Below are 56,614 nucleotides of genomic sequence, written 5' to 3'. Positions count from 1 at the left end.
AGCGGGCGGGCCGAGGTCGGGACGGTGACGCTGGCCCGGCAGGGCGGCACCGAGCTGCCCCCGCCCGGCCCGTGGACCATCGACCCGGCGCACTCCTCGGTGAGCGCCGTCGCCCAGCACCTGGGGATCTCCAGCGTGCACGGCCGCTTCACCGACTTCACCGGCACGATCGAGATCGCGCCCGACGACGTCACCAAGTCCCGCGTCGAGGCCGTCATCCGGGCCGCCTCCATCGACACCGGCAACGGCATGCGCGACACCCACCTGCGCTCCGCGGACTTCCTGGACGTCGAGCGCCACCCCGAGATCACCTTCCGGTCGACGGGCCTGTCGGCGGCCGGCTCCGACCGCTGGACCGTGCACGGCGAGTTGTCCATGCACGGCATCGTCCGCCCGGCCGACCTCGACCTCGCCTACCTCGGCACCGGCGCCGACCCGTGGGGCGGCACCCGGGCGGCCTTCCGGGCGACGGCGGAACTGCACCGTGAGGACTTCGCCATGAACTACAACCAGGTCCTCCAGGCGGGCATCGCGGCCATCGGCACCACGCTCAAGGTGGAACTGGACATCCAGGCCGTCCAGGGCGAGACGCTGCCGCTCGGCTGAGCCCGGCTCCCCTACCGCCCGCTCGGCCGGGACGACGAGCCACCACCACCGGACCGGCCACCCGCACCCGGGCACGCCGGCCCACGCACCCGCGTGAGCCGCGGCGGGCTCCCGCTCACGCACCGAACCGCGATGGCCCGTGGCCCGCGTCGGGAGCATCGCTAGCGGTCGGCCGTGGGTGGTGGGGTGCCGCCGACACGGGTGACCAGGTCGGTGCACAGGTCGCGGAGCTTGACGTTGCGGTCCTGGGAGGCACGGCGCAGCCGCTCCAGCGCGTTGCGGGCGTCGACGCGCTCACGGGCCATCAGGATGCCGATCGCCTGGTCGATGACGCTGCGGGAGAGCAGGGCGACGCGCACGTCGGCGGCGGACTGGTGCTCGCGCTCGATGTGCACGGCCACGTTGACCGCGTCCGAGGCCCGCGCCGCGAAGTTCCGGGCCTGCTCCCGGGCGGCGTCCAGCACGCCCGGCTCGGCGGCGTAGAGGTTGAGGGCGGCGCCCGTCTCGCCCTCGATGTCGAGCGGCAGCGCCAGCACACTGCGGACACCGACGGAGAGCGCGTACGTCCGGTACTCCGGCCAGCGCGTCTCCCGGGCCAGATCCGCCGCGTACCGCTCCCGCCCGGAGGCGGCCGCGTCGACGCACGGCCCGGATCCGTTCTCGTACTGCCGCTGGTCAAGGCCGCCGGGCAGGCCGCCGCTGCCCGCCAGGGTGAGCAGCCGGTCGGCGCGGCGCACGGTCACGCTGCACGCCACCGTGCCCGGTATCTCGTGCACGGCCCGGTCGGCCAGATCGCGCAGCAGCGTGTCGAGACCACCGCTGCGCGCCATCGCCCGGTCCAGCGTGTCGGGGGTCTCGGAGTTCATGCCCTACCGGATATCCCGGGACTGGCGTCCTCAAGCCCTTTCCGTGCCGCCCACGATGCGGCGGGCCAGATCGCGGAGCTTGACGTTCTCGCGCTGGGAGGTGCGGACCAGGCTGTCGAAGGCCTCCGCCGCGTCGATGTCGAGGCGTTCCATGAGGATGCCGGTGGCCTGGCCGATCAGGTCCCGGGTGCGCATGGCCTCGGTGAGCTGCTCGCGGACCGTCACCGACTGGAGGGCCAGGCTGACATGGGCGGTGAACAGCCGGCCGACCCGGGTGGAGACCTCGTCGAAGGCGCGGGGCTTGCGGGAGTAGGCGGTCAGCACGGTGAGCCGGCGGCGGTCGGCGCGCAACCGCAGGGAGAGCACCGAGCGCAGCCCCAGTTCGGACAGCAGCCGACCGCCGCCGTCGCTCCCGCTGTCCTCTATCCGCGCCACCGGCGCGTTCCACAGCTGCTCCCAGTGCCGGGCGCTCCCGTCCCCGTTCGGGGATTCGGCGGTGCGCACGACCTCGTCGGTCCAGACGATCGTCCGGCGCAGTTCACCGCGCTGGATCTCGGAGATCCCGGCGTGCTCGGCGCCGGGCAGCAGGTGCACCGCCAGGTTGACGGCGGTGCGCAGGGTGCCGTGCGGGGTGGTGGTCTCGTGCAGCTGCTGCGCCGCCACCGTGAGCGCCTCGGCCAGCTCGAAGCCGACCGGCAAACCGGGCACATCGGAAAAGTCGGACGTAGCCACCACGAACCTCTTCGGCATGCACGGCCACACGGCCATGCGCAGGAGAGCTCCGCAGCACATTCCCGACTGCGAGCACAGGACGTACAGCACTCTAGCTGCTCTGTTGCGGCAAGGTGACCTTCGCCCGACGGTCGGGCGGCGGCACGCTTCCCCGCCCGGACGAGGCGTGGTGGAATGGGCCGCGGGTCAGGAAGCGGCCGGGTTCCATTCCGTCATGAATGCGGACGACCGTCTGCCGTCAGGTGAGTGCCGTGACCCTCCTCCCGACCCCCCGCGACCCGCGTGGCCTGCCCGGGCGCACGCTGATCACGCTTCCCCCGGAAATCGACCTGGGCAACGCCGACGACCTGCTCGGCCACGTCCTCTCCGCCAGCCACGCCCGCGCCGGCCGGCTGCGCGTGCTCGTCCTGGACCTCACGCACACCGCCTTCCTCGACTCCCAGGGCGCCCGCCTGATCCACGACATCCGCCGCCGGCTGTCCTCGCAGACCGAGGTACGCGTGGTCGCCCACCCCTGGGAACTCCCCGGCCGCGTCCTGGAACTGACCGGTGTGCGCCGGGACGTCCCGGTGTACGACGACCTGATGGACGCGCTTACCGCCCGGTTCCCCTGATCGCGGTGTCCACGGCCTACGCTGGGCCGCATGGCACCGAACATCGCGACCAACACCGCCGTGTCCCTCGATGGTCTGCTGGACTTCGTACGCCCCCGCCACCACGCCATCCTGCTGACCCGGCGGGCCGACGGCGGGCCCCAGGGGTCGCCGCTGACCTGCGGGGTCGACGACTCGGGCCGGATCGTCGTCTCCACCTACCCCGAGCGCGCCAAGACCCGCAACGCCAAGCGGGACCCGCGCGTCAGCCTCATCGTGCTCAGCGACGACTGGAACGGACCGTGGGTCCAGATCGACGGCACGGCCGAGGTCATCGACACCCCCGACTCCGTCGAGCCCCTGGTCGAGTACTACCGCAACATCGCCGGCGAACACCCGGACTGGGCCGAGTACCGGGAAGCCATGCTGAAGCAGGGCAAGTCCATCATCCGCATCACCCCCGAACGCTGGGGCCCGGTGGCCACCGGCGGCTTCCCGGCCCGACTGGTGAACGAGGAGTAACCCGCCCGACGCGCAGCGATACGAGGGACGCGTGCGGAACGGGACCGGCCCGCCGGGGCGCTTCCCAGCGCGGCTGGGGCCCCGCGGAACAGTCCGCACGGCTGCACGACCAGGCGAGGGACGCGAGCAGGACGCACCCAGCCCACCAGGGCGCCGCCGGGCGCGACTGGGCCCCGAGGAGCGGCCCGCGCGGCTGCACGCAAGGAGAGCGCGCGGCAGAAGCGATCGCACGGGCGGCACAGCGTTGGGCTTCCCGGCTCGGTAGGCGTCCGAGGAACAGTCCCCACGGCTGCACGATGAGGCGAGGGACGCGAGCGGGACGGGGCGTTCGGTGGCCGGCCGGAGGTGTTCCGGTGCGGCTGGTGTCCGCGGAGCGGTCAGCCGCGGGCGGCCATCGCCTCGATGCCGGCCACCAGCAGGTCGAGGGCGAAGGTGAAGTCGCGGTCCATCATCTCCGCGACCGTGTCACCGCCGCGGGCCACCATGATCTCCTTGGACTCCTGGATGACGGCCGCGGTCTCCGGGGCCTCGGAGACCGCGGTCATGGCCTGTTGGAAGTAGTCGTCGGGGCTCACCCCGGCGTCCGCGACCCGGGCGAGGAACTGCCCCTCGACCGTGCCGTAGCCGTAGACGAACTGGAAGACGGCCGAGATCGCCCCCGTCACCCGGTGCGTCGGCAGCCCGGTGCGGCGGATCACCCGCTGCACCGCACGCGAGAAGGCGAGCCAGTTGGGGCCGATGTTCAGGTAACGCCCGGCGAGCGGCGACAGCCAGGGGTGGCGTACCAGCAGCTGCCGGTAATCGGTGGCCAGCGCCCGCAGCCGAGCACGCCACTCCCCGGCGCCGTCCTGCGGATCGGGCAGCGGCAGCTCGCCGAAGGCCGCGTCCAGCGCCAGTTCGAGCAGGTCGTCCTTGGTGTCGACGTACCAGTACACGGACATCGCGGTGACGTTCAGCTCGGCCGCCAGGCGCCGCATGGAGAACCGGGCCAGCCCCTCCGCGTCCAGCAGCCGCACGGTCGCCTCGGTGATCCGCTCCCGGTCCAGCCCGGACGGCTGCCCGCCGCCACGCCCGCCCCGGCGTGCCTTCCCCTCCAGCCAGACACTGGACCGCGCCGAACGCTCGCCGGTCTTAGCCATCGGCGCACCTTCCAACCGTGGGGGCCACTTCTCAAGATGCTAGGCCCGCGAGGGCGGGACCCGACCGACCACGAGAGAGGCGGCGACCTCCCGGTCACCGCCTCTCCCCGCGTACTGATCTTCGTAGCGACCGTCGTGGCCGCCGTCAGCTGCTGGTCTTCTGCGTCAGGTCGTAGAACGTGGCCGAACCGGCCGTCACCTTCTTGAAGTTGCTCTGCACCCAGGAGGTGATCTGCGACGACGTACCGCTGTTGCCGCCGCCGCCCATTCCGCCGCCCGAGATGAAGTAGTGGATCTTTCCTTCCGCCACGTACTTCTTGAACTGGGCCAGCGTCGGCGACGGGTCGGTGCCGTTGAAGCCGCCGATCGCCATCACCGGGTCACCGGTGGCCAGCTGGTAGCTCGCGGCGTTCTGGGAGCCGATGGACGCGGCGACCCAGGTGTACTCGTCCGCGTCCGCCTCCAGCAGCTTCTTGGCCGCGGAGCTGACGCTGGCACCGTTGAGCAGACCGCCGGCGCCGCCCATTCCGCCGCCCTCGCCCATCCGACCGCCGCCGGGGAAACCGCCGCCGTTCTGCTGGTTCTGCGTGGTGCCGCCGCCGTTCTGCGTGGTGCCGCCGTTCTGCTGGTTCTGGCCCGGCATGCCGCCGCCGGGGAAGCCACCGGTGCCGTTGCCCTGCTGCCCCTGCTGCCCCTGCTGCCCCTGCTGCCCCTGCTGGTTCTGGCCCGGCATGCCGCCGCCGAAGCCGCCGCGCACACCGCCACCGCCACCGCCGGGACCGCCACGACCGCCGCCCATCATGCTCGCGCCCGCCGGGCCCGCTGTCACGATGGAACCGGTGTGGCCCTCCTCAAGGGTGCTGAGCGTGTACGCGGTCGGGCCGGCCAGCGCGGCCACCAGGCCCACCGCCGCCGCCCCGAGGGCCAGCCGGCGGCTCACCCGGCCCGCGAAGACGAGGCCGAACGCGGCGGCCAGGCCGCCGACCAGCACCAGCCACTTCAGCCAGGGCAGGTAGTCGGAGGTGCGGTTCAGCAGCACGTAACCCCAGGCCGCGGCCGCGACCACGGAGGCGGCGAGGGTGATCGACGCCCACGTCTCCTGCCGCTTCTCCCACAGCAGCCCGGCACCCATGCCGATCACGGCGGCGATGTAGGGGGCGAGGGCCACGGTGTAGTACTGGTGGAAGATGCCCGCCATGTAGCTGAAGACCACCATGGTGATCAGCAGCGAGCCGCCCCACACCAGGAACGAGCCACGGGTGACGGACGTCCGCTTCAGCCTCCGGGTGGCCACCAGGCCCGCGACGAGGAGGATCAGCGCGGCCGGCAGCAGCCAGGAGATCTGGCCGCCGATCTCGGAGTTGAACATCCGGTCCCAGCCGGTCTCACCCCACTGGCCGCTGTTGCCGCCGCCACCGCCGCCGACGCTGCCGGTCTCGTCGCCGTTGAGCCGGCCGAAGCCGTTGTAGCCGAAGGTCAGCTCCAGGAAGGAGTTGTTCTGCGAGCCGCCGATGTACGGGCGGGAGGAGGCGGGCCAGAGTTCGACGATCGCGACCCACCAGCCGCCGGAGACCACCAGCGCGAGCGTCGCCGCCGCCAGCTGCCCGAACCGCTTCTTCAGCGACACCGGCGCGCACACCGCGTACACGATCGCCAGCGGCGGCAGGATCAGGAAGGCCTGGAGGGTCTTGGCGAGGAACGCGAAGCCGATCGCCGCGCCCGCCCAGACCAGCCACTTCGTACGGCCGTCCTCCAGGGCCCGGACCACCAGGTAGCAGGCGAGGGCCATCAGCAGCGCCAGCATCGCGTCCGGGTTGTTGAACCGGAACATCAGCGCCGCGACGGGGGTGAGCGCGAGTACCGCACCCGCGATCAGACCGGCCGCGGGGCTGAACCGGCGGCGCACGCCCGCGTACACCACGGCGACCGTCGCGACGCCCATGATGACCTCGGGGACCAGGATCGCCCACGAGTTGAGGCCGAAGATCCTGACCGACAGCGCCATCGGCCACAGCGCGGCCGGGGGCTTGTCGACGGTGATGGCGTTGCCCGCGTCCAGCGAGCCGAAGAAGAACGCCTTCCAGGACTTGCTGCCCGCCTGCACGGCCGCCGAGTAGAAGGAGTTGGCGTAGCCCGAAGCGCTCAGGTTGTACAGGTAGAGGAGGAAGGTGGCGGCCAGCAGACCGAGGAAGGCCGGGCGCACCCAGCGCGGGTCCTCGGGCCGGCCGCGCCACAGTCTCCGTACGAAGGGCTGCTGCGGCTCGCTCGAACCGGGCGCCGGAGCCGCGGGCTGCTGCTGCGTCCGCGGGGTGGCCGGGGACGGGCCCCAGCCGGAGGGATTCGTGTCCCCCGGACAGGTCGTCCGGTCGGGGTGGGTGGTCATCGGGCGTCCCTCGGATCGGTGTCGTGGGGACGGACCGGCTGCAGCTGCATCGTCGCGTCCCTCCAGGTGCCGTCCGCGGCTTCACCGGCGCGGAACTGGGTTGTCGTGTCGTACGTCGTGCCGTACGGCGTGTCGTACGTCGTGTCGTACTGCGTGCGGCTCTGGTGCGCCGACGGGCGCTGCGGCAGCGGCGCGTACGGGCCGGTCTGCTGCGGGATGACCGTGCTGCAGGTCGGCGAGGACGGGTGGTGCGCGGTCGCGCCCCTGGCCTCCTCGTCGCGGTCGTCGCAGTCGTCGGTGCCGTCGCGGTCCGGGAACACCCACGCGCGGAAGAGCAGGAAGCGCAGCACCGTCGCCGCGAGGTTGGCGGCGATCAGCACCGCCAGCTCGGTGGAGTGCGCGGGGTCGGAGGTGGCCGCGTTCAGGGCGGCGAGCGAACCGCTGGTCAGCGCGAGGCCGATACCGAAGACGACCAGGCCCTGCGCCTGGTGCCGGACGGCCCCGCCCCGGCCGCGCACCCCGAAGGTGAGCCGCCGGTTGGCCGCCGTGTTCGCCACGGCCGAGACCAGCAGCGCCAGCGCGTTGGCGATCTGCGAGCCGGAGAACTGCCGGAAGACGCTGTACAGGACCAGGTAGAAGAGGGTGGACAGCCCACCGACCACGCAGAACCCGACGAGCTGGCGGGCCAGCCCCTTCGGTACGTCCTTGATCTCGCGGTCGCGGGGGTCGTCGCCGAACGGCCGGGCGACCCGGTCCAGCGGCAGCGAACCGGTGGCCAGGGCCTTGCCCACCCGCCACACACCCTTGAGGTCGTCGGTCGCGGTCTTCACGATGTGCACGGTCGAGTTCGGGTCATCGACCCAGTCGACCGGCACCTCGTGGATCCTGAGGCCCGCGCGCTCCGCCAGTACCAGCATCTCGGTGTCGAAGAACCAGCCGGTGTCCTCGACGAGCGGCAGCAGCACCTGGGCCACATCACGGCGGATCGCCTTGAACCCGCACTGCGCGTCGGAGAAGCGGGCCTGGAGCGAGCCGCGCAGGATGAGGTTGTAGGCGCGGCTGATGAACTCCCGCTTGGGGCCGCGCACCACCCGCGAGGAGCGGGCCAGCCGGGACCCGATCGCCAGGTCGGAGTGACCGGAGATCAGCGGTGCCACCAGCGGCAGCAGCGCGTTGAGGTCGGTGGACAGGTCGACGTCCATGTAGGCGAGGACCGGGGCGTCCGACGCGGACCACACGGTCCGCAGGGCGCGGCCCCGGCCCTTCTGCTCCAGGCGGAAGTTGGTGACCTCCGGGATCTCCGCCTCCAGCCGCGCGGCCACCTGGGGGGTGGTGTCCGTGGACGCGTTGTCCGCGATCGTGATGCGGAACGCGTACGGGAAGGTGCGCGTGAGGTGCTCGTGCAGTCTGAGCACGCATGGCTGGAGGTCCTTCTCCTCGTTGTAGACGGGGATCACTACGTCCAGGACAGGCGTACCGGCGTCGCCGGCCGGGAGGTGCTCCCGCGCCGGCAGGGTGCCGGGAGAAGAGTCGGTTCGCATGACAACGACTCTGGTCAAGCCCCCTGTTGCACCCATGTGGTGGCACTGTGCTGTGCCTGTGAGTGCGATTGCCAGTTCGTTTCGGGCGCCGGTCGCGGCACGGCGGGGCCGAGGGCGGGCAGGTGCACGGTGAACACCGTCTGCCCCGGCACGCTGTCCACGGTCACCGCACCGCCGTGCGCGGTCGCGACGGCCTGGACGATGGCGAGCCCCAGACCGGTCGAGCCGGTCGCCCTGGACCGGGCCGCGTCGCCTCGCGCGAACCGCTCGAAGACGTGCGGCAGCAGGTCGGGCTGGATGCCCTGACCGTTGTCCTCGACGTCCACGCACATCCACGGGCCGCGCCGCTGCACGCGCGCGATGATGGTCGTCCCGGGCGGAGTGTGCTTGCGGGCATTGCCCAGCAGGTTGACCAGCACCTGCTGGATCCGCGCCGCGTCCGCCGCGACCAGCGCCGGTTCGTCGGGCAGGTCGAGCCGCCAGTTGTGGTCCATGCCGGCCGCGCGGGCGTCGCTGATCGTGTCGACGACCAGGGGGATCAGGTCGGTCTGCTCGATCTGGAGGGGCCGTCCGGCGTCGAGCCGGGCGAGGAGCAGGAGATCCTCCACGAGGAGTGTCATCCGCCCCGCCTCGGACTCGATCCGCCCGAGCGCGTGCCGGGTGTCGGGCCCGACCTGCTCGCGCCCGCGCCTCGTCAGCTCGGCGTACCCGCGGATGGAGGCGAGCGGCGTCCGCAGCTCATGACTGGCGTCGGCCACGAACTGCCGCACCCGCATCTCGCTCTGCTGCCGGGCGTGCAGCGCGCCGTGCACGTGATTCAGCATCCGGTTGAGCGCCGCACCGACCTGGCCGACCTCGGTATGCGGATCGGTCTCGGACTCGGGCACCCGCTCGCTGAGGTTCACCTCGCCGGTGTGCAGGGGGAGTTCGGAGACCCGGGTGGCGGTGGCGGCGACCTTGCGGAGGGGGCGGGTGGCGAGGCCGACGAGCACGTATCCGGCGAGGACCGCGGCGCCGAGGCCGGCGGCGGTGATGCTGATCTCGACGAGGATCAGGGTGTTGACGGTGCCGTCGACGTCGGCCGTCGGCAGGGCGACGTAGTACTCGTCGCTGCTGTCGCGACTGGGGACGTATTCGACGCGGTACTCCCCCAGACCGGGAACGTCCACGGAGTGCGGCTTCTGGTCCTTGGGCACCGAGTTCAGGGCGGCCCGCTGTGCCGCGTCGAGATAGTCGGCGGCCATGTTCTTGAAGAAGCCGGCGGTGTCGTTCGTCCGCTTGGCGATGGCCGCGCTGGTGACCTTGCCGTTCTCCACGTAGGCGGCGATGGTCTTTTCCTGCGTGGGACCGTTGGTGACGAGGTTCTTCACCTTGCCCTTCGCCGAGGTATCGACCTTCTGCACGGTGGCCTGGCTCCCGGGAACGGTGGGTGCCTTCCCGTTCGGGTCGGCCGCGTTCGGGTCCTTCGGCACCATGTGGCCGCCGCCCGCACGCATGGCGACGTCGTGCACCTTGCCGTTCAGCTGCTCGTCGAGGTGCTGCTTCAGCGCGAGCGTCGTCACCGTGCCGATCACCGCACACACCACCGCGATCAGCGTCACCGTAGAGACGACGAGCCGCGTCCGCAGGGTACGCGGCTTACCTGCTCGCTTCTGCGCACGCGGCCATCGTCGACCGCTCATGACGCGGCGGGCTTGATCAGATAACCGGCCCCACGCCGGGTGTGGATCATCGGCTCACGCCCCGCGTCGATCTTGCGTCGCAGGTACGAGATGTACAGCTCGACCACGTTGGCCTGGCCGCCGAAGTCGTACGACCACACGCGGTCCAGGATCTGCGCCTTGCTGAGCACGCGCCGCGGGTTTCGCATGAGGAAACGCAGCAGCTCGAACTCGGTGGCGGTGAGGTGTATGGACTCCCCGGCCCGCGACACCTCGTGGCTGTCCTCGTCTAGGGTCAGGTCACCGACGACGAGCACGGAGTCGGACCGCCGGTCGGCCGCACCGGACCGCCGGATGAGCCCGCGCAGCCGGGCCACGACCTCTTCGAGGCTGAACGGCTTGGTGACGTAGTCGTCGCCACCGGCGGTGAGACCGGCGATACGGTCCTCGACCGCGTCCTTGGCGGTCAGGAACAGCACCGGCACGTCGGGCAGTTCGCGCCGCAGCCGCCCGAGGACGGTCAGCCCGTCCATGTCGGGGAGCATCATGTCCAGGACGACGGCGTCGGGCCGGAACTCGCGGGCCGTCTGGATGGCGCCCTGTCCGTCCCCCGCACTCCTGATCTGCCAGCCCTCGTAGCGAAGGGCCATGGACAGGAGTTCGGTGATCGACAGTTCGTCGTCCACCACAAGCACTCGGACGGGGCTCCCGTCCGGCCTCAGCAGTTCGGTGCGCCCCTGGGGCGAGGTCGTGGTCATGGTGGACACCTTGTCGGGGTCCTCTGAGAAGACGCTTTCTCTTGTCTGTGATTTTCCTGAGAAACGCACAGGGATCTCTCAGGAAACCCCGAAGTCCTGGACCATTTCCAGCAGTTGCGGCCCTTTTGACACGTACAAACCCAGGCACGTGATGTGCATCACCTGTGAACGCGCTTTCCGTTTCCTGTCAGCACCGTCAGCGCCCCGTCAGAACAGCTCGTCCTGCGTGCTCCTCGCTCTCGCGCACTGCCGGGTCGGCACGGTCAGTTCACCGGAGCCGGCACGCACCAGCTCCCACCCGGTCACCAGCCTCGTGTCCAGGACCACAACGCCGCCCCCGGTCGCCAGATGCAGATCCGGCCCGGCGGCCGCCACGAGCTCACCGTTCACCGAGCCGCCGGCGACCAGCTCGGTCACCGCCAGGGCGGCGGGCGGCAGCCGGTCCAGCCCGAACACGCCCACGTGATCGACGGGTTGGTACGGCGCCCGGGTGAGCGAGTCCGGCCAGCCGGTCAGCTCCACGGCCCGCGCGTGCAGCTCCCCGATCTCCGCCGCCCGCTCCTCCGCCGACGCGGGCAACGCGGCCCGCACCGCCCGCTTCTCGGCGTACGGGATCCGGTCCGGCACCCCGAGCGCGGCGCGCAGCAACTCCTCGGTTCGCCGTGCGGCCATCAGCGGCCCCGTGCCGAGCCAGCTGAAGCAGACGGCCCCCTGCTCAAGCAGCCGCGCCGAGCCCCGCTCGGCCGCGGTGATCCCCACCTTGACCATGCCCGGCCCGAACCACGCCAGATATACGCGGTACGGCCGAGGATCGTCCGCGATCGTGTCCGCGGCCACCGAGTGCGCCCGGTCCAGCCGCGCACACTCCTCGCACCGCGCGCCCGTACTCCGCCCCGGCACCGCCGCCCGCACCGAACAGGGATGCCCCCGTGCCCCCACACATGTCCGCGCTCCCCCTTCCGCGACCCCGAAGGCCACCCGCTTCCCCCACGGCAGCGCGCTGCTCCGCCCGCCGTCCCACATGAGCACGGGACCGTCCGCCGACCATCGCAGCCCCGTGCACTTCCATGCCTGTGCCATCACTCATGAGAGTAGGCGGCACCACTGACAACGCCCTCCCGGCGCCCTGGAGGCGGTACGGTACGCAAAGGCCCGAAGCCGCAACCTTCCATTGCGACTTCGGGCCTGCGTGCGTCGTCCGTTATGGCAGGGCGTATACCGGCGTACCGTCCGACGCGCATCCCGTCTGTCGGATACAGCCACGCTTGATCAGCATGCGCATACAGTCACGCACACGGTCGAGCGTCAGCCCCGTGCGTGTGGCGACGTCCTCGAGCGGGCACCATGCCGGACCCCGCACCAGCGCAGGCGCCAGGTACGCCGCCACCGCGTGCACGTCCTCCGTGACCACCAGGTTCCTCGCCCGCCAGCCGGCCAGCAGCTCCTGAGGCGTGATCACCGGGGCCTGCGCCTCGGGCGCGGTCGGCCGGAACCGTTGGGCGAGGAGGTCGAGGGTGTCGGCGATGCGGTGGAGAGCTTCGCCGATGGACCGCTCGGTGGACCGGGACTGTTCCTTCATTCCCGCCAGATGGTCGTTGATCCGGCGCATCTCCGCGACCCGCTCGGCCTCTACCATCGCCAGCGCCTCGTCCGCCCGAATGTTCCTCTCCTCCAGGCGAACGATGGCGTCGGCGACCTGCTCGGGCATGACGTACGCCGTGCCGCCGCTGGGGGCGGGCTGCACGGGGGCCGGGTCGAGTGAGTACGAGCCGTCACGCTGAATGGTCTCGATGACCTCGGACACCCAGCGCTTGAAAGGTTCGCACTCGGGTTTGGTGCAACCGTTGACAAGCTGGATGAGCCCCCGGAGATTCACCATCTTCATCGACTTCTGTAGCCGGTGACCTGCAAGTTTGCGCAAGGTGTCGGCTGTACCGACGCCTTGTGCAATCTCACTCAAACTCCTTTGCAAGCTGCCGTCGACATGCTGTCGCAAAGCATCGCGGGTGTTCGAGTAACCGAGGCTGCCTGCCACGTCCGCCGCCGGGAACCAGTACTCCCCATCCGGCAACGTCAGCCTCCGCACCCGCGCCCCCGTGGCCGCGAACACGAAGTCGTTGATGTCGATCGCGTCCTGCTTCCGTGCCGCCGACTGCTCCGGCGGCGTGTCGTTCCGCTCGTACATCGAGCATCACCTCCACACCGGAAGCTATGAGCACATACAGCCAACTACCGTTCGCACGGGGTACGTTCACTCGAAAGGTGACAGAGGTACCGATTCTGCCAACTCGGTACCCACCCCTTCCGGCACCACGACCACCGCACGCCGCCGCCCCCGCCCCGCCAGCCGGCACCCCACGCACCCGGAGTGCCCCTCCCGCGCCAGCGGATCACGGACCCGCATCCCCCACTGCTCCCGGGGCCGCACCCCGGGCGGCTTGCCCCAGCCCGAGAGGTGCAGCCCCCAGGTGACGAAAACACTGAGGACAACAACCGCCAGCCCCCCACCCACGGCGGCGACCGACCCCGTGCACACCCCCAGCCCCACCAGCCCGCTCCCGGCGGTCGCGATGCCGAAGCCGGTCCAGCCGGCGACCGTGTGACCCTCGTCGTACAGATGTGCGCTCATGTACCCGCCTCCCTCTCCCAGGGCATGCGTAGGCAGCAGAATCAGCTAGGACGTGGGGGACACCGAAGACCCCGCAATCCCTCACGACGTAAGAAACTTAGCAACTAAATCTCTCACGAGCTAAGGGATACCGAAAGATGCCCGGCACGCCGCGCCCACCCGCCACCCCGGCCCAGGCGCTGTCCGCGATGGACCACCTCATCGCGGCCCACCTGATCGGACAGCAGGAACTGGCCCGGCGGCTGGGCCTGAACGTCACCGACCTGACCTGCTTCGCCTTCGTCCTAGAGGCCGGCGACGACCTGCTCACGGCCGGTGACCTGGCGGCCCGCGCCCACGTCACCACCGGCGCGGTCACCGGCATCCTCAACCGCCTGGAACGCGCCGGCTACGTCACCCGCCGCCCCGACCCCAGCGACCGCCGCCGCGTCCGCGTGGCCGCCCTGCCCGAGGCGGTCGAGCGGGTCACAGCCGTGTACGCGGGCCACTACGCCCGTCTCAACGCCCTCTTCGCCGACTACTCACCCGCCGAACTCGCCGTCGTCAACGACTGGTTCACCCGCGCCACCGCACTCGCCCACGAATACCTGGAGAAGCTGAACAAGGGCGAGCCCGGCGGCGGTGAGTGCTGAGCGGACCGGCCGTCAGCCGGTCGGCCTCGTCATGGCACGGATCTCGCTGTACGGCGAGTAGTTCCCGGCCGCGTCATAGGTGCGGGCCCGGTACTCGTAGGTGCGCCCGTCGGCGGGCAACTGGTCGCAGACGGTGACGAAGGCCGGGTCGCGGCGCGGGTCGTAGCCCTGGTGCACGACGACGGACCAGGTGCCCGTACCCGCCTCCCGGCGCTCGATCTCGAAGCCGGTGAAGTCGCGGATCGGGGCCGGCGTGTAGTCGTTGGCCGTCGCCCGGATGCCGCCCTCGCAGGAGCCGGCGAGGAGCTCCGGGGCGGCGGCGGGGGCTATGCCGTCGGGAATCTCGAGCCAGAGCTCGTTGGTGGCGTAGGCGTCGAGCCCGCCCGGGTTGTAGGTGGTGGTGCCGTTGTCGTTGGTGACGAGGACGCGGTAGTGGCGCCACTCGCCGTCGGCGACGACCGGAGCGGTGGTCCAGGTGTTGCCCTTGGTGGTGCCGAGCGGCACCCACTTCCAGTAGCCGTCCACCATGTCGTTGCTCAGGACCGTGTAGTGGTCGAACTGCGGCTCGGTGTTGAGGGGCCAGTTCAGGGTGACCTTGTGGGTCGCCTTGTCGTAGGTGCCGGTCAGCTCGGTGACGATCGGCAGGGGCCGGACGATGGTGTCCTTGCTGCCCGACGAGGTGTTGCCCGCCTTGTCCCTGGCGCGGACCTCGTAGTAGTAGGGCGTGCGGTCGTCGGGGTTCACCAGGGGATCGGTGAAGCTGCGGCCGGTGGTCGTGGTGACCTTCGTCCAGGTGCTGGAGCCGACGGGCCGCCGGTAGAGGGAGTAACCCGCCAGGTCCATCTCCTTGTTGGCGGACCAGGAGACAGTGGTCTTGCGGCTCTTGGTGTCGTAGGCGGTCTTGACGCCGGTGGGTGCGAGCGGCGCGGTGCTGTCGTCCTTGGCCGAGGTCAGGGGCGAGTACGTGAACTTGACCTTCGCGGCTCCGGACCAGTTCACGTAGTCGACGCGGACGGTGTGCTTGCCGGAGGGGATACCGAAGCCGATGCTCATGGAACGGGCGGTGTCCCCCGAACCCACCCACATGTCGATCTGGCGGACGCCGTCCAGATAGGCACGGACACCGTCGGTGGCGGAGACGGCGAACTTGAAGGGGCCGCCGGAACCGAAGTCGCGGGTCACCGACCAGCGGACACCGAAGTTGTTCGACGGCACGCCGGAGACCGGGCTGCCGGACCAATTCTGGTCGATGGCGCTGTCGCAGTCGGTCTTCACCGGGGAGCCGGAGAAAGAGGTGTTCTTGTAGAACGTCCGCTTGTAGACGTTGGCCGAGCAGCTGACATCGGCGGCCGCCGCCTGCGGGGCGCCGGCCAGCAGACCACCGAGGACCACGGCGGACACAGCAGCACCGCTCCGGGCGGCGACGAGACTCTTGTGGTGCACGGAAACCTTTCACACTGTGCGAGGGAGACGTACAGCGTGGAGACCCATGAGCCGAGGGGAAGGTTGCGCGGCCCACCCTGCCGCCCGACCCCGGAAACGCCAGAGGCCCCGGAATGATCCGGGGCCTCTGTTCTGTGCGCACTCGGCAGGATTCGAACCTGCAACCTTCTGATCCGTAGTCAGATGCTCTATCCGTTAAGCTACGAGTGCTTGTTTTGTTTTTTGTCCCCGTTCCCGGCCCTTCCGGCCCGCTCGCGGCGACAGGAAGAACATTACATGACTGCCGCCGCCATGTGAAATCCGTTCCGCACACCCCTTGTGACCTGCGGAAATGGTGGTGTCGGGGGCGATACAGCACCGAAGCCCCGGTCCGTGTGGACCGGGGCTTCGGTGATCAGGTGCGGAGGCGGAGGGATTTGAACCCTCGATGGGCTTTAAGGCCCAAACCGCATTAGCAGTGCGGCGCCATAGACCGGACTAGGCGACGCCTCCAGCACAACCGCTCACGCGAGCGCGCGAGTGGTGCGTGCAGATGATGACACAGTCGAGCGTGCTGTCACCAATCGGCTCCCACGGTACTAGGCAGGCGGGCTGCAGGGCAAAGCCCTTCCGTGTCGGCGAGCCGGTCGGGGCGGGCGGGGAGCGCAACGTCCGGGCGGCAGGAGCGTTGGGCAGGGCATGTTGCTGGTCATCTCGCGGAGGGTCGCGGCGGGCGTGGCGGGCGTGGTGGGTGTGGCGGGCCGGGTGCCCGTCGCCGCCGTGGCCGTCACCGTCGCCGCCGTCTCCGCCACCGCCCTCTCCGCCGTCGCCGCCGCGCCCGCTCTCGCCGCCGCGCACACCGCCGCGCACACCGGCGTCTCGGCGCCCCCGCCCGTACGTCCCGAGGACCGGGCCGCCGCCCCCGCCGATCACCTCACCGTCACCGTCCGGCACGCGGGCGGTGGCCGGGACGGGCGGTACCAGCTGTCCTGTCACCCGGGGGCCGGCAGTCACCCGGATGTGAGCGGTGCCTGCCGGACGCTGGACCGGAACTCACGGTGGGGGCGGGACACCTTCGCGCCGGTCGCGCCAGGTCAGATGTGCACGATGTTGTACGGAGGTCCGGCCACCGCTCATGTGACGGGGATCTGGGCCGGGCGGCCGGTCGACGCGACGTACGACCGGAGCAACGGGTGCGAGGTCGAGCGGTGGGACCGGCTCGTTCCTCTTCTGCCCGACCTTCGCGACCCGCACGACCTGCGCGCGTAGCGAACCTCGTAGCGACCGCCCACAGGCTTTTCGTGGCGGAATCCCCGGTCCCGTAAAGGTCCTGCGAAGGTCTCGCGGCCCAAAGCCCGAGGCAGAGCGGAGACCGGGGCGGGCGGTCACACGTTCCCCGTCACTTCGTCGTGCGACCTCCCTCTCATCCGGCGTCGCGAGCGCAAGCGCTGCCCTTAGACTCCCTCGCGTGACACGCTGCGGGCCGGTTGGCAAGATGGCCCGAGCGGTCGGCAAGGTGCGGTAACAGGGAGGAAGCGTTTCGTGAGCAGCAGGCCATCCCGAGGCGCTGCTCGCCTCGCAGCCATACTGGACGCGCTGCCCGATGCGTTGGTGCTGGTCAACGCCAATGGGACCGTCGTCAACGCCAACACCATCGCCCTGGAGGCCTTCGAGACTCCGGGGACGGCTCTGGTGGGGCGGGGGCTGCTCGATCTGCTGCCGGAGTTCGACTCCAAGCTCATCCCCGGCTCCATGCGGCGGCCCGACCACATGGACCCGCAGGGCCGGACCAAGCCCACGCGGATGGTCGCCCGGCGGACCGACGGGACCGAGTTCCCGGTCGAGGTCACCAGCGCGAACCTGGAGAACGGGCAGCAGGCCTACGACGGTTACGGATACACCGGCGACGAACTGCTGATGCTCGTCGTACGCGATCTGTCCGGCACCGTCGACACCGAGGCGGAGCTGGCCCGCTCACAGCGGCAGACCGAGATGATCCTGCGGGCCGCGGCGGAAGGTGTCGTGGGCACGGACACGGACGGGCGGATCGTGCTCGTCAATCCGGCCGCCGCGCAGATACTGGGCTACCGGGCCAGTGAGCTCGGCGGCAAGGAGCTGCACACCCTCGTCCTGCACTCCCGTGCCGACGGTTCGCCCTTCCCGTACGACGAGTCGCCGCTCGCCGACACCCTGCGCTCCGGGCGCAAGCACCGGGTGCGCGGGCAGGTGCTGTGGTCCAAGTCCGGGGACGAGGTGTCGGTCGATCTGACCACCGCGCCCGTGCGCGACGGCGACCAGCTGGTCGGCGCCGTGATGACCTTCACCGACCGGCGGCCCTTCGACGCGCTCGCCGAGGAGAAGGCGGCCCTGGAGCAGGCGCACGCCCAGGAGCTGGAGAAGCTCTCCGAGGAGCACGCCTCCGACCTGACCGCCCTGCGTCAGGAGCACGTCACCCGGATCGAGGAGCTGGAAGAGCGGCACGCCGAGGAGCTGGCGGCCGGCGAGGAGCGGTACGCCGCGCTCGGCGAGCGGGAGAAGGACCGCTACGAGGCCCTGGCCGGGCGGCACGAGCAGCTGCTCACGCTGCTCGCGCGCTCCCTGCGCGGGCCGCTGGACGAGCTGCGCCGGGAACTGGCCGCGCTCGCCGCGGACGACGCCGGGCAGCTGTGGCCCGAGGCCAACCAGGTGCTGCACCATCTGTCGGCGGGTTACTCGCGCATCACCCAGCTGATCGACAACGTCCTCGGCTACCAGCGGCTCGACGCGGGCACGGAGGACGTCGTCCGTACGAAGGTGATGCTTGACTCGGTCGTCGCCGCCGGCGTCGACGGGGCCGTCGAACTCATCGGGCCGGGCCGGGTGCAGTTCGCCGTGCACGCGCCGCCCATCGAGGCCGAGGTCGACCCGCAGCGGCTCGCGACCGCGCTCGCGCATCTCGTCGCGGACGTCGCCGGCGTCGACGCCACCGGCAACGCGCCCGTCTCGACGGGCGGTTACATGGACAACACCGTCGTCGTGGCGGCCGCGCAGCGCGGTGAGGTCGTACGGATCGAGGTGCGCGGACCGTACTCCGGGGGAGACCCGGTGCACGAGCCGATCGTCCGCGGGATCGTACGGGCGCACGGTGGTGTGCTCCAGACGCACGAGGTGCCGGGGATGAGCGGCAGTGCGTATGTCCTCGAGGTGCCGATCGGCGGCGGGGCGGGGGCCGTCCCGGCCCCGGAACGGGCGCCGGGTGCCGAGGTGGCCCTGGTGGGCGGTGCGGACGCCGAGGCGGAGGCCGCCGTCGAGCACGGCTCCGGTGGCGGGCGGCGGCGGGCCCGGCGGGCCTCCACCGACGCCTTCCTGGAGAGCGAGGAGCCTGGCGAGTCCGACGGTGACGGGACGGAGGCGCCCGCGCCTACCGGGCGGCGCCGCAGGCGTGCCCTCGATGAGCAGGCGCAGCCGGTGTCGCCGGTGCAGCCGGTGGTCGAGGTTGCGGAGGTGTCCAGCGGCACCGGACGGCGGCGGGGACGGCCCGCCGAGGGCGCGGGTGACGGGGCCGTCGGTGTCGGTGGCGCTGGTGGCGCCGGTGGTGATCAGGGTGTCGCCGAGGGGGCCGTCGTGACGGCGGCCGAGCATGCCGCGGGGGCCGCGGCCTCGAACACGGGACTCGGCGGGACCGTGCCGCCGCAGGGCGTGCCGGCGCCCGGCGGACGGCGTGCCCGGCGTGACGACGGGGACCGGCAGGCGCTGCCGCCCGCGCTGCCCGCGGCCGGTGCCCAGCCGGGCCCCGAAGCCGTCCCGACGGCCGAGGCCGAGCAGCCGACCGGGCGCCGTCGCCGTGCGCTTGCCGCCGCGGCCGAGCGTGCCGCCGCGCAGGAGGCGGGGGCCCGTACGGTCTTCGCCCTGCCGCCCGCCGAGGCGGACCGCCAGGCCGAAGGGCCGGACGGGCAGGCGCAGGCGCAGGCGCAGGCGCAGGGATTGGTGCCGGTTCCGGGTCAGGTGCAGGTCCCGGGGCAAGTCCAGGTCCCGGGGCAGGTGCAGGCTCCGGCCGTGGATCAGGCGGTCGACGAAGGCCGGCACGACGCCGTCGCGCACGACCAGTCCGAGGACCACACCCCGCCCCAGCCGCATCCCACCAGCGCGCCGACCGGCCGCCGCCGACGGGCCGTGGTCCCGCCGCAGCAGTCGCCGGAGGCCACCGGCACGCCCGCGCCGGGTGCCGCCGTACCCGTGCAGGCCACTCCCGGCCAGGGCACGGCTCCGGCGCCGGGAAACTCGGTCCAGATCGCCCCGGGCCAGCCGGTCGCGGTTCCGGCAGGGCTGGGTCAGACGGTCCCACCGCAGGTCACCCCGGGTGAGCTCCCGGCAGCCGCCCAGGCCGCTCCCGCCCAGGCCGCCGCTGTCTCCCTCCCGGCGCAGAACACCGGGCCGCTGCCCGCCGCCCAGCCGCTGCCCGCGGAGGCCGTTCCCGGCCAGGCCGCTGCAGGTCAGCCCGCGGGTCAGGCACCCGAGGTCCCGGCCACCCCAGCTCCGCCCCCCGCGACCCCGCCGACTCCGGCTCCGACTCCGCCCCCGGCCGCGGACGTCGCCGTACCGCCCAATGGAACGCCCGACGGAACGGCCGCCCCCGCCGCGGTGGCCCCCAACGGCACCGCCACCCCGGCCCCCGGCACCCCCCTCCCCCCGGAGCACGCCGCCGCGCCTGCCCGAGCCGCCCAGCCGTTGCCGGCCGAGGCGGGTGGCGTGCCCGCCGACGTGAACTCGACGCAGGGCCGGGGCTTCAGCGTGCGGACGCTGGGGCAGGGCGTGCCGTTCAGCAGGCAGGCCGCGCAGGTGCAGCAGCCGACGGCCACGCCGCCCCCGCACCAGCCGGGCGGTTCCGGGCGGCGCCGCAAGCTGGGCACGCCGCCCGACCCGGCCGCGCGTCCTGAGCCACGTTCCGAGCAGCGTCCGGACCAGCGCCCCGAGCAGGGTGCCCGTCCGCATCCGGCCGCCGAGCAGACACCGGCACAGCCGGTCGCGCAGCCGGGAGCGCAGCCCGTCGCACCGGCGATCGCACAGCCCGTCGCACAGGCCGTCGCGCAGCCGGTGGCGCAGCCTGTCCCCCAGCCTTCCCTGGCCGGGCAGTCGCGGCTCGCCCCGGCCACCGAGGGTGCCGGACGGTCGTACGCCATAGGCGCTCCGGACGAGAACGCCGCCGAGGGTCCCGAGCCGCTGGACGGTCCGGGCGGGGCGGTCGAGGTCGCGGACCCCCCGCGCCCGCAGCCGATGGACGACGAGTTGCCGCCGGAGCCGCTGGACAACCCGCGCCGGCTGCTGGTGTGGCCCGCGCCGGACGTCACCACGCAGCAGGCGCTCAGCGACCGCGGCTACCGGCCGGTGATCGTGCACTCGCGCGAGGAGGTCGACGCGCAGATCGCGGCCTTCCCGGCAGCCCTGTTCGTGGATCCGCTGACCGGGCCGATCACCCGTACCGCGCTTCAGTCGCTGCGGCAGGCGGCGGTCGCCGCCGAGGTGCCGGTGCTGGTCACGGCCGGGCTCGGGCAGGCGACGCGCGAGGCGGCGTACGGTGCCGATCCCGCGGTCCTGCTGAAGGCGCTCGCGCCGCGCGACAGCGAGCAGCACCCGCCGCGGGTCCTCCTCATCGAGGAGCACGCGGAGATCGCCCTCGCCCTGACGGCGACGCTGGAGCGGCGCGGGATGCAGGTCGCGCGGGCCGCGAGCGACGCGGACGCGGTGACGCTGGCCGGGCAGCTCAGGCCGAACCTGGTCGTGATGGACCTGATGCAGGTGCACCGGCGCCGGGCCGGGATCGTGGACTGGCTGCGCACGAACGGGCAGCTCAACCGCACCCCGCTGGTCGTCTACACCGCCGCCGTCGACCAGGCCGACCTGCCGCGGCTGGCCTCGGGGGAGACGGTGCTGTTCCTGGCGGAGCGCTCCACCAGCGGCGAGGTCCAGGCTCGGATCGTGGACCTGCTGGCCCGCATCGGCACCAACTAGACCGGCTGGCCTCTGGACCGGCCTCTAGATCGGCCTGGCGTCTAGAGCGGCCTGGCGTCCAGAGCGGCCTGGCTCAAGGGCCTGTCCGGCCCTAGCGGGCCACCAGCCTGCGGGCCGCCTCCTTGATGGAGGCCCGCAGGCGCTCGCGGTCGCTGTCCTCGGGGCCCGCGAGGATGCGGCGCATCTGGGGGACCACGACCATCCAGTTGGTGAGGGCGGTCAGCAGGATCAGCAGGTCGCCGGCCGGGATGGCGTCGGTGATGACACCCCGGGCCTGGCCGTCCTGGAGGGTGGCGACCTTGCGGGCGTAGTGCTCCTGGCGGGCGGTCTCGTCGGGCAGCTCGGCGGTGCCGTACTCGATGCCTTCCCAGAAGAGCAGGCGCAGCAGTTCGGGATGGGTCGCGTGGTAGTCGAGGAGGCGGTCGACCCAGCCCTCTATGTCGTCGGCGTCGACGGGGACGGCGGCGGCGAGGTCGACCATGCAGGTGCCGAGGACCTGTGAGAACAGCTCCGCCTTGTTGCCGAAGTAGGCGTAGATCAGCTGTTTGTTGGCCTTGGCCTCGGACGCGATGCGGTCGATGCGGGCGCCGGCGATGCCGTGCCGGGCGAACTCGGTGACCGCCGCCTGGAAGATCCGCGCCCTGGTGGCCTCGGGGTCCCTCACTGGTGCCATGGGGCCAGGGTAGCGCTCGAGGCAACCAACTATTTGGTTGACAGGGAATTCCGCGAAGGGGGACGCTGTTCACACTTCCAACCAACCAGTTAGTTGTGAGAGTCGGCTCCAAGAAGCCCTAAGGAGTACCTCCGGTCATGCCGTCAGCGACCACCACCCAAGAGGCGCAGGAGATCCGGGTCCCCGCCCGCGAGCAGGCCGGCTCCGGCCGCCTCCTCCTCGTCCTCATCGCTGTCTGCACCGCCGTCACGGCCGCCAACATCTATCTCGCGGCCCCGCTGCTCCCCCTCATCGCCCACGACTTCGGCACGGTTCCCTCGGCCGTGACCTGGATCGCCTCGGTCGCGCAGCTCGGTTACGCGGCCGGGCTGCTCTTCTTCGCCCCGCTCGGCGACCGCGTGGACCGGCGTCCGCTGGTCGCCCTCCTGTCGGTGGCCACGACGGCCGCGCTGACGCTCGGCGCGGCGGCCTCCGGCACCGCCGCTCTCGCGGCCGCCGTGTTCGTGGCGTCCGCCGCGACCGTCGTCCCGCAGCTGCTCGTCCCGCTGGTCGCCGAGCGCGCCCCCGCCCACCGCCGCGCCCGTCATGTCGCCGCCGTCATCGCGGGTCTGTTCACCGGCATCGTCGCGGCCCGGGTCGTCGGCGGTCTGGCCGGGCAGGCCTTCGGCTGGCGGTGGGTGTTCGCCGGTGCGGGCGCGCTGACCCTCGTACTGGGACTCGGCACCGCCCTCGCCCTGCCGAGGGAGCACCGCCGCCGCACCGGTCCGCTGTTCGCCGGCCTGACCGCCCTGCCCGGGCTCGTCCACCGCTCGCCCGACCTGTGGCGGGCGTGCGTCAGGCAGGCCGGGATGTTCGGCGCCTGGAGCGCCCTGTGGACCTCGCTCGCCCTGCTGCTGACCGGCCCGGCGTACGGCCTGTCCACCGCGACCGCCGGCCTGTTCGGCCTCTTCGGCCTCACGGCCAGCGTGGTGGCCCCGCTCGCGGGCGGGCTGGTGGACCGCTTCGGCGCCGCGAAGGTCGTACGGTCGGCCTACGTCCTCGCCGCCGTCTCCGTGCCGCTGTTCTGGCTCGGCGGGCAGGTGCTCATCGCGCTGTTCGTGGCGGCGATCGCCGTCCACGCGGCCCTGGTCGCCTCGCACGTCGCCAACCAGACCCTCGCCCTGACCACCACCTCCGCCCCCGCGACCGCCAACACCGCCTACGTCGTGGCCGGTTTCACGGGCGGCGCGCTCGCCTCCGTCCTCGCGGGGATCGCCTACGCCCGGTGGGGATGGGACGGCGTCTGCGCGGTGGCCGCACTCTGGCTGGCGCTCGGCTGGCTGACGACGGCCGTACGACGGGTGACGGCCGTCTCCTGAACCTGCCTGGGCCGCTGAGCGCGCGTACGCCGGTGCCGGGGCGTTCCGTACCCCGGCACCGGCGTACGCGCGGGCGCGGCGTCAGAGCTGGGTGACGTCCAGCTCGCCCTCCGCGTACTGCCTGCGCAGCACCTTCTTGTCGAACTTCCCCACGCTCGTCTTCGGCACCGACTCGATGACCGTCCAGCGCTCCGGGAGCTGCCACTTGGCGATCTTGGCCTCCTCCGCGAGGAAGACGCGCAGGGTCTCGAAGTCGGCGGTGGCGCCCTCCCTGAGGACGACGGTGGCCAGCGGGCGCTCGCCCCACTTGTCGTCGGGGACGGCGACGACGGCGGCCTCGGCGACGTCCGGGTGGGACATCAGGGCGTTCTCCAGGTCGACGGAGGAGATCCACTCGCCGCCGGACTTGATGACGTCCTTGGCACGGTCGGTGAGGGTGAGGAAACCGTCGGGGGAGATCGTCCCCACGTCTCCCGTCTTCAGCCAGCCGTCCTCGCTGAACTTGTCGGCGGGGCGCAGGGGTTCGGCGTCGGGGCCGTTGTAGTAGGCGCCGGCGATCCACGGGCCGCGTACCTCCAGCTCGCCGGCGGACTCGCCGTCCCAGGGGAGGCGCTCGCCGCCGGGGCCGGTGAGGCGGCCCTCCACACCGGCCGGGAAGCGGCCCTGGGTGAGGCGGTAGGCGAACTCCTCCTCGGTGCCGATCGCGTGGGCCGGCGGGCGGGCGATCGTGCCCAGCGGGGAGGTCTCGGTCATGCCCCAGGCGTGGCAGACCCGCATGCCGAGGTTGTCGAAGGCCGTCATGAGGGAGGGCGGACAGGCGGCTCCGCCGATGGTGACCTGGGTGAGGGAGGAGACGTCCCGGGGCTTGGCGGTCAGCTCGGCGAGCAGGCCCTGCCAGATGGTGGGGACGGCGGCGGCGTGGGTCGGCTTCTCGCTCTCGATCATCTCGGCCAGCGGGGCGGGCTGGAGGAAGCGGTCCGGCATCAGCATGTTGACGCCGGTCATGAAGGTGGCGTGCGGCAGGCCCCAGGCGTTGACGTGGAACTGGGGGACCACGACCAGGGAGGTGTCCTGGTCGGTCAGGCCCATCGACTGGGTCATGTTGACCTGCATGGAGTGCAGGTAGATCGAACGGTGGCTGTACACCACGCCCTTGGGGTCGCCGGTGGTGCCGGAGGTGTAGCACATGGCGGCGGCCTGGCGTTCGTCGATCTCCGGCCAGTCGTACGTCTTCGGCTTGTCCGCGATCAGCTCCTCGTACTCGTGCACCTGCGCGGTGGCGCCGGCGAGCGGGGAGCGGTCGCCGGGTCCGGAGACGACGATGTGCTCGACCGTGGTCAGCCTGGGCAGCAGCGGGGCGAGCAGGGGGATCAGCGAACCGTTGACGATGATCACACGGTCGGCGGCGTGGTTGACGATCCAGGCCAGCTGGTCGGCGGGCAGACGGAGGTTGAGCGTGTGCAGCACCGCGCCCATGGAGGGGATCGCGAAGTACGCCTCGACGTGCTCGGCGTTGTTCCACATCAGCGTCGCGACCCGGTCGTCGCCCCGCACGCCGAGGTCGTCGCGGAGGGCGTTGGCCAGCTGGACGGCTCGGGTTCCCGCCTCGGCGAAGCTGCGTCGCTGCGGCTCGCCGTCCCCGGTCCATGTCGTGATCTGGGACCGTCCGTGCACCAGCACACCGTGCACAAGGATGCGGGTGACGGTCAGTGGTACGTCCTGCATGGTGCTCAGCACGGCGGTCCTCCCGAGGCGGCATTGCCTACGCGGCAGTAGGGGCTGCGCTGATTCTGCGCACATACCGCGCGGTATGTCACTAGGGGAAGGAAAACTCGCGGGCTCCGCGGGCCTATCTCACCAGGCCGAGCTCGGGGTCCTCGCGCAGCTTGCCGAGCGCACGCGACACCGCCGACTTCACCGTGCCGACGGACACCCCGAGCACCTCGGCGGTCTGGGCCTCGCTCAGGTCCTCGTAGTACCTGAGGACGACCATCGCCCGCTGCCGGGCGGGCAGCTTGCCGATCGCCCGCCACATCGCGTCGTGCAGCGCCTGCCGCTCGGCCGGGTCGTCGCCGCCGGGCACGGGCTCCGGCTCGGGCAGCTCGTCGCACACGAACTCGTCGACCTTGCGCTTGCGCCACTGGGACGTGCGCGTGTTCAGCAGGGCCCGGCGGACATAGCCGTCCAGCGCGCGGTGGTCCTCGATCCGCTCCCACGCCACGTACGTCTTCGCCAGCGCGGTCTGCAGCAGGTCCTCGGCGTCGCTCGGGTTCGCGGTCAGCGACCGGGCGGTACGCAGCAGCACCGGCTGGCGGGCCCTGACGTACGAGGAGAACGACGGGTACGGCCGGGTCTGCCTCGCTGGTGCAGCGACGGTCGACGCGCTGGTGCAGACGGGTGTGGTCATGGCTCCACGCTATGAGCGACCCTGTTCCCGCGGATCGGCCTCAGGTCCCGAAGCGAGGTCCGCCTCAGGTTGTAGGGGTGGGGCGGGCTCCACCTCCTGAAGGTGGACGGCCAACCTCGCGTACTACGGGTTTACCCGGGCGGGCTCATCCGTCCGCGGCGAGGACCAGCCCCGACGTCGGCACCCCCGTGCCCGCGGTCACCAGGACCCGGGCCGCCCCCGGTATTCGGTTGACCGCCGTGCCCCGCAGCTGGCGCACGCCCTCCGCCACCCCGTTCATCCCGTGCAGATACGCCTCCCCCAGCTGGCCGCCGTGCGTGTTCAGCGGCAGCTCCCGCGCGGCCACGAAGTCCGCCGCCTCCCCTCTGCCGCAGAACCCGAACTCCTCGAGCTGTATCAGCACGAAGGGCGTGAAGTGGTCGTAGAGGATCCCCACGTCGATGTCGGCCGGGCTCAGCCCTGAGGTCCGCCACAGCTGGCGGGCCACCACGGCCATCTCGGGCAGGCCGGTCAGGTCGTCGCGGTAGAAGCTGGTCATCTGCTCCTGCGCCCGGCCCGCGCCCTGGGCGGCGGCCGCGATCACGGCGGGCGGGTGCGCCAGGTCGCGGGCCCGCTCCACGGACGTCACCACCAGCGCCTGCCCGCCGTCCGTCTCCTGGCAGCAGTCCAGCAGTCTCAGCGGCTCCACGATCCAGCGCGAGGCGGCATGGTCGGCGAGCGTGATCGGGCGGCCGTGGAAGTACGCCGCCGGGTTGGTCGCCGCGTACCCACGGTCGACGACGGCCACGTGCCCGAAGACCTCGGGCGTCAGCCCGTAGGTGTGCAGGTAGCGCTGCGCCGCCATCGCCACCCAGGAGGCCGGGGTGAGCAGCCCGAAGGGCAGCCCCCAGCCGAGCGCCACGCCCTCCGCCGACGGCTCCCGGTGCCGCGCTCCCGCCCCGAAGCGGCGCCCCGACCGCTCGTTGAAGGCCCGGTAGCAGACCACCACCTCCGCCACACCGGTGGCGACGGCGAGCGCCGCCTGCTGGACGGTCGCGCAGGCCGCCCCGCCGCCGTAGTGGATACGGGAGAAGAAGGACAACTCGCCCATCCCGCAGGCCTGGGCCACGGTGATCTCCGGGCTGGTGTCCATCGTGAACGTGACCATCCCGTCCACGTCGCCCGGCGTCAGCCCCGCGTCGTCCAGCGCGGCCCGCACCGCCTCCACCGCCAGCCTGAGCTCGCTGCGCCCCGAGTCCTTGGAGAACTCCGTCGCCCCGATCCCGACGACGGCCGCCCGCCCCCCGAGGGTGTCCCTGGTCCGCCCGCTCATGCCGCACGCTCCGCCGGGACGGTGACCGTCACCGTGCCCGTCACATGGCGTCCGATGCCGTTCTCCCCGACGACGCGGACCGTGGCGGTGGTGCCGGCGACCTCCTCGACGGTGCCCGACAGCACCATCGTGTCGCCGGGATAGTTGGGTGCCCCCAGCCGGATGGCCACCTTGCGGAGCACCGCGGCGGGGCCGAAGTGGTCCGTGATGTACCGGCCGACCAGGCCGTTGGTCGTCAGGATGTTCATGAAGACGTCCGGGGAGCCCCTGTGCCGCGCCAGCTCGGGATCGTGGTGCACGTCCTGGTAGTCCCGCGAGGCGATCGCACCCGCCACGATCAGCGTGCGCGTGATCGGGATCTCCAGCGGGGGCAGCTGCGCGCCGGCCTTCACCTCCGTCATGTCCCACTCCCCGTCCCGCTTTCCGTCCTTCTCCCCGTCCCGCTCCCCGTCTCACTCCGCACTCGCGATCAACTCCCCCAGTTCCTGGAGCACTTCGCCGCCGCATCCCAGATACGCGTCCAGTTGCCGCCCCCACAGGAAGTGCCGGTGGACCGGGTGACCGAGATCGGCCCCCGCACCGCCGTGCAGATGCTGGCCCGTGTGCACGACCCGCTGCCCCGCCTCGGACGCCCACCAGGCGGCGGTCAGCGCGTGCGTGGCGTACGGCAGTCCGGCGTCCCGTCGCCAGGCCGCCTCGTACGCGGTCACCCGTATCGCCTCGATGTCCATGTGCGCGTCGGCGGCCTTCAGCTGCACGGCCTGCCGGGTGGCGAGCGGCCGGCCGAACTGCTCGCGGGTGTTCACATGCGCCACGGCCCGGGCGAGGGAGCCCGCGCACACGCCCGCCTGGAGCCCGGCGAACGCGGTACGCGCGGTGGCCAGGACGTCCGCGCCGGCCTCCGCCCCGCCGACCCGCTCGGCAGGTGCCCCGTCGAGGGTGAGCCGCCCGGCCGACCAGGGCGCGGTCAGCTCGACCGGCGTGACGTCGGTGCCCTCCGCGAGCGGCACCAACCACAGCCGGTGGTCGCCGTCGGCGAGGAGGACGTGCGTGGCGTCCCGGAGCCAGGGGACGACGGGGACGGTTCCGGTCAGCTCCGCCCGGCCGATCTCGCCGCTTCGCGTCGCCCCGCCTCGCGCGGAGACCCGTACACCTGTCTGCGCCGGAAACGCCCCGCTCACCACCGCCGATCCGTCCCGGATGCCCGGCAGCAGCCGCTCCCGCTGCTCCGGGGTGCCGTGGGCGGTGACCGCCAGCAGCCCGTACACGCAGGTGGCGGCGTACGGCACCTGGGCCGTCGTGCGGCCCTGCTCCTCCAGCAGCAGCACCAGTCCGAGCAGGCCCAGTTCCTCCACGGCACCGACCAGTCCCGCGCCGCGCAGGGCCTTCCACAGCTCGGGATCGCTGCCGGTGCCGAGGGCCGCCAGCCGCTCGTGCGTGGCCAGGTCGCCGAAGATCCGCGCGGCCAGCTCACTGGCCCCGGCCTGCGCCTCGGTGGGCGTGAAGTCCATGTCAGGCCCCGCTCTCCAGGACCCGGAACACCGGCAGGACCTGCGCGCCGTCCCCGCCGTCCGCACCGTCCCCACTGCCCCCGTCGTCCTCGTATCGCCGGAACTCGACCCGGACCGGCAGCCCGATGCGCACCTTGTCGTGGGGCACCCCGACCACGTTGCTCACCATCCGGACGCCCTCCGCGAGTTCGACGAGGCCGACCGCGTAGGGACCCGCCGCGTCAGCGGCAGGATCGGGTTCCGTGAACGCCGGGAAGGGCGGGTGGTGCATCACGACGTAGGAATAGACCGTTCCCTCGCCACCGGCCTCCACCGTGTTCCAGTCCAGGCAGCCGCAGGCGTTGCAGCCCGGCAGCCAGGGGTGGCGCAGGGTGCCGCAGCCCGTGCAGCGCTGGATGAGCAGCCGGTGCTCGGCGACGCCCTCCCAGAAGCCGGCGTTGTCGCGGTTGACGACCGGGCGGGGGCGGCGGGCCCCGGGTTTTCCGGGGGCCTTGCGCCGGGCCGGGGTGTACTTGAGGATGCGGAAGCGGTGCGTGCCCGCGAGGTCGCCGGCCACGCGCACGTCCGTGCGGGTCGTGACGAAGTACCCCGTGCCGAGCTTCGTCGTCTTCCGCTCCGACACCGACTCGATCACCGTGTCGAACGTGACCTCGTCCCCCGGGCGCAGGGGGCGCAGATACTCCTGCTCGCAGTCGGTGGCGACCACCGAGGTGCAGCCCGCCTCGTCCAGCAGGCCGAGCAGTTCGTCGTACGCGTCCGTGCGTCCCTCATGCCCGGAGAGCCCGCCCATGATCCAGGCCTGGAGCATGGTGGCCGGGGCGACGGCGTCCGGCCCGGTGTACGCCGGGCTGGTGTCGCCCAGCGCCTCGCACCAGTGCCGGATCATCGGCTGGTTGACCGGGTCCTTGCCGACGCCGGACACAGCGGCCGGCCGCCCCTCGTACGCCTTGAGCCGTGCCTCGTACGCCCTGAGCCGACTCTCGTCCGCCTCGTGGCGTGCCGCCGGCCCGGCGTCCGGCTCCCTGGCCGGCGCGGTCACCGCCGCCCCCTCGTCATCCCGAGCCGCATCGTCGCGACGATCTCCCGCTGCACCTCGCTCACCCCGCCCCCGAACGTGTTGATCTGTGCCGCCCTGTTCAGCCGCTCCAGCTCTCCGGCCCCGAACACCCCCGGGGAACCGGAGCGGACGAGTCCCGTCTCGCCCACGATGTGCTGACACATGCGATACGTCGCGACAGCCGATTCCGTTCCCGCGAACTTCACCCCGCTGGCCTCGCCGGGGGCCAGCCGGCCGGCCCCCACGTCCGCCACCAGACGCCAGCTGAGCAGGCGCGATGCCGCCAGCCGGGCATGCGCCTCGGCCAGCCGAAAATTTACCCACGGCTCGTCAATGCGGCGCCTCCCCGTCACCGGATCGGGGGTACGCGCGGCGGTCAGCGCCTCCGCGAGGAACTCCTCGGCCTGCATGCCCAGCGCGGCGAGGGCGACCCGCTCGTGGTTGAGCTGGTTCGTGATCAGCGACCAGCCGTCGTTCTCGGCGCCGACCAGGCTGCCCGCCGGGACCCGGACCCCGTCGTAGTAGGTGGCCGTCGTCGTCTGGCCGCCCACCGTCTCGATCGGCGTCCAGGAGAACCCGGGCGCGTCCGTGGGCACGAGGAGGAGGGAGATGCCCCGGTGCTTGGGGGCCTCGGGGTCGGTACGGCAGGCCAGCCAGATCCAGTCGGCGTGCTGGGCGCCCGACGTGAAGACCTTCTGCCCGTCGATCAGCCAGCCGTCGCCGTCCCGCACCGCCCGGGTCCGCAGCGAGGCCAGATCGGTCCCGGCGGACGGCTCGCTGTAGCCGATCGCGAAGACGAGCTCGCCGCGCAGGATCCGGGGCAGGAAGTAGGCCTTCTGCTCCTCGCTGCCGTACTTCATCAGCGTGGGCCCGACCGTGTTCAGCGTGACCATGGAGACGGGGGCGCCCGCCCGGTACGCCTCGTCGAAGAACACGAACTGCTCGTCCGCGCCCCGGCCCCGGCCGCCGTACTCGACCGGCCAGCCGAGGCCCAGCCAGCCGTCGGCGCCGATGCGGCGCAGCAGCGTGCGGCGCTCGTGCGGATCGGCGTCACCGGTGTGACCGGCCCCGGCGGGCGGTCCCTGCGGCAGCAGGTCCCGGAAGTAGGCACGCAGTTCCGCGCGCAGCCGCTGCTGGCGCTCGGTGGGGGCGAGATGCATGGTTTCTGACTGTCCGTCAGATCCCGTCGGGTGTCAAGGTCGCCATGGCCACCGTCAGGCATGGGAAAACGCCTGCGCGGCGGCACCGAAGCACCGCCGCGCAGACCCGACACATCCCCATTGAGCGCACCCCACAAGGGACTCGAGCCCCCCAATGGCCCCACTCCCCCTAGTTGCTCACCACAGACGGGTGAAGCGGATGGCGACGTTCCCGTCCCCCTGCTGGATCTGGTTGAGCGCGGAGCCATTGACCTGGGCGGTATTGCTCTTGTTCGAGGCGCCGAAGCCGACCGCGTTCTGCCCCGTCGTGGACGAGTTGCCGTAGTTGTCGAGGCCGACCCCGTTGTCCGCGGAGGCGACGCCGGTGAAGAGGGCGGCCGCGAGGGGGAGGGCGGAGACGGCGGCGAGAACGCGGGCGGTACGGATGCTTGCCATGGTGTTCCTCCAGAACAGGTGCATGAAGAACATGCATGAAGTACGTGCATGAAGTACGGCTGTTGCCAAGGCAGTTGGCCGACCGCCCCGACGGTTGTGCACTGCACGACGTCGCGCATCCAGAGTTGCCCACCGAACCCCGGCGAACCACATCGGAAGCCGCGGTTCGCACGTAAGCGTGAGGACAAGTCGATAAACCCTTGTCGCCAGCATCAGCCTGCGAAAGGAGCGGGACAGGACAGTCCGGGGCGAGACAGCTACCAGGCACCACAAGCGGCGAATCGTTCCGGCGCCCGTCCGGCGCACAGCCGGCCGATCTCCCCCACAGGGCGGACCGCACGGCGCGTCACACCTCGCCCCCTCTTCCTTTTTTCGAACACACGTACGACCATAAATGCATGGCCACCACCGACCGGCAGGCCACGACGCTGGCCCTCGCACACGCCCTGTCAGCCGCGGAACGCGGCCTGGCCGTCATCCCCCTGTCCCGGACCAAACTCCCGGCCCTGCGTTCCCCCCACCGCGACGACCCCGCCGCCCCCGCCTGCCACGGCGAGTGCGGACGCTTCGGCCACGGCGTGTACGACGCCTCCAAGGACCCGGCACGCATCCGCGAACTGTTCGCCGCCGCGCCCTGGGCCACCGGCTACGGCATCGCCTGCGGCCTGCCCCCGCACCATCTGATCGGCGTCGACCTCGACACGAAGACGGGCACGGACTCCTCGGCCGCCCTGCGCGAGCTGGCGCTGCGCCACCTGTTCACGATCCCCGTGACGGTCGTCGTCCTCACCCCCAGCGGCGGCCGCCACCTCTGGCTGACCGGCCCGCCCGACGTCGTCGTCCCCAACTCGGCCGGACGGCTGGCCCCCGGCATCGACATCCGCGGTGCCGGCGGCTACCTCGTCGGCCCCGGCTCACGCACCGACCACGGCGTCTACTCCACCGCCCCCGGCACCGCCCACCTCGCCCCCGCCGCCTGCCCGCCGGCCCTGCTCCGCCTGCTCCTCCCGCCCCCGCGCGCCCCGCACCCCCACCCACCGACCACCGGACACCACGGCCAGGGCCTGATCCAGTTCGTCCTCGCCGCCCACGAGGGCCAGCGCAACACCCGCCTCTTCTGGGCCGCCTGCCGCGCCTACGAGAACGGCATCGGCCCCGACCTCGTCGCTCCACTGCTCGACGCGGCCGTCCACACGGGCCTGTCCGAACGCGAGGCCCGCGCGACGATCGCCTCGGCGGCCCGGATGACCGGCCACCGCCCCTGAAACCACGAGCCTGCGCCGACCGGGCTTCCCCGTTGTGTGGCCCATGTCCCTCACCCACGTCGTCCTCACATCCGGCCGCTCGGTCGAGCTCATGGAACTCCGTCTGTCCTCGACGTACGGCGACCGAGTGCTTCACCGCTCCACCCTCACCGTCCTCTGGTTCCAGCCGGCCCCGCAGGTGCCGTCGGAGGACGAGGCGGACGAGGGGCTGCGTTCGGTCCCGTGGGGAGAACCGGCCGAGGACTACGAGCTCCAGCGCTGTCCAGCGCTGTTCCGTCGTCACGAAGGCCCTACGCCGACGGCCCCTGACCATTGGTCGGTCAGGGGCCGTTCACTGAGCGGTGGGTGTGGGATTTGAACCCACGGTGACTCGCGCCACGACGGTTTTCAAGACCGTTCCCTTAGGCCGCTCGGGCAACCCACCTCTGCTCCGGTCCCCTCGGGACGGGCTGGTACAGAGTACCGGCCCTCGCCTGGATACGCAGAGGGCGGACTGACGTACAGCGGACTGACGTACAAACGGCGCGTGGGCGTCAGCTGTCGCCCGCGCGGGAGCCCAGGGTGAGATCGACCGTGTGTTCCTTGCCGTCCCGCTGGTAGGTGATCGTCACCTTGTCGCCCGGCTTGTGGGTCCAGATCTCGCCGATCAGCGTCGGGCCGGAGTCGATCACGTGGTCGTCGAGCTTGGTGATGACGTCGCCGGGCTTGAGGCCCGCCTTGTCCGCGGGGCCGCCGGACTCGACCGCGGCGGCGCCGGCCGCGCCCTGCTCGGTGATCTTCGCGCCGCCCGTGCCGTCCTCCAGGGAGACGGACGCGCCGATCTTGGCGTAGACGGGCTTGCCGGTCTTGATCAGCTGCTGGGCGACGTACTTCGCCTGGTTGATCGGGATGGCGAAGCCCAGGCCGATGGAGCCGGACTGGCCGGAGCCGCCCAGGCCGCCGCTGCTGCTGGACTGGATCGCGGAGTTGATGCCGATCACCGCGCCGGAGGCGTCCAGCAGGGGACCGCCGGAGTTGCCGGGGTTGATGGAGGCGTCGGTCTGGAGGGCGCTCATGTAGGACGCCTTGCTGGTGGAGCTGCCGTCGCTGGAGGCCACCGGGCGGTTCTTGGCGCTGATGATGCCGGTGGTGACCGTGTTCGACAGCCCGAAGGGGGCGCCGATCGCGATGGTCTCGTCGCCGACGGCCACCTTGTCGGAGTCGCCGAGGGTGAGCGGGTTGAGGTCGGAGGGGGCGTTCTTGAGCTTGATGACCGCCACGTCGTAGCCCTGGGCGTGGCCCACGACCTCCGCGTCGTACTTCTTGCCGTTCGGGAAGGTGGCGGTGAGCTTGCCGCCGTCCACCGCGTCCGCCACCACGTGGTTGTTGGTGACGATGTGGCCCTGCTTGTCGAAGACGAACCCGGTGCCGGTACCGCCCTCGCCGCTCGTGCTCTCCGCCTCGATGGTGACCGTGCTGGGCAGCGCCCTGGCGGCCACGTTCGCGATCGTGCCGGGCGCGCGCTTGACCTGGGAGGCGCTGCTGGAGGCGGAGACGGTGGTGGAGCCGGTGTCGTCGTTGTTCTTGGCCAGGGTGTAGCCGAGGCCACCGCCCAGGCCGCCCGCGACCAGCGCGGCCACCAGGACCGCCGCGACCAGCCCGCCGCGCCCGCGGCCGGCCTTCGGCGCGGGCTGCTGCTGGTACGAGGAGCCCCAGCCGGCGCCCCCGCCGTCACCGCCGTAGCTCGCACCTCCATAACCGGCACCGGCGCCCCCGTCGGCGTACGAGGGCGTCGCCGGGGGCGGGGGCGGCCAGGAGCCGTCGGGCGCGGGCCCGGAGGCGTGCCCGTCCTGGGCGAAGGCCTGGGGCGGCTGGGCCGCGCTCTGCTCCGGCGTACCGGGGGCGCTGTGCGGCACCGGCGGGAGCGGGGCGGTCGGCGAGCTGCCCTCGGGCGCCGCTGCCTGCGGGGAAGCACCGGGAGTCGCCACCGGCACTGGAGGTGCGGACGGGGCAGGGGGTACCTCGGTGCCCTCGTTCTCGGTGCTCACAGGTCTTCTCCTCGATCCACGGCGGTTGTTCTCGGTCGCACTCGGTCACGCTCGTTCACGGTCGTCGTCGACCCGGCGCGCTGTAGCTGTGCATGTAACTTTTGTATGCCTCAGCTTTTCCCACGGGCCGTCAGAGCACCATAAGCGGTGCCTGTGGGTCCACGGCTATTCCTTATATCCGACATTAGGGACGGAGTGGCCGCATCCCCGGAACATCTCAGACGGTTCTCAGATACGTGCGTACCCCTTCGCGGTGGCACCATGACGCGGTGACCACCGACGCACGACAGCACCACATCCAGGTCGTCGCCCACCGGGGTGCCTCCGAGGAAGCCCCGGAGCACACCCTCGCCGCGTACCGGAAGGCGATCGAGGACGGCGCGGACGCCCTCGAATGCGACGTCCGGCTGACCGCGGACGGCCATCTGGTCTGCGTCCACGACCGACGCGTCAACCGTACGTCCAACGGACGCGGCGCGGTGTCGGCCCTGGAGCTCGCCGATCTGGCCGCACTGGACTTCGGTTCGTGGAAGACCCGCGAGAGCTGGCGCCTGCGCGACGAGGAACCCGACTGGGAGCACCGCCCCGAGGACCGCGAGCACACCTCCGTACTGACCCTGGAACGGCTGCTGGAGCTGGTCGCCGACGCCGGGCGCCGGGTGGAGCTCGCCATCGAGACCAAGCACCCCACGCGCTGGGCCGGGCAGGTCGAGGAACGGCTGCTGCTGCTCCTGAAGCGGTTCGGCCTGGACAACCCGGCCTCGGCCGCCGAGTCGCAGGTGCGCGTCATGAGCTTCTCCGCGCGCTCGCTGCACCGGGTGCGGGCGGCGTCGCCGGCGCTGCCGACGGTGTACCTGATGCAGTTCGTCTCGCCCCGGCTGCGCGACGGGCGGCTGCCCGCCGGTGTCCGGATCGCGGGCCCCTCGATCCGGATCGTGCGCAATCATCCGGCGTACATCGAGCGGTTGAAGCGGGCCGGTCACCAGGTGCACGTGTGGACGGTGAACGAGCCCGAGGACGTCGACCTCTGCGTCGGGCTGGGCGTCGACGCCATCATCACCAACCGCCCGCGCGCGGTACTGGACCGACTCGGCCGCAGGCCTTGATACCGACGCAGATCTTGACCCGGACACCCGCCTGAAGCATCCTCCTTTTTCGGCCACATCAACGAATTCCAGTCACCCCCTCACAGGGAGTGCTCCGGCGCGTTCGATCCGTATTCGACTGCGGTGAATGCGTCACCGGAAGTGGATTGGCCGGTTTCCGGTACAGGCCAAGGGGGCATCCACACCGTGGCGTGGGGCGAAGGAGGTCTCGGGGGTGGCGTTGGTGGTGGCACAGGAGGTGCCCACGTCGTCGAGCATGGCCGTACCCCATGGCCCTGCGGGCGTGGGGGAAGCCAGACACCGGATGCGCGCACAGTTGCGCAGGGGTGGAGTGTCGGAATCGGTCATCGACGATGCCGTACTGATCCTTTCCGAACTTTTGAGCAATGCCTGCAAGCACGGTCGTCCCCTGGGTGACGCGGCCGTCGGCGACGGCGATGTGCGCGCCGCGTGGCAGGTGGACCTTCGCGGCCGCCTCACCGTGGAGGTCACGGACGGCGGCGGCCCGACCCGCCCGGCTCCGGCCACCCCCTCGGTGACCGCGCACGGCGGCCGCGGGCTGAACATCATCACCGCGCTGGCCGACGACTGGGGCGTCCGGGACGACGCCCGGGGTGAGGTCACGGTGTGGGTGGTGGTCCACGAGGACGTACGCGATCCGGACGCCACGCACCGTCGTGACGACTTCGCTACGCGCGTCATGGCGCCCCCGGTCTCGGCGATGGCCACCGAACTGGACTTCACGGACGTGTTCGACGACATCGACTGACCCCGCCGAGCCGACCACATCGAGACGACCACGCCGGGAACGCCCACGCGACGGCCGAACACGCCGACGGCCGGCGCCCCCGGCAGAACCCCGGCAGGGTCCGACCGGCCACCGCCGACCGGGGAGGAACGGCCGTGGCCCCGCGCCAAGCCGACCGCCCCACCGCCTTCACCTGCGGCTTCGCCGTCCGGACCCGATCCATGGCCGCCCCTCGCCGGGCGGCCGGTGCCACGCCGGGCCCGCGCCGCTCCGAGGCCGTCGTCAACCACGAGTTCACGTTGTCCACAGCTCCCCGTCGGTCGTCGCGTGAGCGACTAGGCTCGCGCCCGTACGAGACGAGCCGTAACCGGGAGACACCCACGATGGCCAAGAAGCGCCCCCAGACGAAGGCCAAGCGGCCGCAGCTCACCGACGGGGCCCGCGCCGTAGGCGCTGATGGACAGGTTCCGGTCGTCGGCGCCCGCGAGCCCTGCCCCTGCGGCAGTGGCCGCCGCTACAAGGCCTGCCACGGCCGGGCCGCCGCGCACGCCGTGACCGAGCTGATCCAGCGGCCCTTCGAGGGGCTGCCGGGCGAGTGCGACTGGGTGGCGCTGCGCGAGCTGGTGCCCGCCGCCACGGTCGAGCTGTCCCTGAAGGACGGCCTGCCCGAGGGCGTCCCGTCGGTCACGCTCGCCACGGTGCTGCCGATGGCCTGGCCGGCCCTGCGCCGCGACGACGGCTCGGTCCTGCTCGGCCTCCAGAACGACACGGCGTCCGGCGACATCAGCCGCGACCTCGCCGACACCCTCCAGCGGGCCCTGGCCGCCGAACCGGGTACGCCGGTGCAGGGCCGCCGAGCCCCGGCCGACGGTCCGCGGCTCCAGGATCTGATCGACCCCGAGGGCGCGTTCGAGCCCGTGGTGCACAGTGGCTTCGAGTTCTGGGTGCCGGACCCGGAGAACGCCACGCCCGACGTGACCGCCTCCCTGGAGCGGGCCAACGCCGCCGCCATCCCGACGGTGAAGCTGACCGGTGTGGACGCCGCGTACTGGTGCGAGACGCCGGACAAGAACCACCTGCGCTGGGTCATGCCGCACGCCGAGGAGCAGCTTCTGGACGCTCTTGCCCGGCTGCACGCGGCGGGCCTGTCGAACCTCGGGGAGGGCACCCGGCTGGTGGGTTCCTTCCGCGCTCACGGGCTCACCGTGCCGGTCTGGGACCTGCCGAGCGGGGTCGGCGCGGAGGATGTGGAGAAGCCGGCCGCCGAGTTCGCCGAGCGCCTCGCCGCCGCCCTGGCCTCGGACGCTCCGCTCACCGTGGACGAGCGCCGGGCACGCGGCGGGCTCACCAACCGGCAGGTCACGCTGAGCTGAATCGCAGTCGACGACCTGACCGCGGCTGACCGGCCGGTCAGCCGCGGTCAGGTCGTCCGAGCGGGTGACTCCTGTCACAACTCCCCGATGTGACAGGCAAATCCGTGTCCGAATAGCCGAGATCGAATTTGCGAACCGCCGATCTCTTGTTACCGTTCCAGTAGCCCGGTTGCTGGTGCATCCCCCGTCGCCAGCAACCGGGTCTTTCCATGTCCGGCTCCGGTGTACGGAACGCTGCCGTCCGTCAACTCCCCGTGGAGACTTCGGAGTTGCTCCCGGAGCGCAGCAGCAGCGGCCCGTCGGCGCCGCGCGCCGCGAACTCCGTGACGGCCGTGTAGGCGCCCGGTACGCCCCGGACGCGCTCCCTGGGTGTCTCGCAGGTCCCGGGCTCGTCGTCGGCGCCCACGGCACAGCGCGTCTGCACCGTGCGGTCGCCGGGCCCCATGAAACTCAGGACGGCGTCGAGCGCCCTGCCGGTGGCGTTGCGGTAGTAGGCGCGCGCCCAGGTCTCCGCGCCCTGCGTCATGACGCAGGTCTGGGCCTCGACACCGTCGGGCGAGGCGAGTTCGGGACCGCAGCGGGCGGCGGTGGCCAGGCCCAGGCCGAGCAGCAGCGGGGTGGGGGTGGGTGCGGTGGAGGGATCCTTGGCGTCGGCGCCCGGAGCAGCGGCACCCGCGCCCGGAGCCGCGGCATCCGCGCGCCCAGGTGTGCGTACGGCCGCACGCCGCGCGTCGCCCACCTGCCCGGCGGACGCCACGGTCAGCGGCAGCGCGACCGCGCACACCACGACGCCCGCGAGGGCGAGCAGACGAACGTTCATGAACAGGGAAGATAAGTCCAAGGACGCGCCACGGGCCCCGTGCGCGCCCGACACCCCTACAACTCGGGCGCGCTCACACCCGTACGAGTGAGTGCGTCGACCACGGCGTCCACCACGGCCTCCACGTCGGGCACCCACGGCGCGGCCGAGCCGGGCAGCGGGGCGCGCTCCCAGCGGATGGCGCCCTGTCCGGTCTCGGAGGGGGGCAGGGCGAGGTACCCGCCCTCGCCGTGGAAGCGCAGGGAGCCGGGGACGAAGTCCTTGGCGTAGAGCAGTTCGCCCAACTGCTCCATGGAGTAGGGCTTGACGAGCAGCGACCAGCGGGTGGGCGAGGCGACCACCGGGCCCAGGCGCATGCCGACCCGGTCGAGGGCGTCGAGGGCGCGGGCCGCCGCGGCGGCCGGCAGGCTGACCGCGCAGGGCGCCTTGCCGCCGGTCGCGAGGACGATGGGTGCGCTCGGTCGGTTGGTCCACCACCAGCGCACCATGCGCTCGTCGGTGGTGGCCGCGAGGAGGCCGGGGTCGAAGGGGTGCGCGCCGGGTACCGTGCACTCCGGTTCGGGGCAGGTGCAGCGGGACCGCCCGCGCGGGTCCGGGGTCACGCCCGGGAGTACGGGCCACCGCCATTCCGCCGCGAAGGTCAGGGCCGCGTTGATCAGCTCGGGCCTCCCGTCGTCACGCCCGGACAGGAGCCTGCGTCGCCTTCCGAGGATCTCGCGCATGAGCGCTCGTTCCTTTCCGTTGCACCGCTGGCAACACCGTGGACCACATCACATCATGTGTCGATCACTTCACTGTGCGTACCTGTTGGCGCATCACACCCCTGCGCAGAGCAAGGGGAACCCCAGGGGGTCGAGCGTTGGCCGCGTCCGCGTCCATACTGCGTCCATCAAAAGCACGGCCGCGGCGTGGGGGTGGCGAAGTCTGGCGTTTTGCCGTCGCGCGTATTTCTCTTCGCCTCCGCCACGGGAGGATGGGGCACGGTCGTCGGTGGCTAAGACGCCCGGGTCCGTCGCCAGGTTCCGGGTGGTTCCCAACCACCCCTGGCCTTCTCCGAGTACGTACCCATCACGACCGCTGTGACGCTCCGTGGAGCAAGCCCAGTCGACCGCAATGAACCGTTACCTGAGGCAGTTTCAAGCCAACTTCGCCGTTATGCAAGACCTCATGCAGGTACCCACAAGTGGCCCATGGACACCAGGAATCCCAGCAGGACAATGCTGGACATCCCCTCACGAGTGCGTGTACATGTGGAGGCACTGCTAGCGGCGCAGAAAGACATGGGGGTTTGCGATGCTTTTGAGCAATACGCACAGGTCCGAAAGCCGGACACCATGAACGCCCCTCATCCCCCGAAAGTGGCCGGAATCGATTCAACGCTTCCCACGCCAGCCCACACTGCCGCACCCGCATCCGCCGCCCCCGGCACCCCAGTGGTCCCCGCCGCCCACCCGGCGAACCCCCCGCACACCCCGCCCGCCCCCGCCCCCGGCGCCGTGCTCCAGGACCGCCTCGCCGGCTGGGTCTCGGACCTCACCACCCTCCACGAACTCACCGAACGCCTGGCCCGCACCGACACCCTCGACTCGGCGCTGACGGAACTGCTGCGCGCCGGAGCCGCTCTCGTGGGCGCCCGGCGGGGCCTCGTCGCACTGGAACCCGGTGACGGCCTCGGCCCCCGCACGACCATCGGCCTGGGACTGGGCCGGGCCGACCTCGGCCACATCGAGACCGTGCCGCGCGGCGCCCTGCCGTACGGCGAACTCCTCGACCCCGCCGGACCGCTCGGCGGGTGCGGCGAGAGCGTCCACCCCGACCTGTTCGCCGAGGACGGTCTCGACCCGCGCCTGCGCGAGGTGGCCGCCCGCCTCGGCTACGCCGCCAGCTACGCCCTCCCCCTGGCCACCGAGACCGCGGGCCGCCTCGGCGCCGCCGGCTGGCTCTACGACGAGCCCGCCGAGCCGGACGAACGCCGCCGCCATCTGGCGGGCCTGTACGTCCGCTACGCCACCGAGCACCTGGCCCGGCTGCTGGAAGTGGAGCGCACGCGCGCGTGCATGGCGACCATCGCCGAGGAACTGCTCCCCTCCCGGCTGCCGCGGGTCGCCGGCGTCCAGCTCGACGCCCGGCACCGCACCGGCCCGCGCGGCGGCGGCGACTGGTACGACGCGCTGCCGCTGCCCGACGCCGCGCTCGGCCTCGCGGTCGGCTCGGTGACCGGCTCCGGGCCCAGCGCGGTCGCCGCCATGGGACGGCTGCGGGCCAGCCTCAGGGCGTACGCGGTGATGGAGGGCGAGGACCCCGTCGCCGTCCTGTCCGACCTGGAGCTGCTGCTGCGCCTGACCGAGCCCGCCCGTTCGGCCACCGCCCTGTTCGCCTACTGCGAGCCCGCACTGCGCAAGGTCACCCTGGCGGGCGCCGGGCACAGCCCGCCGCTGCTGATCGGCGAGCGGCGCACGGAGTTCGCGGAGACCTCCGTGTCCGCCCCCCTGGGGATGCTCGCCTGCTGGGAGGCGCCGAGCGCCGAGATCCAGGCGGAGGCCGGGGACACCGTCCTGCTGTACACCGACGGGCTGCTGCACCGCACCGGCGACCCCATGGACCGGGCCTTCGCCCGGCTGCACTCGGCCGCCGCGAGCGCACCCCGGGCCGTGCGCCAGGACCCCGGTGCCCTCGCCGACCACGTGCTGCGCACGGTGCTGCCGGACGGACTGGACACGGCGGACAGCGAAGAGGACGTGGTGCTGCTGGCGGCGCGGTTCGACTGACCGGTCAGTACTGATCTGCCGGTCAAGAGGGCGGCTCACCCGGTCATGAGCGTTCGGCTCTGTGGCCCTGTCCGGTACGACCGTACGATGGACGGGATCGAGCGCAGTGTCGAGGAGGATGACCGTGGCGGACGAGCTCACCCCGCAGGACCCGGAGACCCCGGAAACGGCGGAAACCGAGTCCGAAGAGCCCATCAAGCAGCGCAAGAACGGCCTGTACCCGGGCGTGTCCGACGAGCTCGCCGAGAACATGAAATCCGGCTGGGCCGACACGGAGCTGCGCGATCTCGAGCCGATCGAGCAGGCCGGGCACACCGCGCGCCGCCGTGCCGCGCTGTCCGCCCGCTTCCCGGGCGAGCGCCTGGTGATCCCGGCGGGCAACCTGAAGACCCGCTCGAACGACACGGAGTACCCCTTCCGGTCGTCGGTCGAGTACACGTACCTCACCGGTAACCAGACCGAGGACGGCGTCCTGGTCCTGGAGCCGACGACCACCCCGGACGGGAAGAGCGGCCACAAGGAGACGATCTACCTCCTGCCGCGCTCCGACCGGGAGAACGGCGAGTTCTGGCTGTCCGGCCAGGGCGAACTGTGGGTCGGCCGCCGCCACTCGCTCACCGAGTCCGAGGCGCTGTACGGCATCCCGGCCGCCGATGTGCGCGAGCTCGCCGACAAGCTGCGCGAGGCGACCGGCCCGGTCCGCGTGGTGCGCGGGCACGACGCCGGCATCGAGGCCGCCCTCACCGACAAGGTCACCGCCGAGCGGGACGAGGAGCTGCGCGTATTCCTCTCCGAGGCCCGGCTGGTCAAGGACGACTTCGAGGTCGGCGAGCTCCAGAAGGCCGTCGACTCCACCGTGCGCGGCTTCGAGGACGTGGTGAAGGTCCTCGACAAGGCCGAGGCGACCAGCGAGCGCTACATCGAGGGCACGTTCTTCCTCCGCGCGCGCGTGGAGGGCAACGACATCGGCTACGGCTCCATCTGCGCGGCCGGCCCGCACGCCTGCACCCTGCACTGGGTGCGCAACGACGGTCCGGTCCGCTCCGGCGACCTGCTCCTGCTGGATGCGGGTGTGGAGACGCACACGCTGTACACCGCGGACGTCACGCGCACGCTGCCGATCAACGGCCGCTACAGCGACATCCAGAAGAAGATCTACGACGCCGTGTACGACGCCCAGGAGGCCGGCATCGCGGCCGTGCAGCCGGGCGGCAAGTACCGGGACTTCCACGACGCCGCGCAGCGGGTGCTCGCCGAGCGGCTCGTCGAGTGGGGCCTGGTCGAGGGCCCCGTGGAGCGTGTCCTGGAGCTGGGCCTCCAGCGCCGCTGGACGCTGCACGGCACCGGTCACATGCTCGGCATGGACGTCCACGACTGCGCCGCCGCGCGCGTGGAGACGTACGTGGACGGCACGCTGGAGCCCGGCATGGTGCTGACGGTCGAGCCGGGCCTGTACTTCCAGGCCGACGACCTGACCGTGCCGGAGGAGTACCGGGGCATCGGTGTCCGCATCGAGGACGACATCCTGGTCACCGAGAACGGCAACCGTAACCTTTCGTCGGGCCTGCCGCGCCGGTCCGACGAGGTCGAGGCATGGATGGCTTCGCTGAAGGGCAGCAAGGGCTGATACGAGAACGATGGCCGGGTACCTGAGCGGTGCCCGGCCATTCACGTGCCTAGGGGGAGGGTTTTCGTGGACGACTTCTGGTCCGGCATCGGTGTCGACGGTGTCGATCTGCATCTGGAACCGGACGCGGCGAACGGGCGGCGAGCCGGGCTCGAGCGGGCGTTGCGGGATGCCGTGCGGGAGGGGCGGCTGTCGCCCGGGACGCGGTTGCCGGCGACGCGGCGGCTCGCGGTGGAGCTGGGGATCTCGCGGGGGACCGCGAAGGCGGCGTACGACCAGCTGGTGGCCGAGGGGTATCTGACGGCACGGCAGGGGTCGGGCACCCGGGTGGCCTCGCTGCCCTCGGTGGACCCCGACGCGCCGGAGGCGGTCGCACGCGCGCGTGCCCCGCGTTTCGATCTCCGCCCCGGCAGCCCGGACGTCGGGGCGTTCCCGGCGGCGGCCTGGCTGCGGGCACTGCGCCGGGCCATCGCGACGGCGCCCTCGCTGGCGTACGACTACGGCGATCCGCGCGGGCGGATCGAGCTGCGCACGGCCCTGTCGGGCTACCTGGGACGGGCGCGCGGGGTGATCGCGCCGCCGGACCGGATCGTCATCACCTCCGGGTACGTGCAGGGCCTGGCGCTGCTCACGCGCGTGCTGGGCGGCGACATCGCCATGGAGGACCCGGGACTGCCCTTCCACCGGGACGTGGTGCGGCACAACGGCGGCGGCGTGGTCCCCGTCCGGGTCGACGAGCGGGGGGTGTGCGCGCAGGACCTGGGCGAGGAGTCGGCCGTGATCGTCACGCCCGCCCACCAGTACCCGACCGGCGTGACCCTGCACCCCGAGCGGCGGCGGGCGCTCACCGACTGGGCACGCGCGCGTGGCGGGATGATCGTCGAGGACGACTACGACGGGGAGTTCCGCTACGACCGTCAGCCCGTCGGCGCCCTCCAGGGCATGGCGCCGGGCCGGGTCGTGTACCTGGGTACCGCCTCCAAGACGCTCGGCCCCGCGCTGCGGCTGGGCTGGATGGTGCTGCCGCCGCACCTGGTGGACCGGGTCGCCGACGCCAAGCTGCACAGCGACCACCACACCGAGACGATAGGCCAGCTGGCGCTCGCCGAACTCATCGACAGCCATGCGTACGACCGTCACGTGCGGGCGTGCCGGCTGCGCTACCGGCGCCGCCGGGACCAGCTGCTGGACCGGCTGGGCGAGCGCCGGGTGCGCGGCATCGCGGCCGGGCTGCACGCGCTGGTGGAGGTCGCCGACGAGGCGGAGGCGCTGTCCCGCGCGGAGGCGGAGGGCCTGGCCGTGGGCCACCTGGGCGGCCACTGGCACACCCCCGGTGAGGGCCGGCCCCAGGGCCTGGTCATCGGGTACGGCACGCCTCGTGAACGGGCGTATCCGGATGCGCTGGAGGTGCTGGCGAAGGTGCTGGACGGCGGGTGAGCCGACCGGGGCGGCAGGTCACGGGGTCGGCTCGTCGTCGTGCAGGATCCGCTGGAAGATCCTGTGGTCCCGCCAGGCTCCGTTGATCGCCAGATAGCGCGGGGCCGTACCGATGTGCTCGAAACCGCACTTGGCGAGCACCCGCTGGGAGCCGGCGTTGTCCAGGAGGGTGGTGGCCTCGACGCGGTGCAGCCCCACGGTCTCGCGGGCCACGCGGCACACCGCCCGCACGGCGGAGGTCGCCAGCCCGCGTCCCTGGTGGTCGGCGGCGATCCAGTAACCGAGGTAGGCGCTGCGCCAGGGGCCGAGGACGATCCCGGACAGCGTGATCGTCCCGGCGATCCGTCCGCCGGCGGATTCCAGGACCCACGGGACGGTCCGCTGTTCGGCGAATTGCCGCAGCTTCTCACCGAGCACGGCCGCCTGACCGGCGGTGGTGAAGAACTTCTCCGGGCGCCTCGGCTCCCAGGGGGCGAGATGCTCACGGTTCTCCGTGTAGGCCGCGGCGAGTGCCGGAGCATCGGCTTCCGTGGCGAGCCGCAATATCACGCCGTCGGTGAGTTTCTCGGCTGGAATGTCCATGCGGGTCACCCTAGGTGGCCGCGGTCGGGGCGTCCGCCGGGCCATGAGAACGGATTCCGGGATTCCGGGGATTCAGGCCACCGGCAGTGCATCCAGGAACAGCGCCCCCGCGAGCAGTCCCGCGCTTCCCCGTGGGCTCCACGCGCGCGCGTGGAGGTCGGCGTCCAAGGCGGCCAGCGCCTCGGCCCCCGCGGGCGTCGCCGTGCCGCCCGCCTCCAGGATCCCGCGGGCGCCCGCCTGCACGTGGCGCAGGCCCAGCGGGCCCGCCGTGTAGAGCAGTTCGGTGTCCTGGAGGGTGGACACCACGGTGAGCAGGGCGTCCAGCCGGGCCTCGGCCTCGGTGGCGCCGGCCGAGCGGGCGGCGGCGAGCGCGTCCAACGCCCGCCGCACGTGCGGGAACCCGGCCTTCGCCTCGCCGCGGGCGCCGGCCGCGCCGTACTTGGCCGACACGGAGGAGCCGCGCGAGGGCCGCAGCGGGGCGCGGCGGTCGGGATGCGCGGCGATCCGCTTGGCGACCGTCAGCACGTCCCGTGCCCCCGGCATCGGGCCGAGCGCGGCCGCCGAGACCAGCAGCCCCAGGGTCCACAGGGCGCCCCGGTGTCCGCCGCCCGCCAGACCGACCGAGTGCTCGGTGCACCGGCCTATCGCGCCCAGCTCCGCCCGTAACGCCGGCGTGACGTCGCCGGTGCGGCGGGCGGAGGCGGCCATCGCCGCGAGGCCGGGTGCCAGCGCCTTCGCCGACCAGCGCAGGGCGCTGTGGTCCTGGCGGGTGGTCCGGGCGGCCAGGTCGCGCGGGTCGGGCAGCCCCGGCTTGGGAGCCAGGACCAGTTGCCTCGTGAGCGCGTCCACTGCGGCCCGCGCCAGCGCGTCGTCCTCACGGCTGCTCATGGCCGTACCTTACGAGGACGCGGACGCCGACGGGGAGGCACTGTCGCTCGGGGCTCCGCTCGGCGGGGCGCCCGTCGGGGCACCGCTGGGGGCGCCGCTCGGCGGGGTGCTGCCCCCGCCGCCGCTGCCCGCGCCGGTGTTCTCGGCGTCGGGGTCGATGCCCAGGGTGAGGTATCCCCTGTAGCCCTTGGACGGGTCCTTCTTGTGCACGGGCTCCAGGGTCAGCAGGCCGCTGGAGGCGCCGCCGCCGTCGTAGACCATGTCGTCGGCGAGCTCGGTGTAGGTCCCGGTGTGCTTGGAGTACGGCTCCAGCGCGAAGATCGCCTCGGCGATGTCGTCGTCGAAGAACAGCTGGCCGGTGAAGTTGACCTTGCCGCCCTCGTAGGTGCCGTCCTCCTTCTCGCCGCCGGTGTGCACCTTGACGTGGATGTGGCAGGTGCGCGGCGTGTACCAGCCGGGGAAGATCGTCTCGAACTTGACGACCCCGTTGGCGTTGGCGACCTGGTAGCCGCGCAGGTACGTCTTGTCGTCGGCGCTGTCGCCCTCCTCGCTCTCGGCCGGGGCCGAGCCGCCGGGGTTGGCGGTCGTGTAGCCGGAGTAGTAGCCCCAGGCGTCGCAGTGCCAGATCTCCACGGCCGCGCCGGAGACCGGGGTACAGCCGTCGGTGGCGTCCACGACGGTGAGCCGGAGCGTCAGCGGGACGCCGCTCTTGCCCTCGGTGATGTCCTTGCGCACCAAGGCACCGTCGAGGTAATAGGGCCCTTCCGTGACGCTCGACATCAACTGCGCGCAGGTGCCGCTGGTCGAGGTGGCCGAAGCGGACGCGCTCGCCGAGGCCTCGGTGGTCGTGTCGGCGAAGGCCGACTGGTAGCCGGCGACGGCGAGCCCGCCGGCCGCGACCGTGCCGCCGGTCACCGCGATCGCGCGACGTCGGGTGATGTTGTGCTTGTGCTTTCCCGTCATGGTCGAGGAACGTAGGAACCGGGCTTGTCAGGGACATGAGCCGCGGCTGGGAAGAGCCTGTGAAAGCCGGCAGGGACTAGACGGCCATGAGCGGCGCGTCGTCCCGCCACTTGAGCATCTTGTCGAAGGTGACCACCGTCCCGGCCCGGCCCGGCTTGGGCCCGATGTGGACGTGGTCGGCCAGTTCCCGGATGAGGCACAGGCCCCGCCCGTGCTCGGCGTCCACGCGCGGAAGCCGGATGTCCGCGCCGCGGGCCGGTCCCGGGCCGGAGTCGGTCACCTCGATACGGCATTTCTCGCCGTCGAGGTAGGCCGTCACCCGGTACGCCTCGCAGGAGCCGCCGAGCGTCGCGTCCCCGCCGTGCTCGACGGCGTTCGCGCAGGCCTCGCTGAGGGCGACGGACAGGTCGTACGAGACGTCGGGGTCCACGCCCGCCGTCTCCATCGTGCCGAGGAGCAGTCGTCGGGCGAGCGGCACGCTCGCGGCCTCGCGCCGCAGATGGAGTGACCACCAGATGCTCATGCTCCAGCCTCCTGGCTGCGGCTCGACATACCGTTACGTATTGCCGCCCGTGGCCATGTGTAAGCACCCCGTTGACGTGACGCCGCCCATACGGGGGATGCGGCCGAGGACGAATCGGTGTATGAGGGACGGCCCGGCGGCACCCTTCCGACGGACCTGCCGTAGGGCACGGGTAAGAGCAGTGCGATGATGAGCCCGCCATGACTGCCCCCCACCCGCGCACGACGCGCACCGGAGCGGAACTCCGGATTCTGCGGGCCGCGGTGTTCGCCGCGGTCTGTGTCGTGCTGGCCGCGGCGGGGCACAGCCTGGCCGCCTGTGCCGCCGTCCCGCTGTGGACGCTGGGCGCGGGCTTCCTGGGCGCACTCGTACTGGTGGCCCCGCTCACCGGGCGGGACCGCTCGCTGCCTGGGATCGCGGCGCTGCTCGCCCTGGGGCAGACCGCGCTGCACATACTGTTCGGGCTGGCCGAGCACGCCATGGCCGCGACGGCCTCCGGCGCGATGTCCGCATCGTCCATGCGCACGGCGGCCGTGCGGTCGATGGGCTCCATGGGCTCCACGGACGCGTCGGCCGGGATGAGCGACCAGGCCCTCGTGACCCGCGCGGCGCGGCTGCTGTGCGGGAGCAGCGCGGGCTCCCTGACGCCCGCCCACGCCTACCGGCTCCTCGCCGACGCGCACCTGGCCACCGGGACGGACCTGGGCACCTCGGCGGGCGCGGGCATGAGCACCATGCGGCACGCGGCGGACGCCACCGGCTCCTCCACCTCGCTGTTCGCCCTGCTGCTTTCCCTGCTGCCCTCCCTGCCGATGCTCCTCGGCCACCTCGTCGCGGCCGTCGCCGTCGGCTGGCTGCTGCGCCACGGCGACCTGGCGGTGCTGGGGCTGCTGGACCTCTCGGTGCACGGAGTCGCGGAGGGAGCGCTCGTACGTTCCCTGCGCGCGGCGCTCGCGCTGACGTGCGCCCTGTGCGCCGGGCTCCCCGGCGCTCCCGACCCGCGCGCGCGTGACCGTCGTACCGCCTCGGACGACTCACCCGCCCCGCACACCACCGCGCTCCAGCACACGGTGATCCGGCGCGGCCCGCCTCCCGCCGCCGCTCTCGGCCTCGCCGCCTGACGCGACACGAGAACCACTCCACACGAGATCCGTGCGGAGAGGGACCGTCGTCGCGCCACGCGCGTGCGTACCCCTCTTCATCACCGGAACTCACTCAGAGTGGAGTGCTGTCTTTCATGAAGTCCATCAAGGCTTCCCGTCTCGCCGCCGCCACCGCCGTCGCCGGCGTCTCCGTACTCGCCCTGTCCGCCCCCGCCTTCGCGCACGTCAGCGTGCAGCCGGAGGGCACGGCCGCCAAGGGCGGCTACGCGGTCGTCGACTTCAAGGTGCCCAACGAGCGCGACAACGCCTCGACCACCAAGCTCGAGGTCAGCCTCCCCGCCGACCACCCGCTGGCCTCGGTGATGCCGCAGCCGATCGACGGCTGGAAGGTGAAGGTCACCAAGTCCAAGCTGGCCAAGCCCCTGGAGATGCACGGCGAGAAGATCAGCGAGGCGGTCACCAAGGTGACCTGGACCGCCGACGGCAAGGGCATCGAGCCCGGCTACTTCCAGAAGTTCCCGCTGTCCGTCGGCGCCCTGCCCGACGACACCGACGAACTGGTCTTCAAGGCGATCCAGACCTACTCCAACAAGGAGACGGTCCGCTGGATCGAGGTCCAGCAGGACGGCCAGGAGGAGCCCGAGAACCCCGCCCCGGTGCTCGAACTGGCCGCCGCCTCCGAGGACGGGCACTCCCACGGCTCCAGCACCGCCGAGGACGCCTCCGACAAGACGGACGAGAAGGCCGACGCGAAGACCGAGACCGCCGCCTCCGGCGACTCCGGCGGCAGCGACACCACCGCGCGCGTGCTCGGCGTCGTCGGCATCGTCGTCGGCGCCGCGGGCGTGGCCTACGGCGTACTCGCCGGGCGGCGCCGGACCACCGCCTGACCCCCTCCCCTCCGCACCGCGCACCGGGCCCGTGCCACTCTTGCGTACGGCCCCGGTGCGCGCCGGAGCCCTCACCTCTGGGACATTTCCATGCGCAACAAGACGTTCGCCGCGGCCGCCCTGCTCGCCGCGGCCACCCTGACCCTCTCCGCCTGCGGCAGCGGCGACGACGACAAGTCGCCCATCTCCGTGGTCTCCGAGGAGTCCGGCTCGGACAAGGCCGCCACCGTTCTCGACCAGCCGTTCGAGAAGCCGGACCTCGTCCTCACCGACACCCACGGCAAGAAGTACGACCTCCGCGCGGAGACCAAGGGCAGGCCCACGCTCGTCTACTTCGGCTACACCCACTGCCCCGACATCTGCCCCCTGACCATGAACAACATCGCGGTCGCCAAGAAGGCGCTGCCCAAGGCCGAACAGGCCAAGCTGCGCGTGGTGTTCGTCACCACCGACCCCGCCCGCGACACCCCCGCCGAACTCGGCAAGTGGCTGAAGGGCATCGACCCCCAGTTCATAGGCCTGACCGGCGACTTCTCCACCATCCAGGCCGGCGCCCGCTCCCTCGGCATCTCCATCGAGCCGACGAAGAAGGACAAGAACGGCAAGGTCGTCTCCGTCCACGGCACCCAGGTCATCGCCTTCTCCCCGAAGAACGACGGCGGATACCTCCTCTACGGCGAGTCCGCCACGGTCGACGACTACACCAAGGACCTCCCCAAGATCATCGAGGGAGCCAAGCCGTGAGGCGTTCCGCACTGCTCGTCGCGACGGCAGCGGCGTCCGCCTGCACCCTGGTGCTCACCGGCTGCGGCGGATCCGACGACGCCAGGGCGGAGCTGTCGGTCCGCTCCTCCTACATGCCCCAGCCGGTCTCGGCCGACATGGCGGCCGGTTTCCTGACGATCGTCAACAAGGGCGGCACGAAGGACGAACTGACCTCGGTCACCAGCGACGCCGCCGGCGACGTCACCATGCACGACACCGTCGGCGGAACGATGGAGCAGGTCGCCTCCCTCCCCATACCCGCCCATGGTCAACTCGTCTTCAAAAGCGGCGGCAACCATCTGATGTTCGAGAAGCTGAAGAACCGGCCGGCACAGGGCCAGACGATCACCCTGAAGCTCGGCTTCGCGAAGTCCGGGCCCCTCACCGTCGAGATGCCGGTGAAGTCCGCCACGTACAACCCGTCGACCGGACACTGAGGGAGGGACCACCATGACGCGGACCATCACCCCCCGCCTGCGCACCCTGGTGCTGCTGTTCCTGGCCGTAACCGGCGCGCTGCTGGCCGGTGCGGGGCCCGCCTCCGCGCACGCCGCGCTGACCGGCAGCGACCCCGCACAGGGGGTGGTGGTCAAGAAGGCGCCCACCCAGGTGTCGCTGACCTTCTCCGAGCAGGTGTCGATGAACGACGACTCGCTGCACGTCCTCGACCCCAAGGGCAAGAACGTCGACGTCGGCAAGCCGTCCAACATCAGCGGGACCACCTACGCCGTACAGCTCAAGAGCGGCCTCGCCGACGGCACCTACACCGTCGCCTACCAGGTCGTCTCGGCGGACAGCCACCCGGTGTCCGGCGCCTACACCTTCTCCGTCGGGGCCCCGTCCCAGACCACCGTCTCCGTCTCCGGGCAGACCGCGGGCGGCGGCGCCGTGGGCTGGCTGTACGGATTCGGGCGGTACATGTCGTACGCCGGCTACATCGTGCTGGTCGGCGGCGCGGCCTTCGTGCTCGCCTGCTGGCAGCGCGGCTCCGGGGTACGGGCCATGCAGCGGCTGGTCGTCGGCGGCTGGCTCACGATCACCGCGGCCACCCTCTGGCTGCTGCTCCTGCGCGGCTCCTACACCAGCTCCGGCAAGGTCGGCGCCATCTTCGACCTGGACCTGCTCGGCCAGGTGCTCCAGACCAAGACCGGCGCCGCGCTGGTCTCCCGGCTGCTGTTGCTCGCCGCGGCGGCACTGTTCATCGCCGTCCTGTTCGGCGCCTACGACAAGCGTGAGGACGAGGAGAAGCGGGACCTGACCTTCGGGCTCGCGATCGGCGGGACCGTGGTCGCCGCCGGGCTCGCGGCGAGCTGGGCGATGGCCGAGCACGCCTCGACCGGGCTCCAGCCGGGCATCGCCATGCCGGTCGACGTGCTGCACCTCCTGGCCGTCGCCACCTGGCTGGGCGGGCTCACCGCCCTGCTGGTCGCCCTCTACCGGGCGCCCGCCGAGACCCCGGTCGAGACCGCGGCCGTGCGCCGCTTCTCCCGCCTCGCCTTCGGCTCCGTCGCCGCGCTGGTCGCGACCGGCGTCTACCAGTCCTGGCGCCAGCTCGGTTCCTGGTCGGCGTTCACCGACACCCGGTACGGACAGCTGCTGCTGGTCAAGATCGGGCTCGTGGCACTGCTGGTCGGCATCGCGGCGAGCTCCCGGCGGTGGACGGCACGGCTCGCCGACCCGGCACCCGTGTCGAAGGCGGGGAAGCAGTCCAAGGCGGCGGCGAAGGCGCAGGCCGAGGCCGAGGTTGAGGCCGGTACTGAGGCCGCTGAGGTCAAGGCCGAGGTCAAGGAGCGCGTGGCCGCGTCCGCCGGGGCCCGGGCCGGGGACGCCAAACGTGCCGCCCAGCTCGCCCGGCAGCGCGCCGCCGAGGACACCGCCCGGGAGAAGCGGATCCGGGACGCCGACCCGGGCCGCTTCGGTCTGCGCCACTCGGTCCTCGCCGAGGCGGGCGTCGCGGTGGTCCTGCTCGCGGTCACCACGGTGCTCACGCAGACCGAACCGGGCCGCACGGAGCAGGAGGCCAAGGCGGCCACGTCCGCGTCCTCGTCGTCCTCCTCCTCGTCGTCCTCCTCCGGCGCTCTCACCCTGGACATGCCGTTCGACACCGGCGGCCAGGACGGCAAGGGCGTCGTACGGCTCGACTTCGACCCCGCGCGCGTGGGCGGCAACGAAATGCACGTCTACGTCCAGCGGCCCAACGGCCGCGCCTTCGACATCCCCGAGGTGAAGGTCGCCTTCACCCTCACCGCCAAGAAGATCGGGCCCCTTCCCGTGACCCCCGACCACATCACCACCGGCCACTGGGCCGCGACCGGGGTGCAGATCCCCATGGCCGGCGAATGGAAGATCGCCGTGACCGTGCGCACCTCCGACATCGACCAGGTGACCGTCTCCAAGAACGCGCAGATCGGCTGAACCGCACCATGGCTGACCAGTCCATCCCGAAGACCCGGCCTTCCGTCACCTCTGCGGGGTCCGACACCGCCATGGGCTCCGGCACCGCTGCGGGATCCGACACCGCCGCGGCCGAGGTCCACGACAGCGGCTCCGGACAGGGCGGCCTCTCACGGCGCAAGCTGCTCGGCACGGCCGGCGCCACCGGCCTCGTGCTCGGCGCGGCGGGCGGGGCCGTGGGATACGCCGCCGCCCCCGCCGGAACCACGCCGCTGACCGCGGTGGGCGCCGACCGGGTGATGTTTCACGGGAAACATCAGCCCGGCATCACCGAAGGCCTCCAGGCCCGCGGCCACCTCGTCGCCTTCGACCTCGCGGCGGGCTCGGGCCGCAAGGAGGCGGCAGCGCTGCTGCGCCGGTGGTCGGCCACGGCCGAGCGGCTGATGGCGGGCGAGGCGGCCGCACACGACGACACCGACGTGGCGCGGGACGCCGGGCCGTCGTCGCTGACGGTCACCTTCGGCTTCGGGCACAGCTTCTTCGGCCGGACCGGCCTGGAGAAGCAGCGGCCGGCCTCCCTCGACCCCCTTCCCGACTTCTCCTCGGACCACCTCGACAAGGCCCGCAGCAACGGCGACCTCTGGGTGCAGATCGGCGCCGACGACGCCCTCGTCGCCTTCCACGCCCTGCGCGCGATCCAGAAGGACGCCGGCAGCGCGGCCCGTGTCCGCTGGCAGATGAACGGCTTCAACCGCACCCCGGGCGCCACCGCCCACCCCATGACCGCCCGCAACCTGATGGGCCAGCTCGACGGCACCCGCAACCCCAAGCCCGCCGACGCCGACTTCGACAAGCGGATCTTCGTCCCCGCCTCGGGCTCGAACGACCCCGCCTGGATGGCGGGCGGCTCCTACGCCGTCGTACGCCGGATCCGCATGCTCCTCGACGACTGGGAGAAGCTGTCGACCACGGCCCAGGAGGCGGTCATCGGACGCCGCAAGTCCAACGGGGCGCCCCTGTCGGGCGGCAGCGAGACGACCGCGATGGACCTGGAGAAGGCGGACGCCAAGGGCGACTACGTCGTGCCGCTCAACGCCCACGCCCGCATCACCCGGCCCGACCAGAACGGGGGCGCGGCCATGCTCCGGCGCCCGTTCTCCTACCACGACGGCATCGACGCCGACGGGACGCCCGACGCGGGCCTGCTGTTCGTGTGCTGGCAGGCGGATCCGCTGCGCGGCTTCGTGCCGGTGCAGCGCAAGCTCGACCGCGGCGACGCCCTGTCCACGTTCATCCGGCACGAGGCCAGCGGGCTGTTCGCGGTGCCGGGCGGCGCCGCGCGGGGAGAATACGTGGGGCAACGGCTGCTGGAGGGGTGAAGTCACCCCGGTTCACTCCCGACGGGGGGAGTCGTGAGACACCGGGGCCGGGTTCGCGCGCGGCCATTAGGGTGAGGACATGCCAGCGAGCTATGCCTACCTCGGCCCTGAGGGCACCTTCACCGAAGTCGCCCTGCGCACGCTTCCGGAGGCGGCCACCCGGGAGCTGATCCCGTACGTATCGGTGCAGTCGGCGCTGGACGCCGTGCGCGCCGGAGAGGCCGAGGCCGCCTTCGTACCGATCGAGAACTCCGTCGAGGGCGGCATCACCACCACCCTGGACGAGCTGGTCGCGGGTGCGCCGCTGATGATCTACCGCGAGGTGCTGCTGTCCATCACCTTCGCGCTGCTGGTCCGGCCGGGCACCAAGCTGTCCGAGATCAAGACCGTCACCGCCCATCCGGCCGCCCAGCCCCAGGTCCGCAACTGGCTCAAGGCCAACCTCCCGGACGCCGTCTGGGAGTCCGCCGCCTCCAACGCCGACGGCGCCCGGCTGGTCCAGGAGGGCCGGTACGACGCCGCCTTCGCCGGCGAGTTCGCGGCCGCCCGGTACGGCCTGACCGCCCTGGAGACCGGGATCCACGACGCGGAGAACGCGCAGACGAGGTTCGTGCTGGTGGGCCGACCGGCCCGGCCCGCGGCCCCGACCGGCGCGGACAAGACGTCGGTGGTGCTCTGGCAGCGAGACGACCACCCCGGCGGGCTGCGCGACCTGCTCGGGGAGTTCGCCACCCGGGGCATCAACCTCATGCTGCTCCAGTCCCGCCCGACGGGCGCCGGCATCGGCAACTACTGCTTCTGCATCGACGCCGAGGGCCACATCTCCGACCGGCGGGTGGCCGAGGCGCTGATGGGGCTGAAGCGGATCTGCCTCCAGGTGCGGTTCCTCGGCTCGTACCCGCGTGCGGACATCGCACCGGAAGGAGTACGACCCACGCCGCCCGGGACGTCCGACGAGGAGTTCGTGGCGGCGGCGGACTGGGTCGCGCGCTGCCAGGACGGGCGCTTCTGACGTTATCCACAGGGGTTATCCACAGCCCCTCAAGTGGACCTGGGGACAAGTCGACAGAGTAGGGCGACTTCGTCGACAAATCGCCCTACCGGCGGCAACCAGGGGCACCACCAGGCACATCACCCTTCGTCCACCCGTTTCCTTTGGTTCATCTTTTGGGGCGACCCTTTTCCACCCGAAAGTGGGTGTCGGGCCAGTTTGAACCGGGAATTCTTCACTCAGCTCGACGCTTCCGGAGTGATCGATTCCGAAATCCACAGACCTTCCGCACAGCCTGTGGATAACTCACCGGGGGGTGTGGGTCGCTGTGGACAACCGGCCCGCCAAGTCCCGCTCCCCGCAAGGGAATCGAGTCAATGTGCCGCCTCTCACATAGCTCGTCCCAGGGAGTGAGACGGCACTTATTGACACCATGCGCAATTGCCTCATAACGGCATGTAAGCCGTAGTCCACCGCAGTTCGGAAAACCGAGTCGTGAGCCGGAACGCGGCACCGGTAGCCTTGACCCCGTGATTGACCTTCGCCTGCTCCGTGAGGACCCCGACCGTGTGCGCGCGTCCCAGCGCGCCCGTGGAGAGGACGTCGCGCTCGTCGACTCCCTCCTGTCCGCCGACGAGCGGCGCAGGTCGTCCGGCGTCCGCTTCGACGAGCTGCGCGCCGAGCAGAAGCAGCTCGGCAAGCTCATCCCCAAGGCCTCCGGCGACGAGAAGGCCGACCTCCTCAAGCGCGCCGAGCAGTTGAAGGCCGACGTCAAGGCCGCCGACGCCGAGCGCGACGCGGCCGACGCCGAGACCCAGCAGCTCCTGCTCCAGCTCGGCAACCTCGTCCACCCCGACGTGCCCGTCGGCGGCGAGGAGGACTTCGCCACGCTGGAGACGCACGGCACGATCCGCGACTTCGCGGCCGAGGGCTTCGACCCCAAGGACCACCTGGAACTCGGCCAGCTCCTCGGCGCGATCGACGTGGAGCGCGGCGCGAAGGTCTCCGGCTCGCGCTTCTACTTCCTGACCGGCGTCGGCGCCCTGCTGGAGCTGGCGCTGGTGAACGCGGCGATCGCCCAGGCGACGGCCGCGGGCTTCACCCCGATGCTGACCCCGGCGCTGGTCCGCCCGCAGTCCATGGCGGGCACCGGCTTCCTCGGCCAGGCGGCCCAGGACGTCTACCACCTCGACAAGGACGACCTGTACCTGGTCGGCACGTCCGAGGTGCCGCTGGCCGCGTACCACATGGACGAGATCATCGACGGGGACCGGCTGCCGCTGCGCTACGCGGGCTTCTCACCGTGCTTCCGCCGCGAGGCCGGCTCGCACGGCAAGGACACCAAGGGCATCTTCCGCGTCCACCAGTTCGACAAGGTCGAGATGTTCTCCTACGTCGCTCCCGAGGACTCGCAGGCCGAGCACCAGCGCCTGCTGGACTGGGAGAAGCAGTGGCTGACCTCGCTCGAGCTGCCGTTCCGCGTCATCGACGTCGCCACCGGTGACCTCGGCGCCTCGGCCGCACGCAAGTTCGACTGCGAGGCGTGGATCCCGACCCAGGGCAAGTACCGAGAGCTGACC

At 72.0% G+C, this 56,614-nt stretch carries 49 protein-coding genes, 3 tRNA genes and 1 pseudogene (2 of these 53 cut by a window edge); 23 read left to right on the top strand and 30 right to left on the bottom strand.

Annotated elements, in window-relative coordinates; all coding sequences use genetic code 11:
- Positions 1-606: the 3' portion of a YceI family protein gene (locus ACFY01_RS30880; RefSeq protein ID WP_390739037.1), read on the top strand. 216 nt of this gene lie to the left of the window's left edge; the window shows 606 of its 822 coding nt (coding positions 217-822); the start codon falls outside the window, past its left edge; it ends in the stop codon at positions 604-606.
- 161 nt (positions 607-767) lie between these two features.
- Here the strand turns inward: ACFY01_RS30880 and ACFY01_RS30875 are convergent, their stop codons facing one another.
- The gene (locus tag ACFY01_RS30875; protein WP_390739036.1) at positions 768-1,472 is read right to left on the bottom strand and encodes a GAF and ANTAR domain-containing protein; all 705 of its coding nucleotides are present in this window, start codon (positions 1,470-1,472) and stop codon (positions 768-770) included.
- Positions 1,473-1,502: 30 nt separating this feature from the next.
- Positions 1,503-2,222, bottom strand: a complete 720-nt coding sequence (locus tag ACFY01_RS30870; protein WP_390739118.1) for an ANTAR domain-containing protein — start codon at positions 2,220-2,222, stop codon at positions 1,503-1,505.
- Positions 2,223-2,455: 233 nt separating this feature from the next.
- Between ACFY01_RS30870 and ACFY01_RS30865 the strand changes: the two genes are divergently transcribed.
- Both ACFY01_RS30865 and ACFY01_RS30860 read left to right on the top strand, forming a co-directional pair.
- Positions 2,456-2,818 (top strand): STAS domain-containing protein, encoded by a 363-nt coding sequence (locus ACFY01_RS30865; RefSeq protein WP_390739035.1) that lies wholly within the window; start codon positions 2,456-2,458, stop codon positions 2,816-2,818.
- Positions 2,819-2,848: 30 nt separating this feature from the next.
- Positions 2,849-3,319, top strand: coding sequence for a PPOX class F420-dependent oxidoreductase (locus ACFY01_RS30860; protein WP_390739034.1), 471 nt, complete (start codon positions 2,849-2,851; stop codon positions 3,317-3,319).
- A 377-nt stretch (positions 3,320-3,696) separates the two neighbouring features.
- Here the strand turns inward: ACFY01_RS30860 and ACFY01_RS30855 are convergent, their stop codons facing one another.
- The 8 genes from ACFY01_RS30855 to ACFY01_RS30820 form a co-directional block, all read right to left on the bottom strand.
- Entirely contained in the window at positions 3,697-4,458 is a 762-nt protein-coding gene (locus ACFY01_RS30855; RefSeq protein WP_390739033.1) for a TetR/AcrR family transcriptional regulator, read from the bottom strand.
- Between the two features lie 145 nt (positions 4,459-4,603).
- Positions 4,604-6,841 carry an ArnT family glycosyltransferase gene (locus tag ACFY01_RS30850; RefSeq protein WP_390739032.1) on the bottom strand — a complete coding sequence of 746 codons (2,238 nt, stop codon included), beginning with the start codon at positions 6,839-6,841 and terminating at the stop codon, positions 4,604-4,606.
- A complete protein-coding gene (locus ACFY01_RS30845; RefSeq protein WP_390739031.1) occupies positions 6,838-8,382 on the bottom strand; it encodes a glycosyltransferase in 1,545 nt (514 codons plus the stop codon). Before ACFY01_RS30845 ends, ACFY01_RS30850 begins: the two co-directional genes overlap by 4 nt.
- 14 nt (positions 8,383-8,396) lie before the next feature.
- Positions 8,397-10,064: a sensor histidine kinase gene (locus ACFY01_RS30840; protein WP_390739030.1), complete on the bottom strand. Its 1,668-nt coding sequence runs from the start codon at positions 10,062-10,064 to the stop codon at positions 8,397-8,399.
- Entirely contained in the window at positions 10,061-10,801 is a 741-nt protein-coding gene (locus tag ACFY01_RS30835) for a response regulator transcription factor (protein WP_150134013.1), read from the bottom strand. Before ACFY01_RS30835 ends, ACFY01_RS30840 begins: the two co-directional genes overlap by 4 nt.
- A gap of 207 nt (positions 10,802-11,008) precedes the next feature.
- On the bottom strand, positions 11,009-11,881 hold the full coding sequence (locus ACFY01_RS30830; RefSeq protein ID WP_390739029.1) for a DUF2797 domain-containing protein: 873 nt from the start codon (positions 11,879-11,881) through the stop codon (positions 11,009-11,011).
- Between the two features lie 121 nt (positions 11,882-12,002).
- Positions 12,003-12,986 carry a Bro-N domain-containing protein gene (locus ACFY01_RS30825; RefSeq protein ID WP_390739028.1) on the bottom strand — a complete coding sequence of 328 codons (984 nt, stop codon included), beginning with the start codon at positions 12,984-12,986 and terminating at the stop codon, positions 12,003-12,005.
- Positions 12,987-13,052: 66 nt separating this feature from the next.
- Complete coding sequence (locus ACFY01_RS30820) at positions 13,053-13,430, bottom strand: HGxxPAAW family protein (RefSeq protein WP_390739027.1); 378 nt, start codon at positions 13,428-13,430, stop codon at positions 13,053-13,055.
- A 137-nt stretch (positions 13,431-13,567) separates the two neighbouring features.
- Between ACFY01_RS30820 and ACFY01_RS30815 the strand changes: the two genes are divergently transcribed.
- Positions 13,568-14,062, top strand: coding sequence for a MarR family winged helix-turn-helix transcriptional regulator (locus ACFY01_RS30815; RefSeq protein ID WP_390739026.1), 495 nt, complete (start codon positions 13,568-13,570; stop codon positions 14,060-14,062).
- A gap of 12 nt (positions 14,063-14,074) precedes the next feature.
- Here ACFY01_RS30815 and ACFY01_RS30810 read toward each other — a convergent pair whose 3' ends face one another.
- The 3 genes from ACFY01_RS30810 to ACFY01_RS30800 form a co-directional block, all read right to left on the bottom strand.
- Positions 14,075-15,505, bottom strand: coding sequence for a PA14 domain-containing protein (locus ACFY01_RS30810; RefSeq protein ID WP_390739025.1), 1,431 nt, complete (start codon positions 15,503-15,505; stop codon positions 14,075-14,077).
- Between the two features lie 137 nt (positions 15,506-15,642).
- Positions 15,643-15,715: transfer RNA gene (locus ACFY01_RS30805), tRNA-Arg, on the bottom strand.
- Positions 15,716-15,906: 191 nt separating this feature from the next.
- Positions 15,907-15,997 (bottom strand) — tRNA-Ser (locus tag ACFY01_RS30800).
- A gap of 186 nt (positions 15,998-16,183) precedes the next feature.
- On the opposite strand from ACFY01_RS30800, the gene ACFY01_RS30795 reads away from it, so the two are divergent.
- Complete coding sequence (locus ACFY01_RS30795) at positions 16,184-16,753, top strand: SSI family serine proteinase inhibitor (protein WP_390739024.1); 570 nt, start codon at positions 16,184-16,186, stop codon at positions 16,751-16,753.
- Positions 16,754-17,026: 273 nt separating this feature from the next.
- On the top strand, positions 17,027-21,472 hold the full coding sequence (locus ACFY01_RS30790) for a PAS domain-containing protein (protein WP_390739023.1): 4,446 nt from the start codon (positions 17,027-17,029) through the stop codon (positions 21,470-21,472).
- Between the two features lie 91 nt (positions 21,473-21,563).
- Here ACFY01_RS30790 and ACFY01_RS30785 read toward each other — a convergent pair whose 3' ends face one another.
- Entirely contained in the window at positions 21,564-22,145 is a 582-nt protein-coding gene (locus tag ACFY01_RS30785; RefSeq protein WP_390739022.1) for a TetR family transcriptional regulator, read from the bottom strand.
- A 137-nt stretch (positions 22,146-22,282) separates the two neighbouring features.
- On the opposite strand from ACFY01_RS30785, the gene ACFY01_RS30780 reads away from it, so the two are divergent.
- Positions 22,283-23,503, top strand: coding sequence for an MFS transporter (locus ACFY01_RS30780; RefSeq protein WP_390739021.1), 1,221 nt, complete (start codon positions 22,283-22,285; stop codon positions 23,501-23,503).
- A gap of 81 nt (positions 23,504-23,584) precedes the next feature.
- Here ACFY01_RS30780 and ACFY01_RS30775 read toward each other — a convergent pair whose 3' ends face one another.
- The 8 genes from ACFY01_RS30775 to ACFY01_RS30740 all read right to left on the bottom strand — a co-directional run bounded on the left by ACFY01_RS30775 (position 23,585) and on the right by ACFY01_RS30740 (position 31,385).
- Positions 23,585-25,240, bottom strand: coding sequence for a long-chain fatty acid--CoA ligase (locus ACFY01_RS30775; RefSeq protein ID WP_390739020.1), 1,656 nt, complete (start codon positions 25,238-25,240; stop codon positions 23,585-23,587).
- A gap of 112 nt (positions 25,241-25,352) precedes the next feature.
- Positions 25,353-25,910 (bottom strand): SigE family RNA polymerase sigma factor, encoded by a 558-nt coding sequence (locus ACFY01_RS30770; protein ID WP_390739019.1) that lies wholly within the window; start codon positions 25,908-25,910, stop codon positions 25,353-25,355.
- A 145-nt stretch (positions 25,911-26,055) separates the two neighbouring features.
- Entirely contained in the window at positions 26,056-27,222 is a 1,167-nt protein-coding gene (locus tag ACFY01_RS30765) for a lipid-transfer protein (protein ID WP_390739018.1), read from the bottom strand.
- Positions 27,219-27,614 carry a MaoC family dehydratase gene (locus ACFY01_RS30760; protein WP_390739117.1) on the bottom strand — a complete coding sequence of 132 codons (396 nt, stop codon included), beginning with the start codon at positions 27,612-27,614 and terminating at the stop codon, positions 27,219-27,221. Before ACFY01_RS30760 ends, ACFY01_RS30765 begins: the two co-directional genes overlap by 4 nt.
- A 60-nt stretch (positions 27,615-27,674) precedes the next feature.
- A complete protein-coding gene (locus tag ACFY01_RS30755) occupies positions 27,675-28,733 on the bottom strand; it encodes an acyl-CoA dehydrogenase family protein (protein WP_390739017.1) in 1,059 nt (352 codons plus the stop codon).
- Position 28,734: 1 nt separating this feature from the next.
- Complete coding sequence (locus ACFY01_RS30750) at positions 28,735-29,655, bottom strand: bifunctional MaoC family dehydratase N-terminal/OB-fold nucleic acid binding domain-containing protein (RefSeq protein WP_390739116.1); 921 nt, start codon at positions 29,653-29,655, stop codon at positions 28,735-28,737.
- A 113-nt stretch (positions 29,656-29,768) separates the two neighbouring features.
- The gene (locus ACFY01_RS30745; protein WP_390739016.1) at positions 29,769-30,950 is read right to left on the bottom strand and encodes an acyl-CoA dehydrogenase family protein; all 1,182 of its coding nucleotides are present in this window, start codon (positions 30,948-30,950) and stop codon (positions 29,769-29,771) included.
- A gap of 177 nt (positions 30,951-31,127) precedes the next feature.
- On the bottom strand, positions 31,128-31,385 hold the full coding sequence (locus tag ACFY01_RS30740) for a hypothetical protein (protein ID WP_390739015.1): 258 nt from the start codon (positions 31,383-31,385) through the stop codon (positions 31,128-31,130).
- 398 nt (positions 31,386-31,783) lie between these two features.
- On the opposite strand from ACFY01_RS30740, the gene ACFY01_RS30735 reads away from it, so the two are divergent.
- Entirely contained in the window at positions 31,784-32,650 is an 867-nt protein-coding gene (locus ACFY01_RS30735) for a bifunctional DNA primase/polymerase (RefSeq protein ID WP_390739014.1), read from the top strand.
- A gap of 43 nt (positions 32,651-32,693) precedes the next feature.
- Positions 32,694-32,903 (top strand): annotated as a pseudogene (locus ACFY01_RS30730) (hypothetical protein); the annotation flags it as partial.
- An 86-nt stretch (positions 32,904-32,989) separates the two neighbouring features.
- Here ACFY01_RS30730 and ACFY01_RS30725 read toward each other — a convergent pair.
- Positions 32,990-33,074: transfer RNA gene (locus ACFY01_RS30725), tRNA-Ser, on the bottom strand.
- Between the two features lie 109 nt (positions 33,075-33,183).
- The gene (locus ACFY01_RS30720) at positions 33,184-34,677 is read right to left on the bottom strand and encodes a trypsin-like peptidase domain-containing protein (RefSeq protein ID WP_390739013.1); all 1,494 of its coding nucleotides are present in this window, start codon (positions 34,675-34,677) and stop codon (positions 33,184-33,186) included.
- A gap of 269 nt (positions 34,678-34,946) precedes the next feature.
- Here ACFY01_RS30720 and ACFY01_RS30715 point away from each other — a divergent pair, with 269 nt between their 5' ends.
- From ACFY01_RS30715 to ACFY01_RS30705, 3 genes are all read left to right on the top strand, one after another.
- Complete coding sequence (locus ACFY01_RS30715; protein WP_390739012.1) at positions 34,947-35,783, top strand: glycerophosphodiester phosphodiesterase; 837 nt, start codon at positions 34,947-34,949, stop codon at positions 35,781-35,783.
- Positions 35,784-35,910: 127 nt separating this feature from the next.
- The gene (locus ACFY01_RS30710; protein ID WP_390739011.1) at positions 35,911-36,552 is read left to right on the top strand and encodes an ATP-binding protein; all 642 of its coding nucleotides are present in this window, start codon (positions 35,911-35,913) and stop codon (positions 36,550-36,552) included.
- A gap of 362 nt (positions 36,553-36,914) precedes the next feature.
- Complete coding sequence (locus ACFY01_RS30705; protein ID WP_390739115.1) at positions 36,915-37,904, top strand: DUF5926 family protein; 990 nt, start codon at positions 36,915-36,917, stop codon at positions 37,902-37,904.
- Between the two features lie 244 nt (positions 37,905-38,148).
- On the opposite strand, the gene ACFY01_RS30700 is transcribed toward ACFY01_RS30705, so the two are convergent.
- Both ACFY01_RS30700 and ACFY01_RS30695 read right to left on the bottom strand, forming a co-directional pair.
- Positions 38,149-38,724 (bottom strand): hypothetical protein, encoded by a 576-nt coding sequence (locus ACFY01_RS30700; protein ID WP_390739010.1) that lies wholly within the window; start codon positions 38,722-38,724, stop codon positions 38,149-38,151.
- A 56-nt stretch (positions 38,725-38,780) separates the two neighbouring features.
- A complete protein-coding gene (locus tag ACFY01_RS30695) occupies positions 38,781-39,446 on the bottom strand; it encodes a bifunctional DNA primase/polymerase (RefSeq protein WP_390739009.1) in 666 nt (221 codons plus the stop codon).
- 495 nt (positions 39,447-39,941) lie between these two features.
- Between ACFY01_RS30695 and ACFY01_RS30690 the strand changes: the two genes are divergently transcribed.
- The 3 genes from ACFY01_RS30690 to ACFY01_RS30680 all read left to right on the top strand — a co-directional run bounded on the left by ACFY01_RS30690 (position 39,942) and on the right by ACFY01_RS30680 (position 44,556).
- Positions 39,942-41,492 carry a PP2C family protein-serine/threonine phosphatase gene (locus tag ACFY01_RS30690; protein ID WP_390739114.1) on the top strand — a complete coding sequence of 517 codons (1,551 nt, stop codon included), beginning with the start codon at positions 39,942-39,944 and terminating at the stop codon, positions 41,490-41,492.
- Positions 41,493-41,610: 118 nt separating this feature from the next.
- Positions 41,611-43,119: an aminopeptidase P family protein gene (locus tag ACFY01_RS30685; RefSeq protein ID WP_390739008.1), complete on the top strand. Its 1,509-nt coding sequence runs from the start codon at positions 41,611-41,613 to the stop codon at positions 43,117-43,119.
- Between the two features lie 66 nt (positions 43,120-43,185).
- A complete protein-coding gene (locus ACFY01_RS30680; RefSeq protein WP_390739007.1) occupies positions 43,186-44,556 on the top strand; it encodes a PLP-dependent aminotransferase family protein in 1,371 nt (456 codons plus the stop codon).
- Positions 44,557-44,574: 18 nt separating this feature from the next.
- On the opposite strand, the gene ACFY01_RS30675 is transcribed toward ACFY01_RS30680, so the two are convergent.
- The 4 genes from ACFY01_RS30675 to ACFY01_RS30660 form a co-directional block, all read right to left on the bottom strand.
- Positions 44,575-45,138, bottom strand: a complete 564-nt coding sequence (locus tag ACFY01_RS30675; RefSeq protein ID WP_390739006.1) for a GNAT family N-acetyltransferase — start codon at positions 45,136-45,138, stop codon at positions 44,575-44,577.
- A gap of 72 nt (positions 45,139-45,210) precedes the next feature.
- Positions 45,211-46,026 carry a triphosphoribosyl-dephospho-CoA synthase gene (locus tag ACFY01_RS30670; protein ID WP_390739005.1) on the bottom strand — a complete coding sequence of 272 codons (816 nt, stop codon included), beginning with the start codon at positions 46,024-46,026 and terminating at the stop codon, positions 45,211-45,213.
- A 9-nt stretch (positions 46,027-46,035) separates the two neighbouring features.
- Positions 46,036-46,989 carry an intradiol ring-cleavage dioxygenase gene (locus tag ACFY01_RS30665; protein ID WP_390739004.1) on the bottom strand — a complete coding sequence of 318 codons (954 nt, stop codon included), beginning with the start codon at positions 46,987-46,989 and terminating at the stop codon, positions 46,036-46,038.
- 76 nt (positions 46,990-47,065) lie between these two features.
- Entirely contained in the window at positions 47,066-47,512 is a 447-nt protein-coding gene (locus ACFY01_RS30660) for an ATP-binding protein (RefSeq protein WP_390739003.1), read from the bottom strand.
- Positions 47,513-47,712: 200 nt separating this feature from the next.
- On the opposite strand from ACFY01_RS30660, the gene ACFY01_RS30655 reads away from it, so the two are divergent.
- The 8 genes from ACFY01_RS30655 to serS form a co-directional block, all read left to right on the top strand.
- Positions 47,713-48,633, top strand: a complete 921-nt coding sequence (locus ACFY01_RS30655; RefSeq protein WP_390739002.1) for a hypothetical protein — start codon at positions 47,713-47,715, stop codon at positions 48,631-48,633.
- A gap of 125 nt (positions 48,634-48,758) precedes the next feature.
- The gene (locus ACFY01_RS30650) at positions 48,759-49,505 is read left to right on the top strand and encodes a YcnI family protein (protein WP_390739113.1); all 747 of its coding nucleotides are present in this window, start codon (positions 48,759-48,761) and stop codon (positions 49,503-49,505) included.
- Positions 49,506-49,595: 90 nt separating this feature from the next.
- Entirely contained in the window at positions 49,596-50,249 is a 654-nt protein-coding gene (locus ACFY01_RS30645; protein ID WP_390739001.1) for an SCO family protein, read from the top strand.
- A complete protein-coding gene (locus ACFY01_RS30640; protein ID WP_390739000.1) occupies positions 50,246-50,707 on the top strand; it encodes a copper chaperone PCu(A)C in 462 nt (153 codons plus the stop codon). Before ACFY01_RS30645 ends, ACFY01_RS30640 begins: the two co-directional genes overlap by 4 nt.
- A 13-nt stretch (positions 50,708-50,720) precedes the next feature.
- Entirely contained in the window at positions 50,721-52,685 is a 1,965-nt protein-coding gene (locus tag ACFY01_RS30635; protein WP_390738999.1) for a copper resistance CopC/CopD family protein, read from the top strand.
- A gap of 8 nt (positions 52,686-52,693) precedes the next feature.
- Positions 52,694-54,043 (top strand): iron uptake transporter deferrochelatase/peroxidase subunit, encoded by a 1,350-nt coding sequence (efeB, locus tag ACFY01_RS30630; RefSeq protein ID WP_390738998.1) that lies wholly within the window; start codon positions 52,694-52,696, stop codon positions 54,041-54,043.
- A 79-nt stretch (positions 54,044-54,122) separates the two neighbouring features.
- Positions 54,123-55,055: a prephenate dehydratase gene (pheA, locus tag ACFY01_RS30625; protein ID WP_390738997.1), complete on the top strand. Its 933-nt coding sequence runs from the start codon at positions 54,123-54,125 to the stop codon at positions 55,053-55,055.
- Positions 55,056-55,564: 509 nt separating this feature from the next.
- Positions 55,565-56,614: the 5' portion of a serine--tRNA ligase gene (gene serS / locus ACFY01_RS30620; RefSeq protein WP_390738996.1), read on the top strand. The gene runs 228 nt beyond the window's last position; 1,050 of the gene's 1,278 nt are visible here — the first part of the coding sequence; the start codon lies at positions 55,565-55,567; the stop codon falls past the right edge of the window.

The sequence above is a fragment of the Streptomyces sp. NPDC001480 genome (genome assembly GCF_042894725.1).
Lineage (GTDB): Bacteria > Actinomycetota > Actinomycetes > Streptomycetales > Streptomycetaceae > Streptomyces.
The sequence above is the reverse complement of the archived record's forward strand: the minus strand, read 5'-3'. Positions and strand labels throughout refer to the sequence as shown.

Bases quoted from the DNA above. Each gene is read 5' to 3' on its own strand.
- ACFY01_RS30875 (WP_390739036.1), bottom strand. From the start codon at position 1,472: ATGAACTCCGAGACCCCCGACACGCTGGACCGGGCGATGGCGCGCAGC.
- ACFY01_RS30870 (WP_390739118.1), bottom strand. From the start codon at position 2,222: ATGCCGAAGAGGTTCGTGGTGGCTACGTCCGACTTTTCCGATGTGCCC.
- ACFY01_RS30860 (WP_390739034.1), top strand. From the start codon at position 2,849: ATGGCACCGAACATCGCGACCAACACCGCCGTGTCCCTCGATGGTCTG.
- ACFY01_RS30855 (WP_390739033.1), bottom strand. From the start codon at position 4,458: ATGGCTAAGACCGGCGAGCGTTCGGCGCGGTCCAGTGTCTGGCTGGAG.
- ACFY01_RS30850 (WP_390739032.1), bottom strand. From the start codon at position 6,841: ATGACCACCCACCCCGACCGGACGACCTGTCCGGGGGACACGAATCCC.
- ACFY01_RS30845 (WP_390739031.1), bottom strand. From the start codon at position 8,382: ATGCGAACCGACTCTTCTCCCGGCACCCTGCCGGCGCGGGAGCACCTC.
- ACFY01_RS30840 (WP_390739030.1), bottom strand. From the start codon at position 10,064: ATGAGCGGTCGACGATGGCCGCGTGCGCAGAAGCGAGCAGGTAAGCCG.
- ACFY01_RS30835 (WP_150134013.1), bottom strand. From the start codon at position 10,801: ATGACCACGACCTCGCCCCAGGGGCGCACCGAACTGCTGAGGCCGGAC.
- ACFY01_RS30830 (WP_390739029.1), bottom strand. From the start codon at position 11,881: ATGGCACAGGCATGGAAGTGCACGGGGCTGCGATGGTCGGCGGACGGT.
- ACFY01_RS30825 (WP_390739028.1), bottom strand. From the start codon at position 12,986: ATGTACGAGCGGAACGACACGCCGCCGGAGCAGTCGGCGGCACGGAAG.
- ACFY01_RS30820 (WP_390739027.1), bottom strand. From the start codon at position 13,430: ATGAGCGCACATCTGTACGACGAGGGTCACACGGTCGCCGGCTGGACC.
- ACFY01_RS30815 (WP_390739026.1), top strand. From the start codon at position 13,568: ATGCCCGGCACGCCGCGCCCACCCGCCACCCCGGCCCAGGCGCTGTCC.
- ACFY01_RS30795 (WP_390739024.1), top strand. From the start codon at position 16,184: ATGTTGCTGGTCATCTCGCGGAGGGTCGCGGCGGGCGTGGCGGGCGTG.
- ACFY01_RS30785 (WP_390739022.1), bottom strand. From the start codon at position 22,145: ATGGCACCAGTGAGGGACCCCGAGGCCACCAGGGCGCGGATCTTCCAG.
- ACFY01_RS30780 (WP_390739021.1), top strand. From the start codon at position 22,283: ATGCCGTCAGCGACCACCACCCAAGAGGCGCAGGAGATCCGGGTCCCC.
- ACFY01_RS30770 (WP_390739019.1), bottom strand. From the start codon at position 25,910: ATGACCACACCCGTCTGCACCAGCGCGTCGACCGTCGCTGCACCAGCG.
- ACFY01_RS30765 (WP_390739018.1), bottom strand. From the start codon at position 27,222: ATGAGCGGGCGGACCAGGGACACCCTCGGGGGGCGGGCGGCCGTCGTC.
- ACFY01_RS30755 (WP_390739017.1), bottom strand. From the start codon at position 28,733: ATGGACTTCACGCCCACCGAGGCGCAGGCCGGGGCCAGTGAGCTGGCC.
- ACFY01_RS30745 (WP_390739016.1), bottom strand. From the start codon at position 30,950: ATGCATCTCGCCCCCACCGAGCGCCAGCAGCGGCTGCGCGCGGAACTG.
- ACFY01_RS30740 (WP_390739015.1), bottom strand. From the start codon at position 31,385: ATGGCAAGCATCCGTACCGCCCGCGTTCTCGCCGCCGTCTCCGCCCTC.
- ACFY01_RS30735 (WP_390739014.1), top strand. From the start codon at position 31,784: ATGGCCACCACCGACCGGCAGGCCACGACGCTGGCCCTCGCACACGCC.
- ACFY01_RS30710 (WP_390739011.1), top strand. From the start codon at position 35,911: ATGCGTCACCGGAAGTGGATTGGCCGGTTTCCGGTACAGGCCAAGGGG.
- ACFY01_RS30705 (WP_390739115.1), top strand. From the start codon at position 36,915: ATGGCCAAGAAGCGCCCCCAGACGAAGGCCAAGCGGCCGCAGCTCACC.
- ACFY01_RS30700 (WP_390739010.1), bottom strand. From the start codon at position 38,724: ATGAACGTTCGTCTGCTCGCCCTCGCGGGCGTCGTGGTGTGCGCGGTC.
- ACFY01_RS30695 (WP_390739009.1), bottom strand. From the start codon at position 39,446: ATGCGCGAGATCCTCGGAAGGCGACGCAGGCTCCTGTCCGGGCGTGAC.
- ACFY01_RS30690 (WP_390739114.1), top strand. From the start codon at position 39,942: ATGCTGGACATCCCCTCACGAGTGCGTGTACATGTGGAGGCACTGCTA.
- ACFY01_RS30685 (WP_390739008.1), top strand. From the start codon at position 41,611: ATGACCGTGGCGGACGAGCTCACCCCGCAGGACCCGGAGACCCCGGAA.
- ACFY01_RS30675 (WP_390739006.1), bottom strand. From the start codon at position 45,138: ATGGACATTCCAGCCGAGAAACTCACCGACGGCGTGATATTGCGGCTC.
- ACFY01_RS30670 (WP_390739005.1), bottom strand. From the start codon at position 46,026: ATGAGCAGCCGTGAGGACGACGCGCTGGCGCGGGCCGCAGTGGACGCG.
- ACFY01_RS30665 (WP_390739004.1), bottom strand. From the start codon at position 46,989: ATGACGGGAAAGCACAAGCACAACATCACCCGACGTCGCGCGATCGCG.
- ACFY01_RS30660 (WP_390739003.1), bottom strand. From the start codon at position 47,512: ATGAGCATCTGGTGGTCACTCCATCTGCGGCGCGAGGCCGCGAGCGTG.
- ACFY01_RS30655 (WP_390739002.1), top strand. From the start codon at position 47,713: ATGACTGCCCCCCACCCGCGCACGACGCGCACCGGAGCGGAACTCCGG.
- ACFY01_RS30645 (WP_390739001.1), top strand. From the start codon at position 49,596: ATGCGCAACAAGACGTTCGCCGCGGCCGCCCTGCTCGCCGCGGCCACC.
- ACFY01_RS30635 (WP_390738999.1), top strand. From the start codon at position 50,721: ATGACGCGGACCATCACCCCCCGCCTGCGCACCCTGGTGCTGCTGTTC.
- efeB (WP_390738998.1), top strand. From the start codon at position 52,694: ATGGCTGACCAGTCCATCCCGAAGACCCGGCCTTCCGTCACCTCTGCG.
- pheA (WP_390738997.1), top strand. From the start codon at position 54,123: ATGCCAGCGAGCTATGCCTACCTCGGCCCTGAGGGCACCTTCACCGAA.